The sequence below is a fragment of the Rhizorhabdus sp. P4_G6 genome (assembly GCF_056401045.1).
On sequence record NZ_JBFUKC010000023.1, the window covers coordinates 1 to 41,631 of the forward strand.

At 64.0% G+C, this 41,631-nt stretch carries 37 protein-coding genes, 1 tRNA gene and 1 pseudogene; 20 read left to right on the top strand and 19 right to left on the bottom strand.

Features of this window, described 5'->3' with window-relative positions; translation table 11 throughout:
- Positions 1–111: 111 nt before the first annotated feature.
- Positions 112–402, bottom strand: coding sequence for a hypothetical protein (locus AC1DPF_RS16780; RefSeq protein ID WP_477872569.1), 291 nt, complete (start codon positions 400–402; stop codon positions 112–114).
- Positions 403–553: 151 nt separating this feature from the next.
- Between AC1DPF_RS16780 and AC1DPF_RS16785 the strand changes: the two genes are divergently transcribed.
- Positions 554–1,345: a class I SAM-dependent methyltransferase gene (locus AC1DPF_RS16785; RefSeq protein WP_477872567.1), complete on the top strand. Its 792-nt coding sequence runs from the start codon at positions 554–556 to the stop codon at positions 1,343–1,345.
- 100 nt (positions 1,346–1,445) lie between these two features.
- Here AC1DPF_RS16785 and AC1DPF_RS16790 read toward each other — a convergent pair whose 3' ends face one another.
- On the bottom strand, positions 1,446–2,024 hold the full coding sequence (locus AC1DPF_RS16790) for an AbiV family abortive infection protein (RefSeq protein ID WP_477872565.1): 579 nt from the start codon (positions 2,022–2,024) through the stop codon (positions 1,446–1,448).
- A gap of 243 nt (positions 2,025–2,267) precedes the next feature.
- On the opposite strand from AC1DPF_RS16790, the gene AC1DPF_RS16795 reads away from it, so the two are divergent.
- The 3 genes from AC1DPF_RS16795 (at position 2,268) to AC1DPF_RS16805 (ending at position 4,141) form a co-directional block, all read left to right on the top strand.
- Entirely contained in the window at positions 2,268–2,942 is a 675-nt protein-coding gene (locus tag AC1DPF_RS16795; RefSeq protein WP_477962463.1) for a hypothetical protein, read from the top strand.
- A 231-nt stretch (positions 2,943–3,173) separates the two neighbouring features.
- The gene (locus tag AC1DPF_RS16800) at positions 3,174–3,554 is read left to right on the top strand and encodes a hypothetical protein (RefSeq protein WP_477962465.1); all 381 of its coding nucleotides are present in this window, start codon (positions 3,174–3,176) and stop codon (positions 3,552–3,554) included.
- Complete coding sequence (locus tag AC1DPF_RS16805; protein ID WP_477962467.1) at positions 3,551–4,141, top strand: hypothetical protein; 591 nt, start codon at positions 3,551–3,553, stop codon at positions 4,139–4,141. The genes AC1DPF_RS16800 and AC1DPF_RS16805 overlap by 4 nt, the downstream gene beginning before the upstream one ends.
- A gap of 330 nt (positions 4,142–4,471) precedes the next feature.
- On the opposite strand, the gene AC1DPF_RS16810 is transcribed toward AC1DPF_RS16805, so the two are convergent.
- Both AC1DPF_RS16810 and AC1DPF_RS16815 read right to left on the bottom strand, forming a co-directional pair.
- Positions 4,472–6,838: a TonB-dependent receptor gene (locus AC1DPF_RS16810; protein WP_477872557.1), complete on the bottom strand. Its 2,367-nt coding sequence runs from the start codon at positions 6,836–6,838 to the stop codon at positions 4,472–4,474.
- Positions 6,839–7,136: 298 nt separating this feature from the next.
- Positions 7,137–9,005, bottom strand: a complete 1,869-nt coding sequence (locus AC1DPF_RS16815; protein ID WP_477962496.1) for an ABC-F family ATP-binding cassette domain-containing protein — start codon at positions 9,003–9,005, stop codon at positions 7,137–7,139.
- A 190-nt stretch (positions 9,006–9,195) separates the two neighbouring features.
- Between AC1DPF_RS16815 and acs the strand changes: the two genes are divergently transcribed.
- From acs to yghU, 3 genes are all read left to right on the top strand, one after another.
- Positions 9,196–11,133, top strand: coding sequence for an acetate--CoA ligase (acs, locus tag AC1DPF_RS16820; RefSeq protein WP_477962469.1), 1,938 nt, complete (start codon positions 9,196–9,198; stop codon positions 11,131–11,133).
- Positions 11,133–11,675 carry a cytochrome b gene (locus tag AC1DPF_RS16825; RefSeq protein ID WP_477872551.1) on the top strand — a complete coding sequence of 181 codons (543 nt, stop codon included), beginning with the start codon at positions 11,133–11,135 and terminating at the stop codon, positions 11,673–11,675. The genes acs and AC1DPF_RS16825 overlap by 1 nt, the downstream gene beginning before the upstream one ends.
- 64 nt (positions 11,676–11,739) lie before the next feature.
- Positions 11,740–12,615 carry a glutathione-dependent disulfide-bond oxidoreductase gene (gene yghU / locus AC1DPF_RS16830; RefSeq protein WP_477962471.1) on the top strand — a complete coding sequence of 292 codons (876 nt, stop codon included), beginning with the start codon at positions 11,740–11,742 and terminating at the stop codon, positions 12,613–12,615.
- Between the two features lie 118 nt (positions 12,616–12,733).
- Here yghU and AC1DPF_RS16835 read toward each other — a convergent pair whose 3' ends face one another.
- A complete protein-coding gene (locus AC1DPF_RS16835) occupies positions 12,734–13,330 on the bottom strand; it encodes a TetR/AcrR family transcriptional regulator (protein WP_477962473.1) in 597 nt (198 codons plus the stop codon).
- An 80-nt stretch (positions 13,331–13,410) separates the two neighbouring features.
- On the opposite strand from AC1DPF_RS16835, the gene AC1DPF_RS16840 reads away from it, so the two are divergent.
- The 4 genes from AC1DPF_RS16840 to AC1DPF_RS16855 are packed head-to-tail and all read left to right on the top strand — an operon-like array spanning position 13,411 to position 17,073.
- Positions 13,411–14,661 carry an FAD-dependent oxidoreductase gene (locus AC1DPF_RS16840; protein ID WP_477962475.1) on the top strand — a complete coding sequence of 417 codons (1,251 nt, stop codon included), beginning with the start codon at positions 13,411–13,413 and terminating at the stop codon, positions 14,659–14,661.
- Positions 14,661–15,068, top strand: coding sequence for a hypothetical protein (locus tag AC1DPF_RS16845; RefSeq protein ID WP_477962477.1), 408 nt, complete (start codon positions 14,661–14,663; stop codon positions 15,066–15,068). The genes AC1DPF_RS16840 and AC1DPF_RS16845 overlap by 1 nt, the downstream gene beginning before the upstream one ends.
- A 45-nt stretch (positions 15,069–15,113) precedes the next feature.
- Positions 15,114–16,046 (top strand): IS1595 family transposase, encoded by a 933-nt coding sequence (locus AC1DPF_RS16850; RefSeq protein ID WP_477872541.1) that lies wholly within the window; start codon positions 15,114–15,116, stop codon positions 16,044–16,046.
- Positions 16,039–17,073, top strand: coding sequence for a BstA C-terminal domain-containing protein (locus tag AC1DPF_RS16855; protein WP_477962479.1), 1,035 nt, complete (start codon positions 16,039–16,041; stop codon positions 17,071–17,073). The genes AC1DPF_RS16850 and AC1DPF_RS16855 overlap by 8 nt, the downstream gene beginning before the upstream one ends.
- On the opposite strand, the gene AC1DPF_RS16860 is transcribed toward AC1DPF_RS16855, so the two are convergent.
- From AC1DPF_RS16860 to AC1DPF_RS16870, 3 genes are all read right to left on the bottom strand, one after another.
- Positions 17,070–17,534 carry an ImmA/IrrE family metallo-endopeptidase gene (locus AC1DPF_RS16860; protein ID WP_477872537.1) on the bottom strand — a complete coding sequence of 155 codons (465 nt, stop codon included), beginning with the start codon at positions 17,532–17,534 and terminating at the stop codon, positions 17,070–17,072. The two genes, AC1DPF_RS16855 and AC1DPF_RS16860, sit on opposite strands and share 4 nt — an antisense overlap.
- Entirely contained in the window at positions 17,535–17,966 is a 432-nt protein-coding gene (locus AC1DPF_RS16865) for a hypothetical protein (RefSeq protein WP_477872535.1), read from the bottom strand.
- Between the two features lie 235 nt (positions 17,967–18,201).
- Positions 18,202–19,218: an LLM class flavin-dependent oxidoreductase gene (locus AC1DPF_RS16870; protein ID WP_477872533.1), complete on the bottom strand. Its 1,017-nt coding sequence runs from the start codon at positions 19,216–19,218 to the stop codon at positions 18,202–18,204.
- Between the two features lie 762 nt (positions 19,219–19,980).
- Here AC1DPF_RS16870 and rplJ point away from each other — a divergent pair.
- Complete coding sequence (gene rplJ, locus AC1DPF_RS16875) at positions 19,981–20,496, top strand: 50S ribosomal protein L10 (protein WP_477872531.1); 516 nt, start codon at positions 19,981–19,983, stop codon at positions 20,494–20,496.
- Positions 20,497–20,572: 76 nt separating this feature from the next.
- Positions 20,573–20,950 carry a 50S ribosomal protein L7/L12 gene (rplL, locus tag AC1DPF_RS16880; RefSeq protein ID WP_477872529.1) on the top strand — a complete coding sequence of 126 codons (378 nt, stop codon included), beginning with the start codon at positions 20,573–20,575 and terminating at the stop codon, positions 20,948–20,950.
- A gap of 90 nt (positions 20,951–21,040) precedes the next feature.
- Here the strand turns inward: rplL and AC1DPF_RS16885 are convergent, their stop codons facing one another.
- Positions 21,041–21,997, bottom strand: a complete 957-nt coding sequence (locus AC1DPF_RS16885; RefSeq protein ID WP_477872527.1) for a L,D-transpeptidase — start codon at positions 21,995–21,997, stop codon at positions 21,041–21,043.
- Positions 21,998–22,398: 401 nt separating this feature from the next.
- On the opposite strand from AC1DPF_RS16885, the gene rpoB reads away from it, so the two are divergent.
- Complete coding sequence (rpoB, locus tag AC1DPF_RS16890) at positions 22,399–26,547, top strand: DNA-directed RNA polymerase subunit beta (RefSeq protein WP_477872525.1); 4,149 nt, start codon at positions 22,399–22,401, stop codon at positions 26,545–26,547.
- 172 nt (positions 26,548–26,719) lie between these two features.
- Positions 26,720–30,991: a DNA-directed RNA polymerase subunit beta' gene (gene rpoC, locus AC1DPF_RS16895; protein ID WP_477872523.1), complete on the top strand. Its 4,272-nt coding sequence runs from the start codon at positions 26,720–26,722 to the stop codon at positions 30,989–30,991.
- Positions 30,992–31,133: 142 nt separating this feature from the next.
- Here the strand turns inward: rpoC and AC1DPF_RS16900 are convergent, their stop codons facing one another.
- The 3 genes from AC1DPF_RS16900 to AC1DPF_RS16910 form a co-directional block, all read right to left on the bottom strand.
- Positions 31,134–31,421, bottom strand: coding sequence for a GIY-YIG nuclease family protein (locus AC1DPF_RS16900; protein ID WP_477872521.1), 288 nt, complete (start codon positions 31,419–31,421; stop codon positions 31,134–31,136).
- 343 nt (positions 31,422–31,764) lie between these two features.
- Positions 31,765–32,031 carry a translation initiation factor IF-1 gene (infA, locus tag AC1DPF_RS16905; protein WP_340316322.1) on the bottom strand — a complete coding sequence of 89 codons (267 nt, stop codon included), beginning with the start codon at positions 32,029–32,031 and terminating at the stop codon, positions 31,765–31,767.
- 8 nt (positions 32,032–32,039) lie between these two features.
- Entirely contained in the window at positions 32,040–32,246 is a 207-nt protein-coding gene (locus AC1DPF_RS16910; RefSeq protein WP_477872519.1) for a cold-shock protein, read from the bottom strand.
- Between the two features lie 341 nt (positions 32,247–32,587).
- Between AC1DPF_RS16910 and AC1DPF_RS16915 the strand changes: the two genes are divergently transcribed.
- The 3 genes from AC1DPF_RS16915 to AC1DPF_RS16925 all read left to right on the top strand — a co-directional run bounded on the left by AC1DPF_RS16915 (position 32,588) and on the right by AC1DPF_RS16925 (position 33,882).
- Positions 32,588–32,803, top strand: a complete 216-nt coding sequence (locus AC1DPF_RS16915; RefSeq protein WP_477872517.1) for a hypothetical protein — start codon at positions 32,588–32,590, stop codon at positions 32,801–32,803.
- Between the two features lie 192 nt (positions 32,804–32,995).
- Positions 32,996–33,244, top strand: coding sequence for a hypothetical protein (locus AC1DPF_RS16920; RefSeq protein WP_477962481.1), 249 nt, complete (start codon positions 32,996–32,998; stop codon positions 33,242–33,244).
- Positions 33,241–33,882 carry a hypothetical protein gene (locus AC1DPF_RS16925; protein ID WP_477872513.1) on the top strand — a complete coding sequence of 214 codons (642 nt, stop codon included), beginning with the start codon at positions 33,241–33,243 and terminating at the stop codon, positions 33,880–33,882. Before AC1DPF_RS16920 ends, AC1DPF_RS16925 begins: the two co-directional genes overlap by 4 nt.
- A 25-nt stretch (positions 33,883–33,907) precedes the next feature.
- Here the strand turns inward: AC1DPF_RS16925 and AC1DPF_RS16930 are convergent, their stop codons facing one another.
- From AC1DPF_RS16930 to AC1DPF_RS16940, 3 genes are all read right to left on the bottom strand, one after another.
- Positions 33,908–35,035: a diguanylate cyclase domain-containing protein gene (locus AC1DPF_RS16930; protein ID WP_477872511.1), complete on the bottom strand. Its 1,128-nt coding sequence runs from the start codon at positions 35,033–35,035 to the stop codon at positions 33,908–33,910.
- 197 nt (positions 35,036–35,232) lie between these two features.
- A tRNA-Asp gene (locus AC1DPF_RS16935) sits at positions 35,233–35,309 on the bottom strand.
- A 64-nt stretch (positions 35,310–35,373) separates the two neighbouring features.
- A complete protein-coding gene (locus AC1DPF_RS16940; RefSeq protein ID WP_477962484.1) occupies positions 35,374–36,597 on the bottom strand; it encodes an AI-2E family transporter in 1,224 nt (407 codons plus the stop codon).
- 383 nt (positions 36,598–36,980) lie between these two features.
- Between AC1DPF_RS16940 and AC1DPF_RS16945 the strand changes: the two genes are divergently transcribed.
- Positions 36,981–37,553, top strand: coding sequence for a cell wall hydrolase (locus AC1DPF_RS16945; protein WP_477962486.1), 573 nt, complete (start codon positions 36,981–36,983; stop codon positions 37,551–37,553).
- An 80-nt stretch (positions 37,554–37,633) separates the two neighbouring features.
- Entirely contained in the window at positions 37,634–38,107 is a 474-nt protein-coding gene (gene ybaK, locus AC1DPF_RS16950) for a Cys-tRNA(Pro) deacylase (RefSeq protein ID WP_477962488.1), read from the top strand.
- Positions 38,108–38,114: 7 nt separating this feature from the next.
- Here the strand turns inward: ybaK and AC1DPF_RS16955 are convergent, their stop codons facing one another.
- The 4 genes and pseudogenes from AC1DPF_RS16955 to AC1DPF_RS16970 form a co-directional block, all read right to left on the bottom strand.
- Positions 38,115–38,444, bottom strand: a complete 330-nt coding sequence (locus AC1DPF_RS16955) for a hypothetical protein (protein ID WP_477962490.1) — start codon at positions 38,442–38,444, stop codon at positions 38,115–38,117.
- Between the two features lie 13 nt (positions 38,445–38,457).
- Positions 38,458–39,855, bottom strand: coding sequence for an MBOAT family O-acyltransferase (locus AC1DPF_RS16960; protein WP_477962492.1), 1,398 nt, complete (start codon positions 39,853–39,855; stop codon positions 38,458–38,460).
- Positions 39,856–39,980: 125 nt separating this feature from the next.
- A complete protein-coding gene (locus AC1DPF_RS16965) occupies positions 39,981–41,411 on the bottom strand; it encodes an SGNH/GDSL hydrolase family protein (protein WP_477962494.1) in 1,431 nt (476 codons plus the stop codon).
- A pseudogene (locus tag AC1DPF_RS16970) lies at positions 41,412–41,631 on the bottom strand (GDSL-type esterase/lipase family protein); the annotation flags it as partial.

The following is a 41,631-nucleotide window of genomic DNA, read 5'->3' on the forward strand; positions in this document are numbered from 1 at the left end:
CGGGCGACCGGCACGCCGTCCCCGCCCGCGTCCGCGCGCCGCAGCGCGGGGCGTTCGCCAATATCGCCGGCTGTTCGCGGGGTCGTGGGTGCGCGCCTGCCGGCCCGCAGCTCATCGGGCCTTGCCGCCCGGTGCCTGTCGCTTCGTCCTTTCGGCGCGCGCGACGGCCTCCAGCGACACCCGGAAGTTCGACTGCGCCCGCAAGGCGAGCCGGATGTAGCGCTCGGTCGGCCCCGGCCAAGACTGGAAATTGCTGGCGCAATGTTCGGCGAGTTCGGTGAACATGTCATTGAGGGTGAGCGTCTGCAGCACCAGGATCTCGTTCAACCGCGCCATCGGGTCGGCGGGCACGCTGCCTTGCCGATCGCCTTCGCCGGCTTCGGGGCCGTGGATTTCGCTCATGGGGCGCCTTTCGAGGGGGCGCCGGTGTAGCCGAAAAGCGTGCGAAAAGCAAGAACAAATAGTGAACATAGGTTTGGACGCGCCGCCGGAGTCCGCTGGCAGCGAAAAGTCTGGTACAAGTGCGCCCATCGGACATGACGGGCGATCATCAATGAGCGAGAACGAGATCCGCTTCGAAGACGGCGCCGCCTATGAGCGGATGATGGGCGTGTGGAGCCGCCTGGTCGGCGAGACCTTCCTGCAATGGTTGTCGCCGCCTCCCGGCCAGCGCTGGATCGACGTGGGGTGCGGCAATGGCGCGTTCACCGAATTGCTGGCCCAGCGCTGCGCGCCGGCCGAGATCTTGGGCGTCGACCCGTCCGAAGCGCAATTGAGCTTCGCGCGATCGCGATTGCCCGCCGGAATCGCGCGCTTCGAGCAAGGCGACGCCATGACCCTGCCCAGCGAGGCGAAGCGGTTCGACGCGGCGGTGATGGCGCTGGTGATCTTCTTCGTGCCCGATCCGGAACGCGGCGTCGCCGAGATGAAGCGCGTGGTGAAGCCGGGCGGTTCGGTGTCCGCCTATGCCTGGGATGTGCTGGCGCCCGGCGGCTTCCCGATGGACGCGATGCAGGAGGAACTGCGCGCGATGGGCTTCGCCCCGATGCTGCCGCCCCGCGCGGACATATCGGGCATGGACGCGCTGCGCGCGCTATGGGAGGGCGCCGGACTGACCGACGTGGCGTCGCGGGAGATCGTCGTCTCGCGCAGCTTCGAGGATTTCTCGGATTATTGGGCGTCGGTGGAGATCGCCATTGGCATGGGCCAGGGCACGCGCATGATGAGCGCGGCGGCGAAGGCCGAGCTGAAGGATCGGCTGACGGCGCGGGTGCCGGCCGATGCGGGTGGGCGGGTCATCCTTGCATCGCGGGCTAATGCGGTGACGGGGCGGGTTCCGATGTGATGGCGCGGGCGTGGGGATCAGGTAATGTGCTGATGCGTTCGATCGGCCGCGAAATCCTATTTTCTATTATGTCCCCGAAACTTCCCGTTTTTTTACCATATCAGAATGAAACTCTGGAATCCCCTTCGGTGAGGTGAACGCAATACATTGCCCGCCCTACTAAGTGCATTTCTCGCTTGTCGAGTTGATCCAGAACCACGCGGGCTTCTGAAAGAAGTCGATTAACGTCCGCTCGGCCAAAATCAGCCGTCGTGAGACCGACATTCGGAACATTAACCTCGTCGTATAGGGCCAGATGCTTCGTCTTCTCCACCGCACCAATCGTAGCATGTATAACGCGTTTCGTCGCTTCACTCGACGCAATGAAGTTTACCAGTACATCCAAAAACTCAGGGGATTCACTATAATTGTTGCCTCGAATCTTCTCAACTACCGGCCCAGCCGCTATGAAGTAGGCAGTCGCGAGTTGCTTTCGTATGTGATAGGTGAACCGGCGAGGCGCCTTCGGGATCGCGTCGATCGCTTCCCACTTCCAAAGCAGGAGCTTTCCCAACGCTTCAAGCGATAAGATGGCAAGTGCAAAGGCACTGGGATTGCGCCCGTGGTCTCGTAACAGAATTGCGTCCGACATCAGTCGATAGCTGTTCTCCAACGCCACCTGCTCGCGCTCTCGCGCCATGACTATCCCCGCCTAAATACCCCATGAAGACCGGTAGACGTATCCCCAATGCCGACCGAAAGAAACTCGCTGGCACCTACCGCGATGACCGCGGACTCCCTCGCCATGGTCCAACTCGCCTCACTGCGGCTAGGGCTCCGCACCTATTAGTCTTCGGCTTAGTAGACTGTGGAGTACCGGTTAATCAGTCCACTTATCGGCGCAGTGACGGCACAACGAGGTCATAACGGAGCTGATACCACAATGCCTGACGAGACAATCCCCGCACCTGCACTGCCTGAGGGGGAGACTGATCCCAATGTACTCTACGCCGCCGTGGGAAGGGCCATTCACCGTTGGGAAAATATGGAGCTCGCCTTGGCAAGGCTGTACGTAATCCTATCCGGACTGCCGGATCGGCCGGATTCCTACGTCCCCTATGGCACCGAATATCGCAAGTTTTCGATGCGCAAGGTGGCTGTCGAGCGAGCCGCGGAGAAGTTTTTCGTAAGTCGTCCTGACCAGATGCTCGAAGGTGAGTTGCGGCGGATCCTCCAAACCCTCGATGAGTTGGCGATCGTCCGCCACCGAATTGCTCATGGCCACATTACGATGTGGACGGAGATTAGTCTGCCTAGCCCGTTGCCAGAGCGCGGCACCGCTTTCGAAATGAGGGGGACGATCCTCTATCGCTGGGGAGCCCCGTTCTACTCGATCGGGAGCCTCCGTACCGATCCCGTAGGCATAGGAGGCGCCGCCGTCGAAAATCTCTCTGCGCAATTTGAAACAGTCCATAACGAGATATTTCGATTCACGGAGAGCCTCTTGGGGCCGTCGCCGGCACCTTGTCCATCGGAAGAGCGGCTGCATATTTGGGCGGGAGCACCGCCCGGGGCCCCTGATCACCGCGAGGCGGGAGTTCCGGAGGCACCATACTAATTCACCCGCTTCCGGCTTCGGCCCGCGCTGGGCGGGGGGATTGTTTCTCAAATGCGTGTCGCCGCGCACGAGAGCATCAGAGCATCAGAGCATCAGCGCATCAGCAGGAAAGAATCGGCCTTCCCCGCTTGAATCTCCGTTTCGGATGCGACCGCTATTGACGGCTGCCACGGAGTACAGCTTGGGTGGATGACTGCCGATTGGGGATTCGGCCGATCCGAGGGGGAATCAATGACGATGAAGATGCTTGTGGCGGTGGCGATGATCGCCGCCGGTGGACCGGTTGCGGCGCAGGGCGCCAACGCGCCTGTCGCTATCAAGGCCGCCGAACTTGGCAGCGTGCCGGTGATCGCTGGGGACATAAGCGATCGGCCCTATACCGTGGTGGGCGAGATTACCGCAGGCGTGCGCAAGGCTACGGTCTTCAGCAAGGCGGCCTCGCAGGACAAGATTTACCGCGAACTTTGGGAGCGCGCCCAGAAGCTGGGGGCAGATGCCGTCGTCCATGCAAGCTATGGCGAATCGCATATCAGCGCCATGAGCTGGGGCCAGACCACGGCCACGGGCATTGCGATCAAGTTCAACGCTCCCGCACCGGCGGTGGCGCAATGATCCGCTTCGCTATCGCGGCAGCCTGCCTCGTCTCGCCGATCGCCCTGGCCGCCCAGACGGCGATGACGGTCGTCGAGCCGGTCGAAAATGTTCTTCACACGGGAACGCCGATCCAGCTCGATACGCGCGACGCGCTGACGACCGAGCACAAGGCCCTGAAGGTCGGCCAGCGGATCGAAATGGATGTGCAGCAACCTGTGCTCCTGAACAACCAGGTCGCCATAGCTGCCGGCAGCCGCGCGGTCGGAGAGATCACCAGCGTCCGCAACAAGGGCATGTGGGGCAAGTCCGGCGGCATCACCGCGCGGGTGCTGTATGTCGAGGCAAATGGTCGCCAGATCCGCCTGAACGGCAGCTTCAACGATCGCGGCGATACGGGAACCGTCGGTGTCATCGCATCGGTCGCCTTCGTTCCCATTGCGGGATTTTTCGTGACCGGCACGAGCGCCAAGATTGCGCCCGGGACACATGTGACGGCGTTTCTCGCCGAAGAGGTCGCAGTGCAGTTCGCCGCCGCTGCGCCGCCCACTCCGGCGGCTTCGGCCACCGGAGCAGCCGTTCTTGCCGTATCCCCTGCTGTGAACTGAGCCACGACCTTCGAATCCAGGAGCGAGCGAGCCCGTCATCTACGCTCAATCCTGGATTCTGGGGGGGGGGAAGCCTTCGGCCGATGCGCAGCCGCGCCATTGCCTGGAACCAAGGGGTAGGGAGATCCCAGCTTTCGCTGGGATGACGGATGGCGAGACTGTAGCGGGTAGCCTTCGCTTTGCTCAGGCGGATCCCTCGACTTTAGTTTATCCTGAGCGCCTGCAAGGCAGTCGAAGGGCTCGGGACGAACGGATTGGGTATTAACGGGCGGTGGGCGCCACGCCGCCGCCTCCGGCGCCTCGTCAATCTAAAGCGGCGCGAGCCTAGCCTCAGAACCGCCTTGTCACCGACGCCCCAAATGTTCTTGGATTGCCAATAGTCTGACGAACGCCAGTCATTCCCGCAGTTCGCAGGCCGAAGACTGTATCGAAAGTCTGGTAGAAAGCGTTGCTGCTGTAACCTTTATCGGTGAGATTCTCGCCAAAGACTGCAAAAAGCCAATGCTGATCCCGGCTCCCAAGCGTCAAACGCGCATTCAGGAGAGCATAGCCTTTCTGCAGCGTTTGCGGATTGTCGTCCACGGCCGTTCCTATATTGGCGGTCGAGCGAAAAACGGCATCGGCGCGCAGCGTCCAGGGAATCGACCAGGTCTCGTCGGCAAATTCCAGCCCAACCGTGCCGGACCATTTCGGCGCATAATGGGCATATCCGTTCGTCAGGTCCCGCGTGCCCGGTATCCCAGGAAGGTTGGATGCGTTGGGGTAGGATGTAAAACCCGAATCCAGGTACGCCAGACTGACATACACGCCTAGATTCCTGTCCGCCTGGGCCTGTATTTCCAGTTCGGCCCCCTGATGACGCAAGCTACCGACGTTCCGAACAATGAAGCCGATCCCATCGAAGGATCGATCCTGATAACCGTCTATATCCACGCGATACAATGTCGCATTGACGATAAGCCGATTGCCCAACCATGCGGTCTTGGCGCCGACCTCGTAATTCGTGGTGGACTCAGGCCCATAGATGCGCCGCAGACCAAGCGCGGTCGCACTGGCGGCAGAATTGAATCCGCCCGACTTGTATCCCGTCGAGACCGTCGAGAATAACATCATGTCGTCGTTGGGACGCCAGGACAATCCCGCCTTCCATGTCACGCGATCGCGGGCAAAGCGCAATGCTGTGTTTTCGGCTCCGCGGAGGACGGCGCCGGCGGCGTTGGGAACGGCCTGCACAAAGCTCCCGGTCTTTCGTTCGTCGGTCCAGCGCACGCCTGTCGTGACTTCAAGGCCCGGGAGGATCTCGGTGTGGCCCTCCACATAGACCGCAACGCTCTCGGTGACCTGCCGGAAGCGGCTTTTGGTTAAAAGAGCCGGGCCAGCGGTGCACGAGGGCAGCAGCGCCGGCGACAATGTCGCGACGATGAGAGGACAATATTGTTCAAGGGCGGTGTTGGCCTCGCCTACGCCATAGGCTTCGCGATAATAATACACGCCCGACACCGCATCGAACCGGCCGTCAAGAAGATCGCCTTTGGGCGTCAGAAACTGCAGTTCGTGACTGTGACTGGCACTGTCGTAATAGGCATCCCGCGCGACGATCGGAACCGGCAGGAAGCTAGTGCCCGGATCGATCGAGCGATTTCGCCAGTCGCGATACGCGTTAAGCAGTTTCATAGTAAAGCCGGAGGCTGACGTCCATGAAAGCTCGCTCGTCGCCGACCACTGATCGTCATGGCCTTGAGCGTCGGGCGGGAAATAGACGTTGTTATTCGCACCATAGAGATTGGTAGTCGGGACATTCGTACCGAAAGCAGCCGTCAAGCGCGCGACGCCAGCCTGTGTCAGGCTGCGATAATCGAGCTTGAAGTTGGGATATTCAGATCCGTCGGATGCGGCATATTCGCCGCGCACCGTCCAGGTCAACGCATCGGTCAGTTTCACCTTGATGCTGGCGCGCCCGGCGACCTGATCCAGTTTTCTCAGATCGCCGCCGCCCATCATATTGTGCCAATAGCCGCCAAATGCCTGTCCCAGCACCGCAATTCGGGTCGATACGCGGTCCGAGAGCGGCACATTGGCGTTCGCCTCAAGGCGATAACGATTGCCGCTACCAGCTTCGGTCTTGACTGATCCCGACAAGATGTCGGCTGGCTGCGCGGTTCGCAGGACGAGCGCGCCCATACTGGCGTTGCGGCCGAACATGGTGCCCTGAGGGCCGCGCAGCACCTCGATCGCCTCCAGGTCCAGAAACGAGCCAAAGATCATGCCCGAGCGCGGCACATAAATGCCGTCCAGGAATGGCGCGACGCTCGGTTCGATTGCGGAATTTCCGAACGTACCGACGCCACGTATCGCCATGCGAAGCCCTGGCGATTGAGCCGCCTGGTTGATCATGAAATTCGGCACCAGCCGGGGCAGGTCCCTGATGTCGCGCACACTGGATTTTTCCAGTGTCGCGCCGCTGACGGCAACAATCGAAATCGGAACCTGCTGAAGATTTTCCTCGCGCTTTTGCGCGGTGACTTTGATGTTTCCCAATTCCTCAATTGACAGCGCGGCCAGGCCGTCCGGCCCAAATGCATTTTCCGCCGCTTGGCTGGCCGTTCCCAACAAGAGCATATGAGCCACGACAACGCGGATCGCAAATCCAGCAGCGTGGCTCTTGCTGTCGCAGAAAGCCGCCCCGCGAATGCCCATATATCTCCCCCCTCTTCACCGCGCATCTTTGTCGAGATAGCCTTTAAATCTCCCGCGATGCAGCTAGGTATTTCCTGCAAGGGTCAGGCCTCGTCGCGCCCGATCCTTAGCGACGGCATCGGCCGCCCATCGTCCAACTGCCGCTGAATCCCGGCCCGAAAATCCGAATTGCCTGGAGTTCCGCACGGAGTTCCGGGGAGCCTTCGCTTCGCTCTGGCGGGTCCTCGACTTTAGTTTATCCTGAGCGCCTGCAAGGCAGTCGAAGGGCTCGGGACGAACGGGTTCGGTGTTGATCGCGCTACGCCGCGGCCTCCAGCGCCTCGTTCGCCTCCAGCCACTCGGCCTCGACGCCTTCCAGCTCGCGCTCGACATCGGCGCGCAGTTTCATCAGGTCGCCGGTGGTGCGCCTGGCGTCCTGCGGGCTGGCGGACTTGGGATCGAACATCGCCTTGTCGATCTCCGAGCGGCGCGCGGTCAGGCTGGCGATCTTCGCCTCCATCTCCTTCACCGTCTTGCGCAGCGCGGCGAGCTGGTCACGCGCCGCGGCGGCGGCCTTCTTGTCCTTCTTCGAGCCGGGCCTGCCGGCGGCGTCGCCCTTCGGCTGGTTCTTGCCGAGGATCAGATCGGTATAGTCGTCGAGGCTGCCATTATATTCGGTGGCGGCGCCGCCATCGACCAGCACCAGCCGGTCGGCGGTCAGCTCGATCATGTGGCGATCGTGGCTGACCACCACCACCGCGCCGTCATAGGCGTTGAGCGCCTGGACCAGCGCCTCGCGCGCGTCGACGTCCAAGTGGTTGGTCGGCTCGTCGAGGATCAGCATGTGCGGCGCATCGCGGGTGATCAGCGCCAGCGCGAGGCGGGCGCGTTCGCCGCCCGACAGCTTGCCGACCTTCGTCACCGCCTTCTCGCCCTGGAAGCCGAAGCGGCCGAGCTGGGCGCGGACGGCGCCGGGGGTCATCCCCTTCATCAACCGGGTCATATGCTCGAGCGGGGTATCGTCGCCGTCGAGCTCCTCGACCTGATATTGGGTGAAATAGCCGACCCGCATCTTGCCCGAGACGGTGATGTTGCCGTCCATCGGCTTGAGCTGCGCGGCGAGCAGGCGGGCGAGCGTGGTCTTGCCGTTGCCGTTGCGGCCGAGCAGGGCGATGCGATCGTCGGGATCGAGCCGCAGGTTGAGCCGCTGGAGGATCGGCTTGCCCTCGGTGTAGCCGACGCTGGCCATGTCGAGCGTGACCAGCGGCGGGCGCAGCTCTTCCGGGCTGGGGAAATCGAAGGACAGGCTGGGATCGTCGGCCAGCGAGGCGATCGGCTGCATCTTCGCCAGCATCTTGGCGCGCGACTGCGCCTGTTTCGCGGTGGAGGCGCGGGCCGAGTTGCGGGCGATATAATCCTGCAGCTTGGCGCGCTGGGCATCCTGCGATGCCTTGGCGGCGGCGAGCTGGGCGGCGCGCTCGGCCCGCTGGCGCTCGAAGCTGTCATAGCCGCCGGTGTAGAGCGTGGTCTTGCCGCCCTCGAGGTGGAGAATATGATCGACGACATTGTTGAGCAGATCGCGCTCATGGCTGATCACGACCATCATCGCCGGATAGGATTTCAGGAAATTCTCGAGCCACAGGGTCGCTTCGAGATCGAGATGGTTCGAAGGCTCGTCGAGCAGCAGCAGATCGGGCTCGGAGAAGAGCAGCGAGGCGAGCGCGACGCGCATCTTCCAGCCGCCCGAATAGCTGTCGAGCGGGCGCTGCTGCATCTCCTCGTCGAAGCCGAGGCCGACGAGAATGGTGGAGGCGCGGGCCGGGGCGGTATAGGCGTCGATCGCCATCAGCCGCTCATAGACCTCGCCGAGGCGATCGGGATCCTCGCAGGTCTCGCTTTCGTGGAGCAGCGCGGCGCGCTCGGTGTCCGCCGCCAGCACGGTGTCGATCGGGGTCGAGGTGCCGCTCGGCGCTTCCTGCGCGATATAGCCGATCCGCAGGCCGCGCGGCTTGTCGAGATCGCCGTCGTCGGCTTCGAGGCTGCCGATCATCACCTTCATCAGCGTCGACTTGCCGGCGCCGTTGCGGCCGATCAGCCCGACGCGGGCGCGCGGCGGCAAGGCGGCCGAGGCGCGGTCCAGGATCGTGCGCCCGCCGAGACGGACGGTGAGATTCGAGAAATTGAGCATGGCGCGCCGATAGAGGATTTTTCGACGGCGGGCCATCCACCAAAACCAACCGTCCGGGACGACGTTGGGGAGGGGCGGGATGAGGTGGCAGGAGATCGTGGCGCGGCGCATTTATAGCAACGACCGCTTGATGCGGTGGCGCGGCTGAACCAATAGTCGAGGACGACTTTACCAGAATGAGAGGGTCCTGATGTCCGACCTGTATCCCGTGCCCAGCGAATGGGCCGCCAAGGCCAGAGTGACCGATGCGGACTATAAGGCGCTCTATGCGCGATCGGTCGGTGACGCGGACGCCTTCTGGCTCGAACAGGCGCGGCGGCTCGACTGGATCAAGGCGCCGACCCGGGCGAGCGAGAGCTCGTTCAACGAGGCGGACTTCGGTATCCGCTGGTTTGCGGACGGCGAGCTGAACGTCGCCGCCAACTGCCTCGACCGACACCTCGCCGAGCGCGGCGAGCAGACCGCGATCATCTGGGAGCCCGATGTCCCGAGCGAGGCGCCGCGGCGCTTCACCTACGCCCAGGTGCATGAGGAGGTGTGCCGCTTCGCCAATGTGCTGAAGGCGCAGGGCGTGCGGAAGGGCGATCGCGTCACCGTCTACCTGCCGATGATCCCCGAGGCGGCGTTCGCGCTGCTGGCCTGCGCGCGGATCGGGGCGATCCACTCGGTGGTGTTCGGCGGCTTCTCGCCCGACGCGCTGGCCGGGCGCATCCAGGATTGCGACAGCTCGGTGGTGATCACCGCCGATTGCGGGCGGCGCGCGGGCAAGCTGGTACCGCTCAAGGCCAATGTCGACGCCGCCGCGAAGCTGAGCCCGAGCCTGAAGACGGTGCTGGTGATCAAGGCGACCGGCAGCGACGTGACGATGCAGGCGGGCCGCGACCTCTGGTATCACGAGGCGGCAGCGGGCGTCTCCGCCGACTGCCCGCCCGAGCCGATGAACGCCGAGGATCCGCTGTTCATCCTCTACACCTCGGGATCGACCGGCAAGCCGAAGGGCGTGCTCCATACGACCGGCGGCTATCTGCTGTGGGCGAGCCTGACGCACGAGCTCTGCTTCGATTACCGGCCGGGCCAGGTCTATTGGTGCGCCGCCGATATCGGCTGGGTCACCGGGCACAGCTATATCGTCTACGGCCCGCTCGCCAATGGCGGGACGACCCTGATGTACGAGGGGGTACCGAACTGGCCCGACGCCAGCCGGATCTGGCAGGTGATCGACCGCCACCAGGTCGAGATCGTCTTCACCGCGCCGACCGCGCTGCGCGCGCTGATGAAGGATGGCGACGACTATGTGAAGGCGACCTCGCGGAAGAGCCTCAAATTGCTCGGCACGGTCGGCGAGCCGATCAACCCCGAGGCGTGGCGCTGGTATCATGAGGTGGTCGGCGAGGGCCGCTGCCCGATCGTCGACACCTGGTGGCAGACCGAGACCGGCGCGGCGATGATCGCCCCCCTGCCCGGCGCGACCGACCTGAAGCCGGGTTCGGCGACGCGGCCGCTGTTCGGCGTCGTGCCCGAGCTGGTCGATGCCGAGGGCCAGGTGCTGGAAGGCGCGACCGAGGGCAATCTGTGCATCACGCGGAGCTGGCCCGGGCAGATGCGCACCGTGTGGGGCGACCATGACCGCTTCTTCCAGACCTATTTCTCGACCTATCCCGGCAAATATTTCACCGGCGACGGCTGCCGCCGCGACGCGGACGGCTATTACTGGATCACCGGGCGGGTCGACGACGTGATCAACGTCTCGGGCCACCGCATGGGCACCGCCGAGGTGGAGAGCGCGCTGGTGCTCCACCCCAAGGTCGCCGAGGCCGCGGTGGTGGGCTTCCCGCACGACATCAAGGGCCAGGGCATCTACGCCTATGTGACGCTGAACGCCGGCGAGGAACCGAGCGAACCGCTGCGCAAGGCGCTGCGCGACTGGGTCCGCACCGAGATCGGCCCGATCGCGACGCCCGACGCGATCCAGTTCGCGCCCGGCCTGCCCAAGACGCGGAGCGGCAAGATCATGCGCCGCATCCTGCGCAAGATCGCCGAGGGCGACGTCTCCTCGCTCGGCGACACCTCGACGCTGGCCGATCCGGCGGTGGTCGACGACCTGGTCGCGAACCGGGTGAAAAGCTGATGGCCGAGGCCGTCCTGCACTATGACCGGGTCGCCCGCTTGCTGCACTGGACGGTCGGCGCGCTGATCATCGTCAACCTGATCCTCGGCATCGTCCATGACTGGGTGCCGAAGGGCTGGCCGGTGATGGACCTCCACAAGTCGATCGGCCTGCTGGTGCTGGCGCTGAGCCTGTTCCGGCTGTCGTGGCGGATCACCCACCCCGCCCCGCCGCTGCCCGCGCATATGGGCAGGCTCGAGGCGTTCGCGGCGCATGGCCTGCACTGGATCTTCTACGCGCTGATGATCATCCTGCCGACGACCGGCTGGATCTTCAGCTCGGCGGGGCCGTGGCCGCTCCACTTCTTCTGGCTGTTCGACGTGCCGAAGTTCGCGGTGGAAAAGGGCGCGCCGCTGGCGATCGGCACGCACAATGCGCATGTCGTCTTCGGCTATGCCTGGGTGGTGCTGCTGATCGGCCATGTCGGCGCCGCGCTGCGCCACCAGTTCGTGCTGAAGGACGATATCCTGAAGCGGATGTGGCGCGAGGCCCCGGAGGGGTAGGCGGGGCAGAGCGCGGCGTGGGCGGGCGACGGCTGTAGCCCGGCTTTCGAGTGGGAGTTTGCAAGTGACCGACGACGGCAACTATGTTCCGCCCCGCATTTGGGTGGAAGACCCGGGCAGCGGCACCACGTCCGCCAACGCCAGCCGGCTCAATCGGCCCGTTGCAGGCGCGACGAGCGAGCGGGCGCTGCCGGTCGGGCGCCACCCGCTGCAGCTCTATTCGCTCGGCTCCCCGAACGGCCAGAAGGTCACCATCCTGCTCGAAGAGCTGCTCGCGCTCGGGATGACCGGCGCCGAATATGACGCCTGGTTCATCGACATCCGCGAAGGCGACCAGTTCACCAGCGGCTTTGTCGGGATCAACCCCAATTCGAAGATCCCGGCGATGGTCGACCGCAGCGGCGGCGCCCCGGTCCGCATCTTCGAATCCGGTGCGATCCTCGTCCATCTCGCCGAGAAATTCGGCGCCTTCCTGCCCCCGGCCGGCGAAGCACGCGCCGAATGCCTGTCCTGGCTGTTCTGGCAGGTCGGCAGCACGCCCTTCCTCGGCGGCGGCTTCGGCCATTTCTACGCCTATGCGCCCATCAAGATCCGCTATGCGATCGACCGCTACGCGATGGAGGTGAAACGCCAGCTGGACGTGCTCGACCGCCGGCTGGCGGAAAGCGAATATCTCGCCGGCCCGGAGTACACGATCGCCGACATGGCGGTGTGGCCCTGGTATGGCGGCCTCGCCAGGGGCGAGATCTACGAGGCGGCGGAGTTCCTCGGCGTGCAGGACTATGCGAACGTCCAGCGCTGGACCGCAGCGATCGGCGCGCGACCCGCCGTCCAGCGCGGCCGCATCGTCAACCGCGCCAGAGGCGGCGAGCCATCTGAGATGCTACGCGAGCGGCATGATGCTGGCGACTTCGCGGGGCTGACGGGGGCGGCGGGCTGATGGGCAATGCCGATCGGACTATCGACGCGGACGGTTACCAACGCGGCAGTTTTGCCGTTGGCTGACGTTTCGATCCTCCCGTAAGCGAACGCCCCCGAAGACCGCCGGGTTCATATTTCTACCCAGTCCCATCAGGCGCCAAGCCTTCGCCCGATGCATAACGCTGAATCGTCGCGCCAATCGTGCGGACGATGAAGTCGGGCGACATCACGACCACCGGCCGCACCATCAACACGTAGCGCGTCAGCGCAAGGCCGAGCAGCTGGCTCGCGACCAGCCCGGCGCGCATCGATGCGGTTTCGGGCGGCCCTGCACGGGCAACCGCAGGAAAGACCTGCGTCAGGAAAATCTTTCGTAACTGCTCGGCTGCATCGTCATTCGACGCTGCCGAGCGCAGCAGCACGGGCATGCCGCCGCCAACACCGTCCCCTTCCCAGAGGTCGAGGAAATGGCGCACCAGAGTTTCCCCGATCGCCGCCGAGTCGGTGGCAGCGAGGTCCGGCAGACGCAGATTGGGGGCCGCGATCTGCGTGAACAGCGCGTCCTTGCTGCCGAAATAGCGGATGATCATCGACGGATCGATGCCCGCCCGGGCGCCGATGTCGCGCACCGTGGTGCGGTCGAAGCCATTGATAGCAAACAATTCCCGGGCGGCCTTCTCAATGGCTTCACGGGTGCGGAGTGCTTTTGGCGTGCTGCCTTTGGGTTTGGTCATACTGATTTTTGCCAACGAATGTTGACAAATGCAACCTTTGGTTTTAGTCAACACGTGTTGGCAAATAAGGAAGTGCTGTCATGTTGCCGCTCCAAACAGACGTTCTCATCATTGGTGCTGGACCCACGGGGCTCGCGCTGGCCACTGCCCTGCGGCAGGCGGGGGTGGATCATCTGCTGATCGATGCGCTCGAAACGGCGCAAAACACCTCGCGCGCCGGCGTGGTGCATCCTCACACGCTGGAGATGCTTGAGACGATTGGCGTCACGGGTCTGCTATCGGCCGAGGGGACCACGGTTACCGACTTCACCGTGCGCGACCGCGACCAGCCGCTACTTGGTATTAGCTATGCGGCGCTGCCTTCAGCATTCCGGCACATGCTGCTCGTGCCGCAATCGACTACCGAAGTGGTGCTGCAAACACGGCTCGAAAGCCTCGGCGGCAACGTGCATCGCGGGATCGCGGCGTTGGGCGTGACCCCGGACGCGAACGGGGCTGATGTGCTAGTCAAGACGCTCGAAGGGGAACGCACTGTCCGCACCCGCTTCGTCGTCGGCGCGGACGGTATGCACAGTGTGATCCGTGAAGCTGCTGGAATCGGCTTCCAGGGCGAGGCCTATGGCGAATCCTTCGTGCTCGCCGATGTCTATATGGACTGGCCGATGGGCAACGGGGAAGTGTCGCTATTCTTCTCGCCGGCGGGGCTGGTGGTGGTCGCGCCGCTCCCCGACGGCTCCTACCGCGTCGTTGCCACAGTCGACGATGCGCCGGAGTTGCCGGGGATCGACCTGATCCAGCAGTTGCTCGACACGCGTGGCCCGGCGGCGAAGCCGGCGCATGTCGCTGATATGGTCTGGTCGTCGCRCTTTCGCGTCCATCATCGGCTCGCGGATACCTACCGGAGGGGCCCGATCCTGTTGATGGGCGATGCCGCACACGTCCACAGCCCCGCCGGCGGTCAGGGAATGAACGCCGGTCTGGTCGACGCAATCGTGCTTGGCGAAGCGCTGACCCGCGTGGTGCGGGACGGTGCGCCGGACAGCGTGCTCGACGATTATGCCGCGACGCGGCGCCCGGCGGCGCAACTGGTGCTAGGGCTCGCCTCACGTCTGACGCGGATGGCCACGGTGCGATCGGCGCTGGGCCGGCGCGTGCGCAATGTCGTGCTGCGGATTCTCAACCGAGTACCCCCGTTCAAGCGCAAGCTCAGCCTTGCGCTGTCGGGAATCTCGCGCCGCAAATATAGCGTGCTGTCTGACCGTAAGCCCTTGAAAATGCCCGTTTGCACCGGCACCGCGGTCGATACCCCTCAGCCTTCCGCGGCGCTGTGATGTCGGTCCGGACAATTCAGTGGTGGCTGGCGGCGGTGTTCGTCGTGCTCGGCGGCTGGTGCCTGGCATCGCCGAGCTCGGTCCTCGCGCTGACGATCACACCTGCTTATCGCTCCGACGCGCCGATCGTGCCGATTCTGATTTGTGCATTCGGCGCACAGGCCCTCATAGCCGGGATATTTGCAGCGTTCTCCCGGTTTGAGCGCCAGACCTTCCTCGCATATGGGATCGGCCTGCTGCCGTTCTTCGTGTTCGATTACTGGTTTTACAGCGTCGTGCCGATGCTAACCTGGGTGGGTCTGCTCGATGCGGTCGGCAWCATTGTGATGATTACGGCGTGTGTGGCGGGATGGCGCGCCGCCGGAAAGGGGCATTCGGCAATCTTGAAAATTAGGGGAACTAGCTAGCCAAAAATAAGTTACTAGCCAAACTATTGCGGCTAGTTAGGTTTCATGACCCACAAGCCCGAGACCGTCAGCCTCTATCAGTTCTTCCAGCGCTTCCCTGGCGAGGAAGCTGCCCGGCAGTACTTCGAGCATAACCGCTGGGCTGGCGAGGTTTCTTGCCCCCATTGCGGCAGCCTCTCGGTTGCCGAGGTCAAAAACCACAAGCCGATGCCCTATCGCTGCCGGGTTTGCCGCCAGCATTTAAGCGTCCGCACCGGCACCGTTCTCGCGGAAAGCCGCCTGCCGCTGCACAAGTGGCTCATGGCGATCTACATGATGACCACGGCGCGCAAAGGCATCCCTTCGACCCAGATGGCCCGCGAACTCGGCATCACTCAGAAATCGGCTTGGTTTCTCGCCCAGCGCATCCGTGAAACGTGGCTGGGCCAATCTGACGACGGCATGGGCAGCAATGTCCAAGCGGACGAAACCTACATTGGCGGCAAAGAGAAGAACAAGCACGCCGACAAGAAGCTTCACGCCGGTCGCGGCGCGGTCGGCAAGATCGCCGTCATCGGTATCATGGACGAAGATGGCGACGTTCGCGCCATCCCGATCGCCAACATCACTTCAAAGACCGTGCAAGGCTTCGTCGTCGCCGATGTCCCCACTGGTGCGGCAGTCGTTACCGATGAATTCGCCGGCTATCGTGGCTTGAACGCCAAGGGCTACGTCCACCACACCGTGAACCACAGCGCTGGCGAATATGTCCGCCACTTCTGCATCCATACGAACGGCATTGAGAGCTTCTGGGCGCTGCTCAAGCGCGGCTACTATGGTATTTACCACTACATGTCGCCCAAGCACCTGCACCGCTACGTCAACGAATTCTCGTTCGGCCAGAACACTAGGGAGGCTGGGACTATGGGCTTTATCGAAATGACGACTGGCCGGATGATCGGCAAGCACCTTACCTACAAGGGTTTGATCCATGCCTGACGATAAGAAGATGATCGAACCAATCGATGCCGACTTCGACGCGGTAGCGAAAGCCATGGTAACTCCGGCGGTGTCATTATCTAGTAAAACCAATACTTTACCGTCAGTTTCAGGCCAAAGTCCGGCACGGCCTCGCCAGCTACCTCTCGACCTCGGAATTGAGGTCGAACGAGTAGTGGGCGGCATTGAAATGGGTGTGCTCGAGAATGGCATCCCCTACCTCACTCAGACCGGTCTGGCCGAAATGGCTGGGGCTGCGCGATCGACAATCTTCGAGATCACTCAGGAATGGCAACAAGCCCAATCCACCAATGTCTGGCCGCGTGGGCGGATGCAGTTTTTCCGGCAGGCTCTCACGAAGGCAGGTTTCGACGAGCCCAGTCTTTTCATCGAGATCAGTAAGGATGGCTCGCCCCACTACGCCTACCCAGACGTGGTTTGCATGGTGACGGTGGAATATTTCGMGTTCGAGGCTCAGCGGAAAAACGAGACGGCTGTCACCAACTTCCGAAACCTTGCTCGCTACGGCCTTCAAGAGTTCATTTACAACGCGCTGGGGTATGTTCCCGAAGACCCTTGGAAGCTGTTCAACGCCCGCGTCTCACTGCTCAAGGACAGCGTGCCGCTGGGATATTTCAGCGTATTCAAAGAGAGCAGCGGCCTCGTGGTGGATCTGATCAGTGCCGGGTTACCGGTAAACCAGCACACCATACCGGACGGTAGTGTCGGTGGGACATGGGGACGCTATTGGACTGCAAACAATCTCGCAACGCGATATGGCGAGCGGATCGAATATCCCCATTACTACCCGCCTGAGTACCCGCAGAGCGCCAGCAACCCTCAAAGAGCGTGGGCTTACCCCGATCAGGCTTTGGCAGAATTTCGGCACTGGCTGCGCGTCGTCTACCTGCCCACGAAATACCCCGTGTACATCCTCAAAAAGGCAAGCCTTCTGCCCGGAGGTATGAGCGATGCGCAGCAGCTTGCGGCGATGTACGAACCGATAGCAATCGAGAGTCGGCGCTAACGCCCCAGCCGGATGCGCATCGCCTCCTGCGATACCTTGAATTGCTGAGCAAGGGCGGTCGTCGTCTGGCCCGCAACATCCGTTAACCTATGGCGAGGCATTAGGACATTGGCAGCGAAGCTATTCGCCTGCCGCTCATGAAGTGGCCGGATGTTCGGGTTAGGCCGCGTCGTTCCTTCGGCGCGATATGCCCGATTATCACCTACTCCGTCACCCAATAGGTCGCGATGGTAGATATAGTGGCCAAGCTCATGCGCCGCCGTAAAACGTTGCCGGGTCTCTGGATGGAACGCGTTCACGACAATTCGATATCCCCCATCCGTTTGGCGCTCGATGAAGCCAGACACATTGTCGTCCAGAACTTCACGATCAAACTTCAAGCCGACATCGCGGATAATGGTTTCAATCGGCACTGGAGAGCTGTTCCAGTGCTGTTCGATCACCTTCATGGGATCTGGCATTTAAGCCTCCTTTCCGATTTCATCTGCGGCGGTGGCATCGTCGCCTCCACCCATTGTCGTGTCTTGTATGAATTCAACGTGCCTCTGGATGATCCCAGGGGCGTTTTTCGCCATCCAGTCTTTGATATAGTCCTCTGCGCATTGTTTCGCCATATCCCGCGCTTCCCGCTCGGCTGTTGCAGTCACAACCTTGCCCCATGCGAAAGCCGCTATAATCGCGACGCCAGCAAGGATGAGCGACCCCCAAGCGAATGCATTCGACAGGGATGCAAAGGACGCTGCCATCGCATCCCAGTTCGGATTGGCCTGCTCCGGTGGAACCGAAATCATCGGCTGACAGGATCGGGTGGCGGCCTCGACCATCTGCGCGCAAACGTTCGCCGGGATCGACGATGCTTGCGCTACCGATGTTATGACCGCCCCCGTCGCCATGCGTGCCTCATGGCACAGTCCGACGCGGATGGGAACAGAGGATGAACCTACGTAGCTTCCCGGCTAGCTAAGTATATAGGTCCCGAAATTAGTGCCGTTGCGCGACCTGTTTCACGAATTTCGGCATTCGACCAGACCCGGTCGGTCACGACAGGCGCCAACCATGTCCGGCCCTTACAGAAGCTGCCGATTGGACGCGTAGAAGTGGACGATTGGCAATGCCAAGGAACCGAACCTAACGCCACTCCATGGCGGGAGCCACGTGAGTCAGGATCGACTCGATCACATGGCAATTATAGTCGACGCCCAGTTGGTTCGGCACGGTGAGCAGCAGCGTGTCGGCCTCGGCAATTGCTTCGTCCTCCTTCAGTTGCGCAATGAGCTTGTCCGGCTCGGCCGCATAGGACCGACCGAAGATCGCCTGCATATTATCGATGATGCCGATCTGATCGCTCGACTCATCACGGCCGAAATACGCGCGATCCCGATCGTCCGTTATCGCAAATATGGAGCGTGAGACCGAGACGCGCGGTGCCCAGTCGTGCCCGGCGGCTTTCCACGCCTCACGGTAATGGCGGATTTGCCTGGCTTGCTGAATGTGAAACGGCTCGCCGGTCTCATTGGCTTTCAGCGTGGAACTTTGCAGGTTCATGCCTCTTTCGGCCGCCCATTGCGCAGTCGCGTTCGATGCCGATCCCCACCAGATCCGCCTGTGCAAGCCGCTCGAATGCGGCTCAAGGCGCAGCATGCCTGGTGGATTGGGGAACATGGGGTTGGGGTTTGGCGCGGCGAAACCCTGCCCGCTGAGCAATTTCAGGAACACTTCGGCATGGTGACGGCCCATATCCGCGTGGGTCTGGCCCTGCGCCGGCGCATAGCCGAAGTGGCGCCATCCATCGATCACCTGTTCCCCGGAGCCGCGGCTGATTCCCAGTTGAAGGCGTCCATTGCTGATCAGGTCGGCAGCACCCGCATCTTCGATCATGTAAAGCGGATTCTCGTAACGCATGTCGATGACGCCAGTGCCGATCTCGATTCGGCTCGTCTTTGCGCCGATGGCTGCCAATAGCGGGAACGGCGAAGCGAGCTGCTGCGCGAAATGGTGTACGCGGAAATAGGCACCGTCGGCGCCAAGCTCTTCAGCCGCGACCGCCAGATCGATCGACTGGTGCAGCGTGTCACTTGCCGTGCGCGTTTGAGAATGGGAGGTGTTCGACCAGTGGCCGAAAGACAGGAAGCCGATTTTCTTCATTGGGTCCAGATAGTGCCCACCCGCACCACGTCAATTGCGATGCTGTGGACAGCCACCATGATGTGGTTAGACGGCTTATGGCCTGACTTTCAATCAACCAATCGCGGGGTGACCAAGCAATCTAATGGGTGACGCCGCTAGGCGTCTGGTATTGGCGAAGAACCTGCCCCTGAGCATGTCGCTAGGTACGATCCATAAGTCCCGATGCCGGCGGTTCCGGTCGACGCTGACAGTTGGATGAACGAATGGCGGTTTTCGGGCCGAGTCCAAGCAACCTGCATGACCGAAATTGAGGCGCAAACCGGCCGATGCTCCTCCATCAAACGCCGCCTTCCAGCTGGGTCACCCGATTACGAAGACGCCGTCTCGACACTCGCACGGGACTGTCGCGCGCGTGCCTCGCTCCAGACGACAGTCTCACCCTTCAACTGGGCGCACCCGCGATCATAGCGCGGCGCGCGAGACTCGACATCTCCCGCCCAATCCCCTACAGGCCGCGCCCACATGTCCCGACTCTGCTCAGGCAGCGCCGGGATTGTACCGTCCGAGACAGCAGGTGCGGGGAGTTTGCCCCGCTTAATGCCCTGCCAAGACGGGGAAAAGTTCACCGGCCCTGCCCCTCGGGGTTTAGGCCGGGTCTGCCGAAGCCTCCTTGGCCCGGCCAGGCGACCGACCCCTCGGACGGGTCGCGGGACGGCGTATCTGTCCTGTGATCCAAAGCCCCTGCGGATGTGCTGCAGGGGTGGTTCTAAGGAGTAAGGCATGGATCGAGCTCAAAAAGCCGAGCTGGTCGCCGAGCTGCAGAGCACCTTCAAGGGCACGAGCGTGGTGATCGTCACCCGCAATCTCGGCCTGACCGTCGCGCAGTCCACTGCGCTCCGTCTGAAGATGCGCGAAGCTGGTGCCAGCTACAAGGTATCGAAGAACAAGCTCGCCCGCATTGCCGTCGAGGGCACGCCCTACACAGCGATCAACGATCTGCTGGTGGGGCCGACCGCGCTCAGCACCTCCGTCGATCCCGTCGCCCCCGCAAAGGTGATCGTGGATTTCGCGAAGACCAACGACAAGTTGGAAATCGTCGGCGGCGCGATGGGCGATACGGTTCTCGACGTGGCCGGCGTGAAGGCGCTGGCCGAGCTGCCGTCGCTCGACGAACTGCGCGCCAAGATCGTGGGCCTCGTACAGGCGCCCGCGACCAAGATCGTCCAGATCGTCCAGGCACCCGCAGGCCAGCTGGCCCGCGTGTTCGGCGCTTATGCGGCGAAAGAAGACGCCTGATTTTCGGCGCTTTCAATTCGATATCCGATTTCGACTGACACAAATTGGGCCCGAGCGGCCCTGATGGAGACTTAAAATGGCAGACCTTAACAAGCTCGTTGACGATCTTTCGGCTCTCACCGTTCTCGAAGCAGCCGAGCTCTCGAAGCTCCTCGAAGAGAAGTGGGGCGTTTCGGCCGCTGCTGCGGTTGCGGTTGCGGCACCGGCCGGCGGTGGCGCTGCTGCTGCCGCGGTCGAAGAGAAGACCGAATTCGACGTCATCCTGACCGGCGACGGCGGCAAGAAGATCAACGTGATCAAGGAAGTCCGCGCGATCACCGGCCTGGGCCTGACCGAAGCCAAGACTCTCGTCGAGTCGGCTCCGAAGGCGATCAAGGAAGGCGTCAGCAAGGACGAGGCCGAGAAGGTCAAGAAGCAGCTCGAGGAAGCCGGCGCGACCGTCGAACTCAAGTAAGCTTCTTTCCGCCCGATCGGGCGGGACGAACTTCGACGAAGGGCGGCTCCGCGAGGGGCCGCCCTTTTTCTTTTGGCGATAAAGCCCCCCTCACTTCCCGGCGGTCATCACCGTCATCTTCTTGCCCGATCCGCCCTGCCGCAGCGTATCGAGGGTGACCACCACCGTGGTGCCCACCGTGACGACGCCGGCCATCGCCTTCTGGATATCGGCGGGCACGGTCAGACGGGCGCGCTCGTCGGGGGTGACCTCGACCGGGCCGGGCAGCGTCTCGCCCGGCATCGGCAGCTTCATCCAGCGATAGCGATCGCCCTCGATCGCGCCGAGCGTATAGGCGGTGGTGCCGGTCACGGCGCCGGCGATCCGCACCGGCGCCGAGCCGATCGGGGTGCCGTTGCGCAGCACCAGCATGCGGCTGTCGGCCGCGCTGATGATGATCGACACCGGCCCGCTCGGCGAGCGCTCGGGCTGCCACAGCATGCCGCCGAACAGTTCATCGGCCGCGTGCGCGGGATCGGCGCTCAGCACGCTCGGCGTCGGCGCGAAGCGCGGCACCTCGGCGCCGGCGGTGATGATCACGGTCAGGCCCAGCCGGGTGACGCCGTAGAGCAGCCTGGCGAAGGCCAGCGGCAGGCGCACGCAGCCATGCGAGGCGGGATAGCCGGGCAGGTTGCCGGCATGCATCGCGATCCCGTCCCAGGTGAGCCGCTGCATATAGGGCATCGGCGCGCTGTTATAGAGGTTCGACCTATGGTCGACATTCTTCTGGAGCAGCGTGAACACGCCGGTGGGCGTCTCATGCCCCTTCTTGCCGGTCGACACGGTGGAGATGCCGATCGGCACGCCGTTGCGATAGGCATAGGCACGCTGCTGGGCGATGCTGACGACGATCACGACCGGGCCGGCGGGCGCGAGATCCGGCGCCCAGAGGAAATCGCCGGGCTTCATCGCCGCGACCGTCGCGCCGACCGTCGCATCCTGGAGCGAGGGCGCGGCGAGCGCGGGGGTGGCGGCAAGCAATAGGCCGGCGAGGAGGTTGCGAACCATCGTACCTGTCGTTCCTTCCTGTCATCAACTCAGTATGTGCTGCTGGCATATCGCAGTCGAGCGTCGGCGATGACGATGATTTTGCGCATGACGATCGAGGGGCGGATCGCCCCTTCCCAAAACCTACAGGCGGGCCTATATAGCCGCTTCCAAATACATCGGCAGATGCTCGGCGCGTGCGCGCGGGCGCCGCCCTTGGCCCTCCGGGACACGGCCCGCCTTGCGAACGGACCGCGACGAATTGGAGAAGGTTTTCAGGGGTTTTCCAAACGCTGGCAGTGCGGTTCCCAACAGCCCGGGACCCGCACTTTTTGTCGTGAGACGCATAAGCGACTCGGGCACGAATCGGGCTGAATTCCGCTGCGATGCGGACGAAATTTTGACGCGAGGGAAATTACGCAATGGCCACCCAGGCAGTTCCGGCGACCGCCAAGAAGCGCATCCGCAAGGTCTTCGGCAACATCCACGAAGTCGTGCAGATGCCGAACCTCATCGAGGTTCAGCGTGAATCCTACGAGCAGTTCCTGCGCTCGCGCCCGGCCGACAACTATGTGTCGGGCCTGGAGAAGACGCTGCGCTCGGTGTTCCCGATCCGCGACTTCGCCGGCACTGCCGAGCTCGATTTCGTCCAGTATGAGCTGGAGGACCCCAAGTACGACACCGAGGAGTGCCGCCAGCGCGGGATGACCTATGCGGCGCCGATGCGCGTCACGCTGCGCCTCATCGTGTTCGAAGTCGATCCCGATACGGACACCCGTTCGGTCCTCGATATCAAGGAGCAGGACGTTTACATGGGCGACATGCCGCTCATGACCCAGAACGGCACCTTCCTGATCAACGGCACCGAGCGCGTCATCGTCTCGCAGATGCACCGCTCGCCGGGCGTCCTGTTCGACCATGATCGCGGCAAGACCCACGCGTCGGGCAAATATCTGTTCGCCGCGCGCGTCATTCCGTATCGTGGTTCGTGGCTCGACTTCGAGTTCGACGCAAAGGACATCGTCAACGTCCGCATCGACCGCAAGCGCAAGCTGCCGGTGACGTCGCTGCTCTATGCCCTCGGCCTCAACGGCGAGGACATTCTCAACTATTTCTACAAGACGCAGACCTATATCCGCGGCGATGGCGGCTGGAAGGTTCCGTTCGTCCCCGAGAACTGGCGTGGCCAGAAGCCGGCGTTCGACGTCGTCAACGGCGAGACCGGCGAGGTCGTCTTCCCCGCCGGCACCAAGATCTCGCCCCGCGCCGCCAACAAGGCCGGCAAGGACGGGCTCCAGACGCTGCTCATCCCGACCGACCAGATCTTCGGTCGCTACTCGGCCTATGACCTGATCGACGAGAGCACCGGCCGCATCTATATCGAAGCCGGCGACGAGGTCTCGCCCGAGAATCTCGAAGCGCTCGACAAGGCGGGCATCGACCATATCGAGCTGCTCGACATCGATCATATCTCGACCGGTCCCTGGATCCGCAACACGCTGAAGGCCGACAAGGTCGAGGAGCGCGACCATGCGCTCAGCGAGATCTACCGCGTCATGCGCCCCGGCGAGCCGCCGACCAAGGAAACCGCTGAAGCGCTGTTCGCCGGCCTGTTCTTCGATCCCGAGCGCTACGACCTGTCGGCCGTGGGCCGCGTCAAGCTGAACATGCGCCTCGAGCTCGACGCCGAGGACACGATCACGACGCTGCGGTCGGAGGACATCCTCGCGGTCGTCAAGACGCTCGTCGACCTGAAGGACGGCAAGGGCGAGATCGACGACATCGACAATCTCGGCAACCGTCGCGTCCGTTCGGTGGGCGAGCTGCTCGAGAACCAGTATCGCGTCGGCCTGCTGCGCATGGAGCGCGCCGTCAAGGAGCGCATGTCGTCGGTCGACGTGTCGACCGCAATGCCGAACGACCTGATCAACGCCAAGCCCGCGGTCGCCGCGGTGCGCGAGTTCTTCGGCTCGTCGCAGCTGTCGCAGTTCATGGATCAGACCAACCCGCTCTCCGAAGTGACGCACAAGCGTCGCGTCTCGGCGCTCGGGCCGGGCGGCCTCACCCGCGAGCGCGCGGGCTTCGAGGTCCGCGACGTCCATCCGACCCATTATGGCCGCATCTGCCCGATCGAGACGCCGGAAGGCCCGAACATCGGCCTGATCAACTCGCTGGCAAGCTTCAGCCGGGTGAACAAGTACGGCTTCATCGAGACGCCGTACCGCAAGGTCGTCGACCATAAGGTGACCAACGACGTCGTCTATCTGTCGGCGATGGAAGAGGCCAAGCACACGATCGCGCAGGCGAATGCCGAGCTCGATGGCGAAGGCCATTTCGTCGAGGAGCTGATTTCGTCGCGCGAAGCGGGCGAGTTCCTGATCGCGCCGCGCGATCACATCACCCTGATGGACGTCAGCCCCAAGCAGCTCGTCTCGGTCGCGGCATCGCTGATCCCGTTCCTGGAAAACGATGACGCCAACCGCGCGCTGATGGGCTCGAACATGCAGCGCCAGGCCGTGCCGCTGGTTCGCGCCGAGGCGCCGTTCGTCGGCACCGGCATGGAAGAGACCGTCGCCCGCGATTCGGGCGCCGCGATCGCGGCGCGCCGCTCGGGCGTGATCGACCAGGTCGACGCGACCCGCATCGTCGTCCGCGCGTCGGGCGATGTCGATGCCGGCAAGTCGGGCGTGGACATCTACACGCTGATGAAGTTCCAGCGTTCCAACCAGTCGACCTGCATCAACCAGCGCCCGCTGGTGAAGGTGGGCGACGTGGTCAACGCCGGCGACATCATCGCCGACGGCCCGTCGACCGAGTTCGGCGAGCTGGCACTGGGCCGCAACGTGCTCGTCGCGTTCATGCCCTGGAACGGCTACAACTATGAGGATTCGATCCTCATCTCCGAGCGGATCGTGAAGGACGACGTCTTCACCTCGATCCACATCGACGAGTTCGAGGTGATGGCCCGCGACACCAAGCTCGGGCCGGAAGACATCACCCGCGACATCCCGAACGTCGGCGAGGAAGCGCTGCGCAACCTCGACGAGGCAGGCATCGTCTATATCGGCGCCGAAGTGGAGCCGGGCGACATCCTGTGCGGCAAGATCACGCCGAAGGGCGAAAGCCCGATGACGCCGGAGGAAAAGCTCCTCCGCGCCATCTTCGGCGAGAAGGCTTCGGACGTTCGCGACACCTCGCTGCGCCTTCCGCCGGGCGTCTCCGGCACGGTCGTCGACGTGCGTGTGTTCAACCGCCACGGCATCGACAAGGACGAGCGCGCGATGGCGATCGAGCGCGAGGAAATCGACCGCCTGACCAAGGACCGCGAGGACGAACGCGCGATCCTGAACCGCGCCAACTATGCCCGACTCCGCGAGATGCTGCTCGGCCAGGTCGCGACCGCGGCCCCCAAGGGCATCAAGAAGGGCTCGGAAATCGACGACGCCCTGCTCGAAGAGGTCGAGAAGCGCGACTGGTGGAAGTTCGTGGTCGCGGACGACGCGCGCCAGGCGGATCTCGAGGCGGTCAAGGCCCAATATCACGAAGCCGTCGGCCTGATCGTCAAGAAGTTCGAGGATCGCGTCGAGAAGCTGCAGCGCGGCGACGAGCTGCCCCCGGGCGTGCTCAAGATGGTCAAGGTGTTCGTCGCGGTGAAGCGCAAGCTGCAGCCGGGCGACAAGATGGCCGGCCGCCATGGCAACAAGGGTGTGATCAGCCGCATCCTGCCGCAGGAGGACATGCCGTTCCTTGCCGACGGCACCCCCGTCGACATCGTTCTCAACCCGCTCGGCGTGCCGAGCCGGATGAACGTCGGCCAGATCTTCGAGACCCATCTTGGCTGGGCCGCCCGCGGCCTGGGCAAGCAGGTGACCCAGGCGTTGGAGGAGTGGCGCGAAGCCAATCCGGACGTGACCGGCGGTCAGGCACCGGCGGTGGTCGTCGATCGCCTGAAGGTGATCTATGGCGAGCAATATCATGCGGAGATCGAGGCGCGGTCGTTCGACCAGATCGTCGAGATGGCGGGCGTGCTGAAGAACGGCGTGCCAATGGCGACGCCGGTGTTCGACGGTGCGCGCGAAGCCGATGTCGCGGAGATGCTGCGCAGGGCCGGGCTCGACGAGAGCGGCCAGGTGGAGCTGTTCGACGGCCGCACCGGCGACCAGTTCGACCGCAAGGTGACCGTGGGCTATATCTACATGCTCAAGCTCCACCATCTGGTCGACGACAAGATCCACGCACGCTCGATCGGGCCGTACAGCCTCGTCACCCAGCAGCCGCTGGGCGGAAAGGCGCAGTTCGGCGGCCAGCGCTTCGGCGAAATGGAGGTCTGGGCGCTCCAGGCCTACGGCGCCGCCTACACGCTGCAGGAGATGCTGACGGTGAAGTCGGACGACGTGGTCGGCCGCACCAAGGTCTATGAGGCGATCGTCAAGGGCGACGATACCTTCGAGGCCGGCATCCCGGAGAGCTTCAACGTGCTCGTGAAGGAAATGCGGTCGCTCGGCCTCAACGTCGAACTGTCGTCGATCGCCGACACGTCCGACGAGGGCCAGGCCGAGGCCGCGGAGTAGAACGCAATCTCCCTCTCCCTTCAGGGGAGAGGGCCGGGGGTGATGGCACGCAGCCGCTAGCGGCAACGCTGAGATGACAGCGTGCCCTCACCCCTCCCAGCCCGAATGGGCTGGGGCCCTCCCTCTCCCTGAAGGGAGAGGGGCAAGAGATTTCAAGGAAGGGTTCGAACCCATGAACGAACTGACCAATTTCGCCAATCCGGTCGCCAAGGCCGAGACTTTCGACCAGATCCAGATCGGCATCGCCAGCCCGGAGCGGATCCGCAGCTGGTCCTTCGGCGAGATCAAGAAGCCCGAGACGATCAACTATCGCACGTTCAAGCCCGAGCGTGACGGCCTGTTCTGCGCGCGCATCTTCGGTCCTATCAAGGATTATGAGTGCCTGTGCGGCAAGTACAAGCGCATGAAGTACAAGGGCATCGTCTGCGAGAAGTGCGGCGTCGAGGTTACCGTCTCGAAGGTCCGCCGCGAGCGGATGGGCCATATCGAGCTCGCCGCCCCGGTCGCGCACATCTGGTTCCTGAAGTCGCTGCCGAGCCGCATCGGCCTGCTGCTCGACATGCAGCTCAAGCAGCTCGAGCGCGTGCTCTACTTCGAAGCCTATATCGTCATCGAACCCGGCCTGACCGCGCTGGAGAAGTTCCAGCTCCTCACCGAGGACGAACTGCTCGCCGCGCAGGATGAATATGGCGAGGACGCCTTCTCCGCCGGCATCGGCGCGGAAGCCGTGCGCCGCATGCTCGAGGAACTCGATCTCGAGGGCGAGAAGGAAGAGCTGCTCAAGGAGCTCTCCGAAACCAAGTCCGAACTCAAGCCCAAGAAGATCATCAAGCGGCTGAAGGTCGTCGAGAGCTTCCTGGAATCGGGCAACCGCCCGGAGTGGATGATCCTCGAAGTCGTCCCGGTCATTCCGCCGGATCTGCGTCCGCTGGTCCCGCTCGACGGCGGCCGCTTCGCGACCTCGGACCTCAACGATCTCTATCGCCGCGTGATCAACCGCAACAATCGCCTCAAGCGCCTCATGGAGCTGCGCGCGCCGGACATCATCGTCCGCAACGAAAAGCGCATGCTGCAGGAGTCGGTCGACGCGCTGTTCGACAATGGCCGCCGCGGCCGGACGATCACCGGCGCCAACAAGCGTCCGCTGAAGTCGCTGTCCGACATGCTCAAGGGCAAGCAGGGCCGCTTCCGCCAGAATCTGCTCGGCAAGCGCGTCGACTATTCGGGCCGTTCGGTGATCGTGACCGGTCCAGAGCTGAAGCTGCATCAGTGCGGCCTGCCGAAGAAGATGGCGCTCGAGCTGTTCAAGCCGTTCATCTACGCCCGTCTTGACGCCAAGGGTCTGTCGATGACCCTGAAGCAGGCCAAGAAGTGGGTCGAGAAGGAGCGCAAGGAAGTCTGGGACATCCTCGACGAAGTGATCCGCGAGCATCCGGTGCTGCTGAACCGCGCGCCGACGCTCCACCGTCTCGGCATCCAGGCATTCGAGCCGGTGCTGATCGAGGGCAAGGCGATCCAGCTTCACCCGCTGGTCTGCTCGGCCTTCAACGCCGACTTCGATGGCGACCAGATGGCCGTGCACGTTCCGCTGAGCCTCGAGGCCCAGCTGGAAGCGCGCGTCCTGATGATGTCGACCAACAACATCCTGTCGCCAGCCAATGGCAAGCCGATCATCGTGCCGTCGCAGGACATGGTGCTGGGCCTCTATTATCTGTCGATGATGAAGGAAAAGGAGCCGGGCGAAGGCTCGATGGTCTCCGACATGGCGGAAGTGCACCAGGCGCTCGCCGCCAAGGCGGTCACGCTGCATACCAAGATCATCACCCGCGTCCCGCAGACCGACGAGGACGGCAACCAGTATATGAAGCGCGTCGAGACGACGCCGGGCCGCATGCTGCTCGGCGAGACGCTGCCGAAGAGCCACAAGGTGCCGTTCGAGACCGTCAACCGCCTGCTGACCAAGAAGGAGATCGGCGACGTCATCGACATCGTCTATCGCCACACCGGCCAGAAGGAGACGGTGCTGTTCGCCGACGCCATCATGGCGCTGGGCTTCCGCCACGCATTCCAGGCCGGCATCTCGTTCGGCAAGGACGATATGGTGATCCCAGACGCCAAGGAGCCGCTGGTCGAGGAGACCCGCGGGCTGGTGAAGGATTTCGAGCAGCAATATCAGGACGGCCTGATTACCCAGCAGGAAAAGTACAACAAGGTGATCGACGCCTGGTCACGTTGCGGCGACCGTGTCGCAGACGCGATGATGAAGGGCATCTCGGCGATCAAGCATGACGAGAACGGCCGCGAGAAGCCGATCAACGCGATCTACATGATGGCGCACTCCGGTGCCCGTGGTAGCGCCGCGCAGATCAAGCAGCTCGCCGGCATGCGCGGCCTGATGGCCAAGCCGTCGGGCGAGATCATCGAGACGCCGATCATCTCGAACTTCAAGGAAGGCCTGACCGTCCTCGAATATTTCAACTCGACCCACGGCGCCCGCAAGGGCCTGGCCGACACCGCGCTCAAGACGGCGAACTCGGGCTACCTGACCCGCCGTCTGGTCGACGTGTCGCAGGATTGCGTCGTCGTCGAAGTGGATTGCGGCACCGACCGCGCGCTCGACATGAAGGCGATCGTCCAGGGCGGCGCCACCATCGCCTCGCTGGGCGAGCGCATCCTGGGCCGCACCACGGCCGAGGATATCGTCGACAGCAAGACCAACGAGGTGCTGATCGCCGAGGGCACGCTGCTCGACGAGCCGATGGTTGCCGCGATCGAGGCGATCGGGGTGCAGGGCGTCAAGATCCGCTCGCCGCTGGTGTGCGAATCCAAGGGCGGCGTCTGCGCGGCCTGCTACGGCCGTGACCTTGCCCGCGGTACGCCGGTGAACATCGGCGAAGCGGTCGGCGTCATCGCGGCGCAGTCGATCGGCGAGCCGGGCACCCAGCTGACGATGCGGACCTTCCACATCGGCGGCGCGGCGCAGATCAACGAGCAGTCGAACCTCGAATCGATCGCCGACGGCACCATCGAATATCGCGACCTGCGCACGATCACCGATCCGCGCGGCCGTCATGTCTCGCTGAGCCGTTCGGGCGAAGTTGCGATCATCGACGGCGAGGGTCGCGAACGCTCGACCCACCGCCTGCCTTATGGTGCGCATCTGCTGCTCGACGATGGCGCCAAGGTGTCGAAGGGCGATCGCATCGCCGAGTGGGATCCCTTCACCATGCCGGTGATCACCGAGACCGGCGGTACGGTGAAGTATCAGGACCTGCTCGACAACCAGACGCTCACCGAGCAGACCGACGAAGCGACCGGCATCAGCCAGAAGGTCGTGATCGAGTATCGCGCCACCAGCCGGAAGGAGGATCTCCGTCCGCGCCTGACCCTGCTCGACGACTCGTCGGGCGAGACTGCGCGCTACATGCTGGCGCCGGGCGCGATGCTCTCGGTCGAGGACGGACAGACGGTGAAGGCCGGCGAGGTTCTCGCCCGCGTCAGCCGCGAGTCGGCCAAGACCCGCGACATCACCGGCGGTCTGCCGCGCGTCGCCGAGCTGTTCGAGGCGCGCAAGCCCAAGGAGAACGCGATCATCGCGAAGGTCTCGGGCCGCGTCGAGTTCGGCAAGGACTACAAGGCCAAGCGCAAGATCATCATCCGTCCGGACGATGGCAGCGATGCGGTCGAGTATCTGGTGCCGAAGTCCAAGGTGATCGACGTGCAGGAAGGCGATTACGTCAAGCGCGGCGACAACCTGATCGGCGGCTCGCCCGATCCGCATGATATTCTCGAGGTGCTCGGCATCGAGCCGCTCGCCGAATATCTCGTGTCGGAAATCCAGGAGGTCTATCGTCTCCAGGGCGTGAAGATCAACGACAAGCACATCGAGACGATCGTTCGGCAGATGCTGCAGAAGGTCGAGATCACCAGTGGCGGCGACACGACGCTGCTCCCCGGCGAGCAGGTCGACCGCGAGGAAATGGACGAGATCAACGCCAAGGCGGAAGCCGAAAATCGCGAACTCGCCCAGGGCAAGCCGATCCTGCTCGGCATCACCAAGGCCTCGCTGCAGACCCGTTCGTTCATCTCGGCCGCCTCCTTCCAGGAGACGACCCGGGTGCTCACCGACGCGTCGGTGCAGGGCAAGGTCGACACGCTCAACGGCCTCAAGGAGAATGTCATCGTCGGCCGGCTGATCCCGGCGGGTACCGGCGCCGGCATGAGCCGTCTCCGGGTCACCGCCACCAGCCGCGATGCCGCGCTGCGCGCCGCACAGCGCAACTGGCAGGAATCGCTGATCGCGCCGCAGAGCGCGGCGGAGGAGCATGCCGCCGAGCTGCGCCAGCCGGTCGAAGCCGATATCGGCGACGATGTGCTTGGCGCGGTGGTGGGCGAGAGCCATGGCACCGATGCCGACGCCGGGGATTACCTGACCGAGGAGTGATCCTCGGCCAGCGCGGCCAGCATTGAAAAAGAAAACCCCGCCGGTGCGAGCCGGCGGGGTTTTTTGTTGGGGAAGAAGTTCGGGATGAGCGGATGAGACCACCCTAGGTCATCCCGGCCTTGAGCCGGGATCCCGCTCCTTCTCAGAGCATCTGCTCGTACAGATCGTTCCATTCGGGATTGCCGCGCTCGATAAGCGCGAACTTCCAGTCACGTCGCCAGCGCTTCAGCCGCTTCTCATGGGCGATGCATTCGAGCATGTCGCCGCCCTGCTCCGCCCAGACAAGACGTGCGAGGCGATAGCGCGCGCAGAAGTCAGACCCCTCGCCCAATCGATGCTGATGCACACGCGCCGCGAGGTCGGACGTCACTCCAACATACATCGCGCCGCGATAACGATCCGCCATGATGTAGACCCAGCCGCGATTCATGACGGAAGGGTTCGAAGAAGCGGGATGCCGGGTCAAGCCCGGCATGACGACGTAAGAAGAGGCTGTTTGCTATCCGCCGCCGGTGTCAGCCGAGCATCTCGGCGACGATCTGGCGTAGCTCGCTACGGGTCAGCACGGCCGAACGCGGTGCTGAGGGTCGCCGGTCGGCGGAGGCGTGGGAAATAAGGGTACGATTCTTGATTGAACGGTTTTTGAGTATTGAGTGCATGATATCCTTGGCGCACCATTTTTGGTCGCGCATTTTTTGGGAAAGTCCGGCGACTGGCCGGAAGCTGGCGTCCCAGGCCGAACGCAGCGCGTTCAGGCCCGGGACGGTCAGAGTTTAGCGCCGGAAGCCTCCGCGTCGCGGGCCGCCGGGCGCAGCGCCCGGGGTCCGTTCGCGGAAAATGATCCGGCCCTTGTCGAGATCATAAGGTGTCATCTCGACCTGGACACGATCGCCGACCACCGAGCGGATGCGGAAACGCCGCATCTTGCCCGCCGTATAGGCGATGATCCGATGCTCATTCTCGAGAGTGACGCCGAAGCGCCCGTCGGGAAGTATTTCATCGATCGTGCCGTCGAGGACCATGAGATCCTCTTTGGCCATGGCTCGGCTCAGGCCGGCTGGAGGTTGCAGGCCGACTGCTTGCCGCGGCGATCGGTTTCCAGCTCGTACTTGACGCGCTGGTCCTTCTGCAGGGTCGACATGCCGGCACGCTCGACGGCGGTGATGTGGACGAAGCTGTCACCCGAGCCATCCTCTGCCTGAATGAAGCCATAGCCCTTGTCGGTATTAAAGAATTTGACGACGCCGGTCAGCATTTAGCGTCCTTTCACGAATCAATTTTCTCCCGACGACATGCCTGGGAGGCTAGGTGGCATGAAATGGAGAAATCGGCTTTCAAGAAGCCTCAAAATCCGTCGCAGGCGACGTCAGCCCCTTCCCTCTAGCATTTCGGCGTCAAAAGTCAATCGAACTTGCCGAACGGCCAGCCGAGCCACAGGATATTCATGCGCGCGTGCAGCAATTAAATCGGCTAAATGCCGCGTTATTTTGCGCCGGTGAACAGCAAACCGAGAAAGCTCGCGACAATTTGCACCGTATCGGCTATAATCTTTTTGCTAATAACGGCAGGCACGATCGCGTCGTGCAGGAGCCCCCCATGTCACGAGCCCTCAATCTGGACGCCACGCTGGCGCACGTCACCGCCATGTGCACCAAGCATGACGCTACCATCAGCGTCATCGAACCGCTGCAGTCAGGCGGTACCCGCGTGGTCCTGCTGAATGCGATCGATGCCGCCACGATCTCACGCGCCTATGGCACCAAGGTCATGACCGGCGCGGTCAACCGTATGCCGATCCGGCCGCGACACTGATCTTCGCTGCGGAAAATGACGGTTCGTTTTTGCCGGCCCGCAATGATAGCATCGCGCCGCAGGGAATCGTAGGACGCTCGCCGTTCGCCAGATGCGCTCCTCGGCAAGAGGAGACTCCATGGCCATGACCCGCTGGACAACGACACCGTCGACAAAAGCCTCATGGGCTATCCTTCAGCAAGGCCGGCGGCCATGACCGGCGCCTTCTGGAGCTCCGACGCGCGCCTGCTGCGCGCGCAGGATTACGGACGCGGCTGGCATGGCCCGAAAAGCGGTCCCGCAGAAGTGATGCGCGGATCGCTTGCCGCGCTGGCACGCCATGTGTCGGACCAGGATCCGGAGGATCTCTGGCGTTTTGCAATCGTGACCGCCGAGGATCATTATATCCGCAGCGCCGAGCTGCGCGACCTGCTGCGGCGCAAGGATCTGCCCAAGCCATGACGTCCGCGGGTCTGTCCCAGAGCCGCGCTCGAACCCGGCGCCTGCAACCGCCGACCGGAGGCCGCGCCGGCACCCGCAGCACGCCACCGCCGCGCCGGACGGTGACGCTCACCGCCGCGATCGAGACGATGACGCGCGGCGCCGCGTTTCTCTATGCCCGCGCCGCCGCCCTCGAACAGGACGGAATATCGAGTGCGGCGCATCGCAACACCGTGCTGGGCAATTCACTGCGCGAGCTCGACCGGTTCCTGAACATATTGCTGGACGAACTGGCGGCCGCGTCCGGACTGTCGGGGCACATGCTGCGCGCCTTCACGCGGCGGCGCACCGTAACCGCCAAGCTGGCCGCCTATCCCGCGCTGTTCGGCCACCGCATCGACGATCGCGCCCGCCTGCTGGTGCTCGCCGAGCGGCGCGGCGCGCTGCTGTCGAGCGCGATCAAGAGCGGGCGGCGATGCGACGCGAAGCTGCTCGCCGGACTGCCCGTCGCGGCGGCGCCCGCCGCGCTCGACCTGAAGAGCGTCACCATCTATTATGGGCGGCTGGCGACCCGGATCATCCGCCATGTCGAACGCGTCCGCACCGCGCGTTCATCAGGCCGGCGACGGTTTGTCGCCTTCGTGCAGGCGGCGCGCTAGCTGAGGCGAGCGGCCGGCAGCCGGCTCAGCCGGCCTGGCGCAGGCTCACGTCCGAATAGGTGCCGTCGTCGAGGGCAACGCCGCTCGCCTGGCGCTTGCCCTTTGCCAGCGCGCGTTCGGCGCGCAGCAGGAGCTGCTCGAGATCCGCACCCTGTTGCAGGTCCACCGCATAGCCGAGGTTCGCCGTGATGATGATGTCCTCGCCGTCTACCGCATAGCTCTTGTCGAGCGTGCCGACGATCTGGTGCGCCAGTGCCTCCGCCTCCGCGCTGGTGCCCATATCAGGCTGGACGATCACGAAATCGTCGCCGTTGAGACGGATGACGAGGTTGTCGCCGCGCACCACGCGCCGCAGCCGTTGCGAAACCGCCTTCAGCAACGCGTCGCCGGCCATATGGCCGTACATCTCGTTGACCGGCTCCAGCCGGTTGATATCCACGCAATGGACCGCGATCAGCTCCGATCCGTCGGACCGCGCGGTGAGCTGCTCGAAGCGCTCGCGCATGACCAGCCGGTTCGGCAGGCCGGTCAGGTCGTCCTGGCGCGCGAGCGTCTCCATCAGGCGGCGCAGCGAGATTTGCGCGGCGCTGTCCCGATAGCGCTGAACCATCGACAGGACGCCACCCGCCAGGAACAGGGCGGTGAGGATGGCCGTGCCTTGATCGGCGCCGCCCGGCATCGACAGGCTCACCAGGATCATCGGCACGATCGCGGTCAGTATCGCGGTGATGCTGATCCAGGGGCGCAGCGAGACGGTCGCCGCCACGCCGGCGCCATAGCCGAACACCAGCGCGATCAGCGGCTTGTGCACATCGCCGTCGGCCACCCAGTAAGCGCGCGCGGCAAAGGCGCCGAAGGCTGCCGCGAAGGCGATGTAGGAGATTGCGAAGCGCCGCTCGATCATCCGCACGGCCACCGCGCCGATCGCAGCGGACCGCACCGCGCTGCGATGACCAAACAGCGTCACCAACCGCACCGCCGAGGCGGCCAGGCCGATTATGTACAGGTCGAGCAGCAGCGGGTCTTCGCCGCGGGTCAGGATGTAGAAGCCGGTTCCGGCAAAACAGAGCGTCATGATCAGCGGCGCCAGCGCAAAGCCGAACAGCGACTGGACCAGCTCGATATAGGTGCCCTCGGGCAAGCGCGTCGGCATCAAGGCTGTCCCGCGGCGCGAGCCGCGCGATCGGAAAGGGAGGTTGATCAAACGCGGCACTCCGTCAGGCACAGCGCGTCCCCCAACGCAATGCATGCCTAGCAGATCGGACTGCAGACGTAACCCGTGGATTTACCTGTGTTCCTGGCCATCGATCCGGGATGTTTTCGCCCTCTGGCGAGACACCGGGAAAGGAATGGCGCGAGTGACGGGGCTCGAACCCGCGACCTCCGGCGTGACAGGCCGGCGCTCTAACCAACTGAGCTACACCCGCGAACGATCGCGTCGTGGAGCGGGCACCTAGTGGAGCCCCGATCACCTGTCAACATCGCGCGGCATCATTTTCGGAGCTCGGGCGGCAGCGCCGGATCTTCCTCTTCATGCGCGTTGGTGAAGGTGCCCTCGGCAAACAGGAAACCGGCGATGTCCGGCCAGCCGGCAGCATCGAGGATCGTCTTGAGGATGATCAGCAGCGGCACGGCGAGCAGCGCGCCGGCCGTGCCCCACACCCAGCTCCAGAAGCTCAGCGCGACGAGAATCAGCAGCGGATTTATCGTGAGGCGCCGGCCGACCAGCATCGGCGTCAGCACATTGGCCTCGACCAGGTGGACCGCGATGAACAGCAGCGCGGGGACCAGCGCATAGCCCAGATCGGAAAAGGTCATCAGTCCGCCGACGGCGAGCAGCACCGCGCCCACGATCGGTCCGAAATAGGGCACATAGTTGAGGATCGCCACCAGGCCGCCCCACATGATCGGGCTGGGCATCTCGACGAACCACAGCATCAGCGATACCAACACGCCCATGCCGATGTTCACCGCGGTGATCGTCGCCAGATAGGCCGAGGTGCGATCGACCATCTCCTGGATCACCCGCGCCGTGGTCATCGCGCTCGAAAAGCTGCCGCGGCTGGTGATCGTGCGGCGGCGCATGCGCGTCCAGCCCGACAGGAAGAAATAGACAACGAGGGTCGCGAACACCATCTGGACGAGCAGGTGCGGCGCCGAACTGGCGACATAGTCGAACAGCGAGTTGGGCTGCTCGACCGTCACCGTCCGGCCGCGTGCGGCCGAGTTGCGCAGCAGCGAGCCCATAGTCTCGTCGACGAAGCGCTCGAACGACGAATAGATGTCGATCAGCGGCGAGAGGTTCTTGCGGATCAGCTTGATGCGCGAGGGAAGCCGCGCGAACCACTCTGTCGCCGGCACGATCACCGATGCGATCGCGGCGTTGGCCAGGCCGAGAAACAGCAGCACGCATAGCAGCCCCGCCAGCGGTGAAGGCAGGCCGCGCCGTTCGAGCCATTCCAGCAACGGCACCAGCGCCACCGCGATAACCAGCGCCGTGGTTACCGGCAGGAAGAACTCGGAGCCCGCCCGCAACGCGAAGGGAAAGGCAAGGATGATGCCCGCGCCCGCGGTCAGGGCAAGCCAGGCCAGCAGCCGGTCGCGGCGATAAGCCATCTCCACCTGTCCGGCCATCGATTCGCGCAGGATCTGGACGACGGGTTCGGCCGCCGTCGGAATCGACTGCTCCTCCCGCTCAATCAGCTCGTCCCCCATCGATTCGCTCCGCCGGGCAATGCGCCCGAAATGCCATTATCGCGCTCTTTTCGGCAGCGGGCCAGCGGCTCGCGAAAAGCCTGCCAAACCGTTGCGGAAACATTGCGATATCACAACAGCTTCGTGGCAAAGATATGGCCCCTTGCGTTAGCAGTTGCACAAAAACACCATATCTGGGGTTCCTCGACCCATCCTGCGGACGAAACGATTCATCGTGCCTTTGTTGACTCCGAGCTCCGGGGCTCCCAATGGGACCTCGAAATTGGTCGTCCGGGGCACGACGCACTTACCGCCTCCTGCCGACAAGTCGTGGAAGAGCACCTCGTCCTTTGTTTCGAAGGTTCGGGCGAGCGTGGACTTTTGCGCATTGCATGGAGTGCTGAATGTCCGCGAAACTTGCTCAACATCCGCTCATGATCGCGGCGATGCTGATCGCTGCCGCCACGGGCGCTATGGGCTTTGCGGCTATTCCCGTATCCGAGCCAACGCTCGCCTATCAGTTAACCCCCCAGATCACCGCCGACGACAAGGTCGTCGATGACGGCATCGATCAGGTGATCTTCAAGGAGGCCGTCGCCTCCAATTCCAAGCTCGACCAGGATCTCGAATGCATGGCCAAGGTCGTCATGCATGAAGCCGGCAACCAGCCGCGCCCCGGCCAGCTTGCGGTTGCGCAGCTGATCATGAACCGCGTGGGCCAGGACCGCTTCGGCGACACCGTCTGCGCCGTGGTCAACCAGCCCGGCCAGTTCTTCCGCACCGCATCCTATAATCCGCCGCGGGATTCGCAGCGCTGGGCCAATGCCGTCGAGGTTTCCCGCCAGGCGATGGCCGGCAACGCCGAGCAGATCGTGCCGGGCGCCGTTTTCTATCACGCGGCCTACCAGTCGCCGAACCGGTTCTTCCGCACCCGCGAGCGTATCTCGATGGTGGGCGATCACGTTTTCTACCGCTGAGGCGGCACGCTAACGTCCGTCATGTCCTCGCAGGCGGGAATGACGGTTGAGAGTCATGCAAAAATGTTTAGGGCGCGGCCATGTCCCGCACCACCCGTGCCACCCAGTTCCTTGCGCAGGCCAAGGTCGCGCACAGCGTCCACGGCTATGACTATGCGCCCGGCGGCGAGCGCGTCGGGCTGCAGGCGGCCGACGCGCTGGGCGAGCCGCCCTCGCGGGTGCTCAAGACGCTGATGATCGAGATCGACGGCCGGCCGGCGTGCGCGGTGATCCCGTCGGACCGCGAACTTTCCATGAAGAAGGTGGCGGCAGCGCTCGGCGGCAAGGCGGCGCAGATGATGAAGCCCGCCGACGCCGAACGCATCACCGGCTATCATGTCGGCGGGATCAGCCCGTTCGGACAGAAGAAGCGGCTGCCCGTCGCGATCGAGCGAGACGCGCTCGCCGAGGACCAGGTGTACATCAATGGCGGCCAACGCGGGCTGCAGGTGCGGCTGGCGCCCGGTGACGCGACAGAGGCGCTGGGCGCGGTTGTGGCGGCGCTGACCGCCTGAGACCGCGCTACTGCGTCCCGGCCGGCGCCTCGTCGCCGAACCGTGCCGCCTGCGCTTCCTTCCACCTGGCGTGCATCGCCTGCCGCGGCGCGGTCACGCCGACGGCATCCATGACGGCGGTCCAGCGGCCGGCGAGATCCGATGCCTGTTGCTGGAAATCGCTTGGCGGCTTCTCGTCGATCCATGCCGACAGCGTCCCGGCATTGGCGAACAGCAGCACCAGCGCCGCGACGATGATGGTGATCGTCGTCCAGGCGAGTGGATCTCCCTGCTCGGCCGGATCGCCCGGCAGATCGACCGGCGAGACCAGTTCATGCTCCTTCATCTCGCGCACCATCGCCGTCTCCGCCCTAAAATTGATAGTAGATGAAGGGCGCGACCCCTTCAAAGCGCATCGCATCGATCAGCAGGATCGCTATCGCCACCAGCAGCCCCAGGACCGGCGCCGGCAGCCGTCGCAGCCGCTGCGCAATCGCCTGAGCCAGGCCTGGGGGCGTGAAGTGGAACGCCATGCCGAGCAGCATCAGGCCGGCCAGCAGCGGCGTGGTCATGCCGTTGCTCCAGTCGCCGCCGGCGATGCCGCGCAGATAGGCGATCGCCGCGTCGAAGCTCTCCGCGCGGAAGAAGATCCAGCCGAGGGTGACGATGTGGAAGGTGACGAGGATGCCGAGCAGCTTCGGCAGGCCCGGCAGGCCCGCCTTGCGCCACAAGGTCTCGACCACCTGCACGCCGCCATGCAGCGCGCCCCAGATCAGGAAGGTCCACTTCGCGCCATGCCAGAAGCCGCCGAGCAGCATCGTCAGCAGGATGTTGCGGCACTGCATGAACAGGCCGCCGCGATTGCCGCCAAGACCGATATAGAGATAGTCGCGCAGCCAGCTCGACAGGCTGATGTGCCAACGCCGCCAGAAATCCTGGAGGGAGGCGGCGCGATAGGGCTGGTTGAAGTTGCGCGGGAAGCGGTAGCCGAACAGCGCCGCGATGCCGATCGCCATGTCGCTATAGGCCGAGAAGTCGCAATAGATCTGCACCGCATAGCCATAGGCAGCTAGCAGCAGATCGAGGCTCGAATGGGCGGACGGGTCGAAGAACACCGGATCGACCAGGTTGACCGACAGCTCGGACGCGACGACCGCCTTCTTGAACAGGCCCCAGACGATCAGCAGCAGCGCCATCGACGCCATGCCGCGGCTCAGCTTAGGCGTCTTCTCGAACTGGGGCAGCAGATCGGCGCCGCGCACGATCGGCCCCGCCACCAGATGCGGAAAGAAGGACATCAGCAAGGTGATGTCGAGCAGCGATCCCGCGCGGATCCGCCCGCGATAGACGTCGATCAGGTAGGACATGCCCTGGAAGGTGAAGAAGGACACCCCCACTGGCAGCACGATCTGCAGCAGCGGCAGGTCGCGCGCATAGCCCCAGGTCGCCAGCAGCGCGCCGAGCTGCTCGAGGAAGAAGTCGTAATATTTGAAGAAGCCGAGGATGCCGAGATTGGCGACGATGCCGATCGTCACCACGAGCTTGCGCGTTCCGGGCGCCTCCAGCGCATCGATGATGCGCGCCGAGCTCCAGTTGATGAAGGCCGAGGCGATCAGCAGCGCGACGAAGCGCCAGTCCCACGCGCCGTAGAAGACCCAGCTGGCCAGCAGCAGCAGGATCTTGCGCCACTCGTTGCTGCCCGACACCGCCCATATCAGCGTGAAGGCGACGAGGAAGAACAGCCCGAAGTCGAGCGTGGGGAACAGCATCTAGCGGACGATCCGCGCCACCGCGTCATCCCAGCGAAGGCTGGGATCTCTGTTTTCCTCTCTCATCGGGGAGAAGTGAGATCCCAGCTTCCGCTGGGATGACGAATGGGCCACTCTATCGGTTCTCACCAGTGCCACCCCGCTCCGGCCGCTGCGTCCATGTCCGCCTGCAGTCGCGTCGCGATTTCCTGGCCACCAGCGCTGTTGTAATGGACATAGTCCCCGCGCATCCGGGTCGGCTGGAGCTTGACCCAGCTGACCGCGGTGCAGCGCCCGCCCATGCGGGCCTCCCAGTCCCAGAACGCCAGCCGCAGCTGATGCGCGACGCGCCGCTGGACCTCGCGCACGACCTTCAGGCCGGGCGGCGGGAAGAGCGGGCGGGCGGTGATCGACCAGCCGATCTGCTGCGGCGCCGACACCGGCGCCGCAGCGGCGGGAGGAGCCAGCAACGGCGCGGTGCCGCGCGCGACCGTCACGCGATCATCGAGCGCGTCGAGCACATCCTCGATCCCGCTGGACATGCGATCGGTGCTGGCGGCGGGCGCCGTGGAGACGGGCGATGGCGGCGGCGCGGGCACCGGCTCGACGCAGGGCGCGGGCGTGACGGTGGCGGCGTTCGACAGCAGCTCGGAACGGCGCGTCAGTGCGTCCGGCGCCCCGAGCAGCAACATCGGCACACGGCCCGCCAGTCGGCGGATGCGGCCGATCTGGGTCCGCAGCACGATTTCATATTCCTGTGCGCTGACCCGCGGCGCGAAGCCCTCATTGGTTCCGAAGGCGATGACGATCAGGTCGGGCTGGTAGCTGCGCAGCTCTTCGGCCAGCACGGCATCGTCGTTGCGGCTGAAGTGGACCAGCTGCGAGCCTACCACCCCGACATTCGACAGCGCGACGCCGCCTGCATCCCGGAAGCTGGCCCAGCTGGTGATCGTCACCGGCCCGCCTTCGGTCACGACCGATACCGCCGGCTGCGGTTGGTCGAACGTCATCTCCTTGCACTCGGCCCGGGTGATCAGCGCGCCGAGCTCCATGCGTTCGGTCTGGCCGCCGATGCTGATCGCCAGGGTGCCGGCACCCGGCTGCGCCATCGCGCACAGCACGAAGCGGGTGAAGGTCTCGGTTGCCGAGGTCGTCAGGCCGATCCGTGCGCCAGCCTGGGTCGAGGTGATGCTGAACCCTGCCAGTCCCAGTGGCCCGCGCGTCCCCTGCGATCCAGGCCCGAAGATCGAGGATATGGTCCAGCCCGCAGACATGTCGACGCTCACGCCGCGCGGATTATAGCCCTGGAAGGGCAGGCCCGGCGGCAGAACCCCGCGCCCGCCGCTGCCGTAGCGCGCCTGCAGCATATCGCGCCATGCGCCGGTGATCGCGTCGCCGGCGGTATGGCTGTCGCCGATCTGGAGGATGTGCACCGGCTTGCCGCCGCTCCCGCGCGCGCTTGCCAGCTTGTCGAAATAGGGCCGCAGCACCGAATAGTCGCACAGCGATCCGGCACAATCGGCCGTGACCGCCGGTGCTGCCGCAGCCGCGGCAGCGAGCGCAAACATGGCGATCATCTAGTTGCTGTTGGCCGGCGCGACATCGTCGCTGCCGATGTCGGGCGGGAGGAGATCGGCCGGCGCGCCCTTGGCGGGCGGCAGGTGCGGCTCGGGCGTGGCCCTGGCCGGCTCGCCCGCCAGCGGATCTTCGAGCCTGGGTACGCTTTTTGCCGCCGGCTTCGGCGGTGGCGGCGGCGTCACCAGCGGCGCGGGCGCGGGCGCGACCAGGGGCGGCGGC

What these genes read in the sequence shown, in the direction of transcription:
- AC1DPF_RS16925 (WP_477872513.1), top strand. Translation starts at nt 33,241, where the DNA reads ATGACGTCCGCGGGTCTGTCCCAGAGCCGCGCTCGAACCCGGCGCCTG.
- AC1DPF_RS16795 (WP_477962463.1), top strand. Translation starts at nt 2,268, where the DNA reads ATGCCTGACGAGACAATCCCCGCACCTGCACTGCCTGAGGGGGAGACT.
- rplL (WP_477872529.1), top strand. Translation starts at nt 20,573, where the DNA reads ATGGCAGACCTTAACAAGCTCGTTGACGATCTTTCGGCTCTCACCGTT.
- AC1DPF_RS16955 (WP_477962490.1), bottom strand. Translation starts at nt 38,444, where the DNA reads ATGGTGCGCGAGATGAAGGAGCATGAACTGGTCTCGCCGGTCGATCTG.
- AC1DPF_RS16800 (WP_477962465.1), top strand. Translation starts at nt 3,174, where the DNA reads ATGACGATGAAGATGCTTGTGGCGGTGGCGATGATCGCCGCCGGTGGA.
- AC1DPF_RS16960 (WP_477962492.1), bottom strand. Translation starts at nt 39,855, where the DNA reads ATGCTGTTCCCCACGCTCGACTTCGGGCTGTTCTTCCTCGTCGCCTTC.
- AC1DPF_RS16965 (WP_477962494.1), bottom strand. Translation starts at nt 41,411, where the DNA reads ATGATCGCCATGTTTGCGCTCGCTGCCGCGGCTGCGGCAGCACCGGCG.
- AC1DPF_RS16810 (WP_477872557.1), bottom strand. Translation starts at nt 6,838, where the DNA reads ATGGGCATTCGCGGGGCGGCTTTCTGCGACAGCAAGAGCCACGCTGCT.
- acs (WP_477962469.1), top strand. Translation starts at nt 9,196, where the DNA reads ATGTCCGACCTGTATCCCGTGCCCAGCGAATGGGCCGCCAAGGCCAGA.
- ybaK (WP_477962488.1), top strand. Translation starts at nt 37,634, where the DNA reads ATGTCCCGCACCACCCGTGCCACCCAGTTCCTTGCGCAGGCCAAGGTC.
- AC1DPF_RS16785 (WP_477872567.1), top strand. Translation starts at nt 554, where the DNA reads ATGAGCGAGAACGAGATCCGCTTCGAAGACGGCGCCGCCTATGAGCGG.
- infA (WP_340316322.1), bottom strand. Translation starts at nt 32,031, where the DNA reads ATGGCCAAAGAGGATCTCATGGTCCTCGACGGCACGATCGATGAAATA.
- rpoB (WP_477872525.1), top strand. Translation starts at nt 22,399, where the DNA reads ATGGCCACCCAGGCAGTTCCGGCGACCGCCAAGAAGCGCATCCGCAAG.
- rplJ (WP_477872531.1), top strand. Translation starts at nt 19,981, where the DNA reads ATGGATCGAGCTCAAAAAGCCGAGCTGGTCGCCGAGCTGCAGAGCACC.
- rpoC (WP_477872523.1), top strand. Translation starts at nt 26,720, where the DNA reads ATGAACGAACTGACCAATTTCGCCAATCCGGTCGCCAAGGCCGAGACT.
- AC1DPF_RS16900 (WP_477872521.1), bottom strand. Translation starts at nt 31,421, where the DNA reads ATGAATCGCGGCTGGGTCTACATCATGGCGGATCGTTATCGCGGCGCG.
- AC1DPF_RS16915 (WP_477872517.1), top strand. Translation starts at nt 32,588, where the DNA reads ATGTCACGAGCCCTCAATCTGGACGCCACGCTGGCGCACGTCACCGCC.
- AC1DPF_RS16885 (WP_477872527.1), bottom strand. Translation starts at nt 21,997, where the DNA reads ATGGTTCGCAACCTCCTCGCCGGCCTATTGCTTGCCGCCACCCCCGCG.
- AC1DPF_RS16920 (WP_477962481.1), top strand. Translation starts at nt 32,996, where the DNA reads ATGACCGGCGCCTTCTGGAGCTCCGACGCGCGCCTGCTGCGCGCGCAG.
- AC1DPF_RS16870 (WP_477872533.1), bottom strand. Translation starts at nt 19,218, where the DNA reads ATGAAGAAAATCGGCTTCCTGTCTTTCGGCCACTGGTCGAACACCTCC.
- AC1DPF_RS16930 (WP_477872511.1), bottom strand. Translation starts at nt 35,035, where the DNA reads ATGCCGACGCGCTTGCCCGAGGGCACCTATATCGAGCTGGTCCAGTCG.
- AC1DPF_RS16850 (WP_477872541.1), top strand. Translation starts at nt 15,114, where the DNA reads ATGACCCACAAGCCCGAGACCGTCAGCCTCTATCAGTTCTTCCAGCGC.
- AC1DPF_RS16825 (WP_477872551.1), top strand. Translation starts at nt 11,133, where the DNA reads ATGGCCGAGGCCGTCCTGCACTATGACCGGGTCGCCCGCTTGCTGCAC.
- AC1DPF_RS16910 (WP_477872519.1), bottom strand. Translation starts at nt 32,246, where the DNA reads ATGCTGACCGGCGTCGTCAAATTCTTTAATACCGACAAGGGCTATGGC.
- AC1DPF_RS16790 (WP_477872565.1), bottom strand. Translation starts at nt 2,024, where the DNA reads ATGGCGCGAGAGCGCGAGCAGGTGGCGTTGGAGAACAGCTATCGACTG.
- AC1DPF_RS16805 (WP_477962467.1), top strand. Translation starts at nt 3,551, where the DNA reads ATGATCCGCTTCGCTATCGCGGCAGCCTGCCTCGTCTCGCCGATCGCC.
- AC1DPF_RS16860 (WP_477872537.1), bottom strand. Translation starts at nt 17,534, where the DNA reads ATGCCAGATCCCATGAAGGTGATCGAACAGCACTGGAACAGCTCTCCA.
- AC1DPF_RS16865 (WP_477872535.1), bottom strand. Translation starts at nt 17,966, where the DNA reads ATGGCGACGGGGGCGGTCATAACATCGGTAGCGCAAGCATCGTCGATC.
- AC1DPF_RS16940 (WP_477962484.1), bottom strand. Translation starts at nt 36,597, where the DNA reads ATGGGGGACGAGCTGATTGAGCGGGAGGAGCAGTCGATTCCGACGGCG.
- AC1DPF_RS16780 (WP_477872569.1), bottom strand. Translation starts at nt 402, where the DNA reads ATGAGCGAAATCCACGGCCCCGAAGCCGGCGAAGGCGATCGGCAAGGC.
- AC1DPF_RS16945 (WP_477962486.1), top strand. Translation starts at nt 36,981, where the DNA reads ATGTCCGCGAAACTTGCTCAACATCCGCTCATGATCGCGGCGATGCTG.
- AC1DPF_RS16835 (WP_477962473.1), bottom strand. Translation starts at nt 13,330, where the DNA reads ATGACCAAACCCAAAGGCAGCACGCCAAAAGCACTCCGCACCCGTGAA.
- AC1DPF_RS16815 (WP_477962496.1), bottom strand. Translation starts at nt 9,005, where the DNA reads ATGCTCAATTTCTCGAATCTCACCGTCCGTCTCGGCGGGCGCACGATC.